We start from the raw sequence: 56,015 nt of genomic DNA, 5'->3' as shown, positions 1-56,015 counted from the left end.
AAGGTTTCGTTTCCACAGGATCCACCGCCCGAATATTGCGCGCGCGATCTCGTCGTCGCGTTTCCCGCGCTCGTCGACGAGGCGTACGTGCAGTGCGCGATCACGGCCGAGGCGCTCGAGGATCATTTCGGCGCGCAATCGCTGAAGGAGGACGATCTGCTCGCGGCGTTCAACCTGCACCGCAAGAAGATCGAGCACGCCGCGCAGCGGATGCTCACGGAGATCGGCGGCAAGCCGGTCCTGCTGCACAGCGGGTTCTTTCGATTTCTTTACGAGTAGCGCCCGCGCGCCGCGCGGCTTCGCGACGCGACGCGGCGGCCGGTTCGGCAGGAGAACGACATGACGTTGTCAGGCAACATTCAGGATGGCGACTGGACGGTCGAGGTGACGACGTCGCCGGTGCCGGGCGGTTACGTGTGCGACATCAAGGTGATGCACGGCGCGCCGGGCGGGGCGTTCAAACACGCGTTCCGGCACGGCCGGACATTTCCGACCGAGCGCGACGCGATGGTCGAGGGGCTGCGCGCCGGCATGACCTGGATCGAGCTGAAGATGTCGAAAGCATTCAACATGTAGGCCCGCGCACGGCAAGACACGGCGCGCGTCCGCGTGCCGCGGCTCCGTCGCGCGTGGGAGCGCCGCATCGACGCCGCGCGCCGGCCCGGGCGGCGGCCGTCAATCCTCGTCCGGGTCGTCGATCAGCTTGTGCCGCAGCGCGTAGCGCACGAGCGCCGCTTCGTGCGGCATCTGCATCTTCTCGAGAATCCGCGTCTTGTACGTGCTGACCGTCTTCGCGCTCACGCACAGCTCGTCGGCGATCTGCGTGAGCGTCTGCCCCGACGCGATCCGGCGGAACACATCGAATTCGCGGTCCGAGAGGCGGTGGTGCGGCAGCGTTTCCGCCGGCTCGTTCAGGCTTTGCGCGAAGCGCTCGGCCATCGCGAGGCTCACGTAGACGCCGCCAGATGCGACCTTCGTCACCGCGCCGACGAGCTCCGAGCTCGCGCTTTCCTTCGTGAGATAGCCGGACGCTCCCGCGCGGAACGCGCGCACCGCGTACTGCTGCTCCGCATGCATCGTCAGCACGAGGATGCGCAGCGCGGGCTTTTCTTCCTTGATCTGCTTGATGAGCTCCACGCCGTTGCGTCCCGGCATCGACAGATCGAGCACGAGCACCTGCGCGGGCGTCGAGCGGACGAGCGCGATCGTCGTCGCGCTGTCGAACGCTTCGCCCGCGACCTCGAAGCCGGATGCGTTCTGCAGGATGTGGCGCAAGCCGTCGCGCACGAGCGCGTGGTCGTCGGCAATCAGAACCTTGATCATGGGTGGAAATCTTCCTGTCGAATCGATTGCATCGGGGAAGGCGGCCGGCGGACGGCGGTTTCGATGGCGCGAGGCGCCGTGCGCACGCGCGGCCGCGCGCCGCGCGTGCGGGCCGGCGCAGCCGGCGCGCGCGTGGCCCAGCCGGCGCCAGGCGTGCCGGCGTCGGCAGCCGCGAATGCGGCGGCGCGTGCCCGCGCGGGCGAACCGGCGCCGGGCGCGGCGTGCGCGCGTTCGTTTCGAACCGTCGTATGAGCGGTCGTCAAGATCCTCCCCGGTCGAGGCGGGCAGCGACGCGGCGTCCCGAACGCTCGGACGCAGTCGCAAGAGTGCCGCAGCCTCATTTCATCAATATTGAGACGAAATTGTGCTCGATTTGATTGCTTTTGGCTAATGGGATTGACGCAATGCGTGCCGCGCATGCGGCAGCGCCGCATGCGCGGCGCGCAATGTGCCGGCGCATGCGCGTGCCCGAGCGCGCGCTTGATCCTCGTCAACGGTGGCCTGCTCGCGGCGCGCGAGACTCTCGGCAGGGCGTGCTCGCACGCGATTCGAGTGAGGTTTTCCGGAGGTGTCGACCATGTACAAAAAAATCTTCGCGGCGCTCGACGGCAGCCGCAGCGCGAGCGTCGCGCTCGACGAAGCGATCAAGATCGCCAAGACGTTCGGCGCGACGGTGACGGCGGTTTGCGTCGTCGAGCACAAGCCGCAGCTCGTCGACGTCAACGCCGCGTACGTCGAGCCGCAGGGGGACGACAACTCGGCGGCCGACATCGCGACCCGCGTGCTCGCCGACGCGAAGGGGCGGCTCGCGGAGCAGCATGTCGAGGGCTCGGTGCGAGCGATCGATTCGTATGGCGAGGATGTCGCGGCGGTGCTGATGCGCACGGCCGCCGAATCCGATGCCGACCTGATCGTGATGGGCACGAGCGGGCGCCACGGGATACGCAGGCTGCTGCTCGGCAGCGTGGCGGAATCGCTGCTCCGGATGGCGGACCGGCCGGTGCTGCTGCGTCGCCACGACGAACTCGCGTCGTGACGCGGATCGCCGCGACGCGATCGGCCGCATTGGGATGGTGCGCCGCGGAAACGGCATGCGCGGCGAGCGAAGGCGCGCGGTCGCGAAGCCGCTGATTCGCCGAGCGCGGCGGCCGTGCGAATCGTCGGCTTCGGCATATGACGAAAGTCGCGCGGGCGATGCGATGTGCAACCTATGCAACGCCCGCCGCGCACGAACGGCAACGAACGAACGGCAACGAACGACAACGGACGGCAACCGGAAACGGGGCCGGAAATCGAGCCTTTTCGCGCATATCGGCCGGCGCCGGATCGGCGAACTCAGGCGCCGGGCTCCCGGCCCGGCCTGACGCAGGGGCGCCGGCGACCATGCCGCTCGCCGGCGCCGTGACGGCGCGGCGTCAGTGCGACAGCAGCACCGGCACCGTCATCGATTCGAGCATCGTCCGGGTCACGCCGCCCAGCACGCGCTCGTGTGTGCGCGTGTGGCCGTATGCGCCCGTCACGAGCAGGTCCGCATGCAGGTCGGCGGCGCGGTTGAGCAGTGCCGCGCCCGTTTCGACGCCCGGCACGTGCGCCGACGCCGAGAACGACGCCTGGATGCCGTGCCGTCCGAGGTACGCCGCGACGTCGATGCCGGCGGGCGCGAGATCCGCGCCCGTCTTGCGGCGCCGCAGCACGCTCTCCACCGTCACGAAGCGCGCGCGTTTGAGGAGCGGCAGCGCATCGGTGACCGCGCGCGCGGCTTCGCGGCTGCCGTCCCATCCGACCAGCACGTTCTCGCCGAACGTGCGCATCGCGCCCGTGAACGGCAGCACGATCGCGGGCACCCCGCAGCTCATCACGACGTCGTCGACGAAATGCGGCTCGATGTGTGCCGCGTCGTCGCCGGGATCGGGCTGGCCGAGCACCACGAGGTCCGCGTGGCGCGCATGCAGCGTCGCGACGTCGGTGGGCGGGCCGGCCGGCGCGCGCCATTCGAAGCCGACGCCCGCGCGCGCGCCCGCGGCGGTGAAGCGCGCCTGCGCGGCGTCGCGCCGCGCGGCGTGCTGCGCCTCGTTCGCCGCGAGCCGCAGGCTTTCGTCGCTGCGAAAGAGCGGCCGCATCAGATCCTGGCTCACGACGTACAGGCCGATCACGTGGGCGTCCCAGCGCCGCGCGAGGTCGAGCGCGAACTCGGCGCGCGCGTCGCTCTGGCGGCTGTCGTCGACATGGACGAGCAAAGTCTTGAATTTCATCTCACGGCCTCCGTCGGATGAATGGCGTTCGCGTCGTCGGCCGGCGCGCTGCGGGCCGGAATCATCAGCACGGGGCAGCGGGCGTGCCGCAGCAATCGCTCGGCGACGCTGCCGAGCATCAGCCGCCGGACGCCGCGCCGGCCGTGCGTGCCCATCACGATCAGGCTCGCGCCGATCTCGCGCGCCGCGCGCTCGAGGCGCTCGGCGACGTCCTCGCCCGGCGGCTCGACCTCGACGAGCCGCGGCGCGCCGGCGACGCCGCGCCGCGTCATCCGGCCCTGCGCGTCGTCGAGCACGCGCCGGCCTTCCTCGCGGAACGCGTCGATGAGGATCGACGGGTCGTAGCCCGGCGTGTCGAACGCGAACACCGGCATGTCGACGACGTAGACGGGCACGAGCCGCGCGTTCGTGTCGACCGCGAGCTGCAGCGCCGCGTCGAGCGCGTGCGATGCCGTCTCGCTGCCGTCGAGCGCGACAAGAATGATCGAATACATGTCTGTCTCCCAACACCCGTTTCGTTTTCGGCCGTTTCCGGTCGCACATCGCGCGCCGGAACGGCCATTACCCAGCGCGAACTGCGGGCCGCGCGATGCGCGCCCGCGCGGCCTTGCGTCCGCGCGCCTCTTCGGGCGGCTGCGAACGCGCGCCTTGCGCCGCTCAGTGCGACATCAGGACCGGCACCGTCATCGACGCCAGGATCGTGCGCGTCACGCCGCCGAGAATCAGCTCCTTCCAGCGCGCGTGGCCGTATGCGCCCATCACGAGCAGATCCGAGCCCGATTCGTACGCGTGCGACAGCAGCACGTCGCCGATCGACGAGTCGCGCGAGCGTTCGAGATCGCGCACGTCGATGTTCGCGTGATGCCGTGCGAGCGTGAGCGCGATGTCGGCGCCCGGAATCCGCGCACCGGGCGGCTCCTGCGCGGCGCCGTTGACGGTGACGATCGTCGTCTTCGTCGCGAGCGCGAGGAACGGCGCGGCGTCGTGGACGGCGCGCGTCGCCTCGCGGCTGCCGTCCCACGCGGCGAGCACGCGCGTGCCGATCGCGGACGGCATGCCCGCGTACGGCAGCAGCAGCACCGGGCGGCCCGCCGACAGCACGAGGGTATCGGGGAAGCTGTCGTCGACGTAGGTTTCCGGATCGTCCGGATCGGTCTGGCCGGCGATCACGAGATCCGCGTAGCGTGCGTAGTGCGGCACTGCGTCGTTCGCGCGCGCGTCGGCGACGATCCACTGGCCCTGCACGTTCGCGCGCGTGAGTTCCGCATGGAACAGGCGCTCGAGCGCCGCGCGCTTCTCGCCGCGCCGCTTCTCCTGGTCGGCGAAGTAGTCGGCCGTGCCCGCCATCACGTAGAACGACGTGGGCTCGGGCGTGTAGATCGCGAAGATCGCCGTCAGGTGGGCGCCGAACTGACGCGCGAGCGTCAGCGCGGTTTCGAGCCGCGTGCGCGCGCGGTCGCTCGTGTCGAGATGGACCAGGATGCTCTTGTAGCTCATCGCTCGTTCTCCTTGGTACCGGCGCGCCTGGCGCCGTCTGTGCGTATGCCCCCAGTCTATGAAGCGCGCGGGCGGGGCGCTTGACTCAGATCAAAGCCCGTCCGGCCGCCCGCCCGCGCCAGGGCGCTGTGCGCGGGCGCCGCACGCGGGCGGGCCGCGCCGCTTGATGCGCGTCAACCGGCGTGCGCGGCAAGCGCCTAGAGTGAGGCGCGAGGGGCATCCCACGCCCCGCGAGCGGAGAAGACGACATGAAAGCGCTGGTGTACCACGGGCCCGGCGGCAAGTCGCTGGACGAGCGCCCGATGCCGGAGTTGGCGGCGCCGACGGACGTCATCGTGCGCGTCACGCGCACGACGATCTGCGGCACCGATTTGCACATCCTGAAAGGCGACGTGCCGAGCTGCGAGCCGGGGCGCATTCTCGGCCACGAGGGCGTCGGCGTCGTGCATCGCGTGGGCGCTGCGGTCAACACGCTGAAGGAGGGCGACCGCGTGCTGATCTCGTGCATCTCGTCGTGCGGGCAGTGCGAATACTGCCGGCGCGGGATGTATTCGCACTGCACGACGGGCGGCTGGATTCTCGGCAACCGGATCGACGGCACGCAGGCCGAATACGTGCGGATTCCGCACGCGCAGACGAGCCTGTACCGGATTGCGCCGGGCGCCGACGAGGAAGCGCTCGTGATGCTGTCCGACATCCTGCCGACCGGCTTCGAATGCGGCGTGCTGAACGGCCGCGTGCAGCCGGGCGGCACGGTCGCGATCGTCGGCGCGGGGCCGATCGGGCTCGCGGCGCTCTTGACCGCGCAGTTCTACTCGCCCGCGCAGATCGTGATGATCGATCCCGACCCGAACCGGCTCGCGGTCGCGAAGCGCTTCGGCGCGACCGCGTGCATCGACAACGGCCAGGTCGACGCGATCGCCGAGGTGAAGGCGTTGACGGGCGACGGCGTCGATTGCGCGATCGAGGCGGTCGGCATTCCCGCGTCGTTCGAGCTGTGTCAGCAGATCATCGCGCCGGGCGGCGTGATCGCGAACGTCGGCGTGCACGGCGTGAAGGCGGACCTGCATCTCGAGACGCTCTGGGACCGCAACATCACGATCACGACCCGGCTCGTCGACACCTCGAGCACGCCGATGCTGCTGAAGACCGTCGGCGCGGGGCGGCTCGATCCGAAGCAACTGATCACGCACCGTTTTCCGCTCGCCGACATCGAACAGGCGTACGAGACGTTCGGCCACGCGGCGAACACGCGCGCGCTGAAGGTCATCATCGACGTGTCCGAATAGGCTGGCGGCTGGGCGGCGCGCGGGCCTTGCGCGCCGCGGACGCCGCCGCCTTCGACGGCCGTCGCGATCCGCCCGGTTTTCCGAAGCCGGGCGGGGGCGCGCTCGTCCGCGCGAACGGGTCACGAAACGCGTTTAGAATGCGGGATGCCGATTCACGCCGCGCTCGCTTCGCGGCCGGCGCCGCGGCGGTCCGCGCGCGCCGACGCCACCCGGCTCGGCATTCGTCGCGTTCGAGGTGCGCCCGTGTGGCATTTTCCCCAGGCTATTCCCGCGTCGCTCGGTCCGTGGGCCGTGTTCGCCAGCGTGCTCGTCACGCAACTCGGCATGCCCGTTCCTGCCGTGCCGATGCTGATCATCGGCGGCACGATGGCGGCGATGGGGCAGGCGTCCTATGCGAGCATGCTCTGCGCGGCGGTCGCCGCGACGGTGCTCGCCGATTCGATGTGGTTCTTCGCCGGGCGCGCGCGCGGCCGGCGGCTCCTCAACGCGCTCGTGCGTTTCTCCCTGTCGCTCGACGCGACGCTGCGCGTCGCGCGCAAGGTGTTCGAAAAGCACGGCGCGCCGCTGCTCGTGCTCGCGAAATTCCTGCCGGGCCTCGGGCTCGTGTCCGCGCCGCTGCTCGGCACGACGGCCGTCGCCGTGTGGGTGTTCCTGCTCTGGGACGTCGCGGGCGCGTCGCTGTGGGCGAGCGTGTGGCTCTTCGGCGGCGCGGCGCTGCACGACGAGATCGTGCGGCTGATGCAGTGGGTGAGCGCGAGCGGCGGCACGCTGTTCGACGCGTTCGCGGCGATCTTCGTCACGTTCCTGCTGTACCGCTGGGCGATGCGCGTGCGCTTTCGCCGCTGGCTCGCGAAGATCCGCATCAGCCCGCAGCAGCTCGACGCGATGCTGAAATCGGCCGCGCCGCCCGTCGTGTTCGACGCGCGGCCGCGCGCGGTGCGCGAGAAGGAGGCGTACCGGATCGCGGGTGCGTATCCGCTCGATCTCGATTCGCCCGATTCGTTGCATCCGGACCTGACGACGCGTGCGATCGTCGTCTACTGCGTGTGCCCGAACGAGGCAACCGCCAAGCGCATCGTGAGCCAACTGCAGCGCAAGCAGATCCGCCACGCGCTCGCGCTGAAGGGCGGCCTCGACGCATGGGAGAAGCTCGGCTATCCGGTCGAGCCGCTGCCCGCGGATTTCGACGCGGCGCGCTACGTCGCGCCGCCTGTCGTGCCGGGCGACGGCGGCTTTCCGATGCGCGCAGGCGTGACGGACTAGCCGCGCGGCGAGCGCGGCGGCCCGGCGCGCCGCCGCCGTGCCGTTTCATCGTCCGGCCGGATCGCTTCGACGCTTCGCGCGCATTCCATTTCGACGACCGATCACGAACCCGCCCATGCCCGCGCGTCCCGCTTCCTCCGCTCGTCCGCCGATTCCGCGCACCGTCTGGGCGCTCGGCTTCGTCAGCTTGTGCATGGACGTGTCGTCCGAGCTGATTCATGCGCTGCTGCCGATCTATCTGGTGACGACGATGGGGATGAGCGTCGCGGCGCTCGGCGTGCTCGAAGGCGCGGCCGAGGCGAGCGCGATGATCGTCAAGATCTTCTCGGGCGCGCTGAGCGACTGGCTCGGCCGGCGCAAGGCGCTGCTTCTGCTCGGCTACGGGCTCGCCGCGCTGACGAAGCCGCTGTTCCCGCTTGCGGGCGGCCCGGCGACGGTGGCCGCCGCGCGGCTCCTCGATCGCGTGGGCAAGGGCATCCGCGGCGCGCCGCGCGACGCGCTCGTCGCCGACATCGCGCCGCCCGAGATCCGCGGCGCGTGCTTCGGGCTGCGCCAGTCGATGGATACCGTCGGCGCGTTCGCCGGGCCGCTGCTCGCGATCGCGCTGATGCTCGCGTTCGCCGGTCACATTCGCGTCGTGCTGTGGTTCGCGGTCGTGCCGGCGTTTCTCGCGGTCGCGCTGATCGTGTTCGGCGTCGACGAGCCGGCGCCCGCGCCCGCCGCCGCGCGGGCGTTCCGCTCGCCGCTGCATTGGCGCGCGCTGCGCGCGTTTTCGGGGCGCTACTGGTTCGTCGTGCTGATCGGCACCGCGTTCACGCTCGCGCGCTTCAGCGAAGCGTTTCTCGTGCTGCGCGCGCAGCAGGCGGGCCTCGACGTTGCGTGGATTCCGGCCGTGATGGTGGTGATGAGCGTCGCGTACGCGGCGTCCGCGTACCCCGTCGGCATCGTGTCGGACCGGTTCGGCGCGCGCGCGCCGCTCGCGGCCGGCATGCTGCTCTTGGTCGCGGCCGATCTGGTGCTCGGCGCGAGCGCGTCGCTGACGGCGCTGTTCGCAGGCGTCGCCGTGTGGGGATTGCACATGGGCTTTACGCAGGGGATGCTGGCGGCGCTCGTCGCGGAAACCGCGCCGCCGGACCTGCGCGGCACCGCGTTCGGCGTGTTCAATCTCGCGGGCGGGATCGCGATGCTGGCGGCGAGCGCGCTCGCCGGCTGGCTGTGGGAGCGCCACGGCGCACCGACGACGTTCTTCACGGGCGCGGCGCTCGCGGCCGTCGCGCTCGCGATGTGCGGCTTCGTTCGGCGGCGGGCGCAATACGCGGAGTGACGGCGGCCGTTCGATGTTCGGTGACGCGCCGGATCGATCGGCGTTGACGGAGATCGAGGCGGCGAAGACGAGGGCGAAGTCGAAATCGAACGCAGCGGTAGCGTCGGCGGCGACGACGATGGCGACGACAAGGGCGACGACGAGAGCGACAAGGATGACGATGGCGACGATGTGACGAGCGATGGGCTCGAGCATGGGGGCGTGCGGAGCGTGAGCGTGACGCATGTCGATTGCGCCGATCGCGCACACGTTGCCGCACGAAGCGCCTGCCTGATCGCGCGGCGTCAACGCTGCGTCGCGCATCGCCATCGCGCATCACGAACGCGTTCGTCGCCGGATGCGACCGACCATCCGCGCACGGCGATCGGAAACGCTGCGCGCCGGCGCGCAGCGATCGACGAACATGCCGAGCGCCGCGCTCGCTCTTCCCGCCGATCGTGCGCCGCCGTCCGATCGCCTTCCCGGTCGCCGATCATTCGCAAAGCCCCTGCAAAACCCCTGCAAAACTGCTGCGAAACCCCGGTAAAACACCCGCAAAACTGCGCGGCCGACAGGGTTTTAAAAACGCTCTATGCTCAACGCTCCATCAACGAGCGCGTTCGCAACCGTCCAGATAAACATATCTCGTTTTCTTCGTTTCGCACGCGCGACAGACGATATAGGGTTCGCCGATATGACGATCGATACGGTGTCATCCACTTCCATTCCGCTCGCGTGGATCGCGGGCGTCGGCGCGAGCGCCGGGCTCGGCGCGGCCGTCGGCCGGCGCTTCGCGCGCGAGGGCTTCGCGGTCGTGCTGACGGGGCGCACGCACGAGCGCGTCGCGGCCGTCGCCGACGAGATCCGCGCGCAAGGCGGCGTCGCGCACGTCGCGAGCGGCGACATCGCGAGCGAGTCCGACGTCGAGCGGCTCGCCGTCGAAGTGCGCACGCTCGGCACGCTGCGGGCGGGGGTGTTCAACGCGGGCAACGCCGTGCGCGCGCCGACGCTCGAACTGAGCGTCGCGCAGTTCGAGAACGCGTGGCGCACGAACGTGATCGGCGGTTTCCTGTTCGCGAAGGTCGCGCTTGCACAGTTGCTCGACGCAAACAACGACACGCCCCGCAGCCTGCTGTTCACGGGCGCGACGGCGTCGTTGCGCGGCCGCCCGCCGTTCGCCGCGTTCGCGTCGGCGAAGGCCGGCCTGCGCTCGCTCGCGCAGACGCTCGCGCGCGAGTTCGGGCCGCGCGGCATTCACGTCGCGCATGCGGTGATCGACGGCGGCATCGATGGCGAGCGCTTGCGCAGCGCCGCGCCCGAGCGCGCCGCGCAAGCGGGCGCCGACGGGCTGCTGTCGCCCGACGCGATCGCCGAGAGTTACTGGCAACTGCACGTGCAGCATCGCAGTGCGTGGACGCAGGAGCTCGATCTGCGTCCGTACAACGAAGCGTTCTGACGAGGAGTAGTCGCGATGAGCACAGTCATCGAACAGCGGCCGCTTGTGCAGGAAGGCGGCGAGATCGAAGCGGAAGTCAACTATCTGGCGAAGGGCGTCGCGCGCCCGGTGGCGTACACGTTCGAGCCGCCGCCCGGCACGCCGTGGGCGACGGGCGAGCTCGCGCCGCGGCGCGTGAAGATTCGCGACGCGCGGCCGCTCGCGGCGGCGGGCGCGCTCGGGCTCGATGCGAGCGGCTTCGAGCTCGTCGCGCATCGCAGCGCGCTCGCGGATTTTGCCGACGACGCGGCGATCCGCTCGCGCTACTACGCTGAAGTCGACGCGCTCCTGCGCGCGGCGACGGGCGCCGAGAAGGTCGTCATCTTCGATCACACGCTGCGCGACAGCGCGCAAGGCTCGCGCGCGACGGCCGCGCTGCGCGAGCCGGTGCGGCGCGTGCACAACGATCAGACGTTCGTATCGGCGCCGCGCCGCGTGCGCGATCATCTGCCCGCGGACGAAGCCGAGGCGCGCTTGCGGCACCGCTTCGCGATCGTCAACGTGTGGCGTCCGCTCGACGTCGTCGAACGGCTGCCGCTCGCGCTATGCGACGCGCGCACGATCGCGCCGGACGATCTCGTGCCGAGCGATCTCGTCTATCGCGACAAGGTCGGCGAGACGTATTCGGTTCTCGCGAATCCCGCGCATCGCTGGCTCTACTTTCCGCGGCTGCGCGCCGACGAGGTGCTGCTGCTGAAGATCTACGATTCGCTCGACGACGGGCGCGCGCGCCTCACCGCGCACACCGCGTTCGACGATCCGACGACGCCCGCGACCGCCGCGCCGCGCCGGAGCATCGAGGTGCGCGCGCTCGTGTTCTGGCCGGCGGCCGCGTGAGCCGAGCGGCAAGCGGCCTGCGGCGGCGACGCGGCGAATAGCGCGGGGCCTCGGTCGGGCTGCCGGCGCACATTGCGCTTGCGACGCGCGTCGGCGGCGCGCGCGGGGCGCGGCGCGGCGCATGGCGCACATGGCGGGGCGGGCCCGCCAAGCGCCGGCCGCCAAGCGCCGGCCGCCGTGCGCCGCCGCACCGCAAGCCGCCGCCGCACCGCAAGTCTGCCGCGGCATCGGCCGCATCCTCGGCCATGCGCGCAGCGCAGCGTGCGCATGGCCGCCTTGCCGCTCGCACGCGGCACAAACGGCTGGCGGCGAGCGCCGTATTCTTCATATAATTACCGCTGCATTTCGACCGGGCGTGCAATGTCGATCCGGGCGTCGGCGCGTCTTGCGTCGCTTGTCCGATCGTCGTCGATTGCCCGCTTCAAGCAAAGCGAACGCGCGCGTGCGACACGCGCGTTCGTCGATGCGCGTGTGGCGCGGCGGCGGCGCATTGCTTCGACGCGACCCGAAGCGGCTTCCGGCGCGTGTAGCGATACGTGATACGCGAGCGATTCGCACCGCCGAGCCGCATTGTTGCGATCGTCGGCGCGATTCGGCTTCGACGCCGATGCGATCACGGATCACGGATCGCGTGCGCGTTCATCGGAGCCGGCGCGTCGCGCCGTCTTCGCGCAGCGGCCTGCGGTGGCGCACGCAACGGTCTTTCCTCGACACGAACATGACAGCGGCACACTCGCGCGCCGCCAGGAGACATCGGTGACTTCACAAGACGAACGGCTGCACCGCGGCCTGGAGGAGCGGCACATCAACCTGATGGCGCTCGGCGCGACGATCGGCGTCGGGCTCTTTCTCGGCTCCGCCTCCGCGATCCGCGCGGCCGGCCCGGCGATCCTGCTGACCTACGTCCTCGGCGGCATCGCGATCTTTCTCATCATGCGCGCGCTCGGCGAGATGGCGATCGACAATCCGGTCGCGGGCGCGTTCAGCCGCTACGCGCAGGACTACATCGGGCCGCTCGCCGGCTATCTGACGGGCTGGACCTACTGGTTCATGTGGATCGTCACGTGCATGGCCGAAATCACGGCGGTCGGCGTCTACATGCACATGTGGTTTCCCGGCGTGCCGAACTGGATCTGGACCTTCGCCGCGCTGATCGTGATGGGCGCGGTGAACTTCATCGCGGTGAAGCTGTACGGCGAATTCGAGTTCTGGTTCGCGCTGATCAAGATCGTGACGATCGTGCTGATGATCGCGGGCGGCGGCCTGATGATCGTCGCGGGCGTGGGCAACGGCGGCGTCCCGACCGGCATTTCGAACCTGTGGGTGCACGGCGGCTTCATGCCGAACGGCTGGTCGGGCGTCGTCGACGCGCTGCCGATCGTGATGTTCGCGTATCTCGGCGTCGAGATGCTCGGGCTGACGGCGGGCGAGGCGCGCAATCCGGAGAAGTCGCTCGCGAAAGCCGTGAATTCGGTGTTCTGGCGCGTCGTGATCTTCTACGTCGGCGCGCTGTTCGTGATCATGTCGATCTATCCGTGGAACCAGATCGGCACGCAGGGCAGCCCGTTCGTCATGACGTTCTCGCGGCTCGGCATCCCGGCCGCGGCCGGCATCATCAACTTCGTCGTGTTGACGGCCGCGCTGTCGTCGTGCAACAGCGGAATCTTCAGCACCGCGCGGATGCTGTTCAATCTCGCCGAGCAGGGGCAGGCGCCCGAGCGGCTCGCGTCGGTGAACCGGCGCGGCGTGCCGGTGCAGGGCGTGCTGATTTCGGTGGCGCTGCTGTTCGTCGGCGTCGCGCTCAATTACTATGCGCCGCAGAAGGTGTTCGTGTGGCTCACGTCGGTGTCGACGTTCGGCGCGATCTGGACGTGGTGCGTGATCCTGATCGCGCAACTGCGCTTTCGCCGCCGCGTGCCGGCGGAGCGCCTTGCGCGGCTGCCGCTGCGCGTGCCGCTCTATCCGGCGTCGTCGTTCGTCGCGCTTGCGTTTCTCGCATTCGTCGTCGTGCTGATGGCGTTCTCGCCCGACACGCGCGTCGCGCTCGTGATCGGGCCGCTGTGGATCGTCGCGCTGACCGTGTACTACTACGTGAGCCAGGCGGGACGGCGCGCTCAGATGACGTCGCCGACGGACGGTTGAGCGCTGCAAGGCGCTGGCCGACGGCGGACGACGAGAGGCTGCGTGCGCCTGCCGTCGATCGCGGCGGGGCGTTCGTCGTCGATTCGGCGGGCCGGTGCGCACGTGAGCGCGTGTGGCGGCGCGTCACGTCGGCACGTGCCGGTTCCATTGGAATTTCATTTTCCGCTTCGGATGGGGGCGCGTTTCGCGTATTGCGGGCGCTTTCGATTTCGCCGCGTGAGGTGCGATGCGGCATGCACTGGCGTGCGAGCGATTTGGTGCGCGATTCCGCGCGCGGCGGCGCATGCCATGCCGGCCGGCCGCAATGGGAACGCGACGAAAACGACGCAAGAACATCCGCGTGCGACTCACTTCGCGCGCCATGCATGCTGCGAACCCGCGCGACTCATGGGTGCGATACGCGATGCGACGGAAGATGGAAGATATGCGAACGAGCGCACCGACAAACGAAGCGACGAACGCCGCGCGGGATTCAAATCGCTTCAAATGGCGCGCTGAAGCCGCCCCCTTCATTCAGACGCCGGCGTCGATTAATTCGGATACCGCGAGGTTCGGCTCGACGCCGCAATGACGACACCAATCGAGATAAAGGAGAATATCGACATAGCGTTCCCCGCGTTCGATCTTGGAGAGATAGGACTGGTCGATGCTCAGGCGCTCGGCCAATTGCGTCTGGGTGAGGCCCGCCGCTCTTCTCAACGCGCGCAGATGCGTGCGCAGAACGACATAACGAGGGTGATGAATGGAAGGGAGCATGGGCGAATGCTCCCTGCTGAAACCAAATAGTCCACCTTGGCCTAATTGGGCTATGATAGCTGAAAACTGACTTCGGCACTATTCAACATAACAACATGGTATTCGATTGTCGGTCGAAAAGAGGCAGTGGAATCATACGGGGAAATGGTAATGGCAACATACAAGGAATTGCTTGCCCAATTGGATGATTTGAAGCATCAGGCGAAGACCGCGCGCGCGGTAGAACTGCCCGATGTGCTCGTCGAGTTGCGTAGAAAGATCGACGAGTACGGCCTCACGCAAAAGGACCTGTTCCCGCCTCGTCTCGGCCGGCCAAAGAAAGAGGACTTGCTGCCGAAGCCGCGCTATCGCGATCCGGAGACGGGCGCGACGTGGACGGGACGCGGCCGAGCCCCGGCGTGGATCGCGGGGCAGGACCGCGATCCGTTCCTGATCGATTAGCGTGCTTGCTGCGATCGCACGCGGCGAGGGTCGCGGGCGATCCGGTTGCGCGGCATTCGCTGCGGCTGGTTCGTCGTGGCTCGTCTGCGTTCGTGCGTTCGCGAGTCGTACGTTCTTGTGATCGTCGGCTCACGCGATCGCCGAATCGCGCGCAATGTGCGTTTGAATGCGCCGCCCGTGCGGCGTCGCGGCAGGTTTCGATCGCCGGACGCGCTGCGCGGCCGGGTATCTTCATCAACACGGCGCGCGTTCGATCGTCGTCGTTCGTCTTGTTTGAAACGATCGAAGCGCGCCGAACCGATATCCATTGTCATGTCGGCCGCCGCGCTCGCGCCATGCGACGCGGCGCGACGGCGCGGGCGTCAACGCGCGGCGTCCGTCCGTGCGACCCCGAAGCGCTCGTTGTGTCCGACGCCGTTCAGATAGTAATTGCCGATCACCGCTTCGCGGGCGGCCGCGGGATTATGTGAGGCGAGCACGCGCGCGTTGCGCCAGTGGCGGTCGAAGCGGCGTGTCTCGCTCGTCGCCGATGCGCCGCCCACTTCGAACAGCAGCGTCGCGGCCTCGAGCGTCTGCGCGAGCACGATTTGCTGCGCCTGGAACGCCTGGATGTCGACGCGCACGTACGCGTCGTCGGTCGCATTGCCGTTCGCGCGCGCGGCGCTGACGTCGTCGAGCGTGCGCGCGATCGCCGCGACGATGCTCTGAGTCGAATAGGCGAGGCTCGCGAGCCGCCCGATCACGCGCTGCACGAGCGGATCGTGACGCGGGCTCGATTCGCCCGGCACGCCGAACGTGCGCGTGCGCTCGCGCGTGAACGCTACCGCGTCGCGCAGCACCGCGCGCGAGATGCCCGCGAGATTCGCTAGGTGCAGCGTCTGGAAATACGCGGTCAGCAGGCTGTTGGTGCGCGGCGCCGATGCGTCGAAGCGGCGATAGATGTTGTCGGGCTCGACTTCGACGCGCGTGAAGCGCGTCGTGCCGCTGCCCGTCAGCCGCTGGCCGAAGCCGTCCCAATCGTCGATGCGCTCGACGCCGGGCGTGTCGGCCGGCACGAGCACGCGCAGGTCCGTGTCGCCATCGTTCGCGGTCACGTCGATCCAGTCCGCATACAGCGTGCCCGTCGTGTAGTACTTCTCGCCGTCGAGCACGAGCCTGCCGTTTTCGCGCGACAGCCGCACCGTGTTGCTCGTCACGGCGCTCCGCTCGGCCGTCGCGCCGCCGACGATCGTTCCGCGTGCGATGCGTGCGAACCAGCGCTCGCGCAGCGTGGCTTCGGGGCTCTCGTGCAGCATCTCGACGAAGCCGCCGTGCACGCGCAGGATCTGCGGCAGATTCGAATCGGCTTCGCCGAGCCGCGCGATCAACGCGAAGAACGGCGCGAGGCCGATGCCGTCGCCGCCCGCGGCGCTCGGCACGCGCAGCTTCGTGAAGCCCGCGTCGCGCAGCCATTCGACGGGCTCGTACGGCAGGTCGCGATGCTGATCGCGCGCGACCGCGCCCTGCGCGATCCGATCGAACACCGGCGCGAAGCGGCGGATCAGCGGATCGTCGTCGAACAGGAGGGCGGCGTCGGCGGTCGCGCGTTCGTGCGTGTCGGCGTGCTGCCGGGCGGCGGGCGTCGCGGCGCGCCGCAGCGTGAAATCGGGCGTGGAGATGGCCATCGAAGGTCCTGGCGGGATGTGGGCGCAAAAAAAGACGTTAAACGGAGCGAGCCCGCCCGGACAACAAACGATTCATGCGATGCTTATGCGGCCGAGCGGGTTCGCGCGACGGCGTGCGCCGTTCGACGTCGCCGCGCGACGAGCGTCGCGCGGCGATCGACGCGGTGCCGGTTGACGCGATGCGCATCGGCGCGCCGTCGCGTCTCGCGACGGCGCGCACGGCATGATGCGCACGGCATGATGCGCACGGCATGATGCGCACGGCATGATGCGCACGGCATGATGCGATGCGATGGAAGCGCACACGGCGGAGTTCCCGTAATCGTTCGTACGCGTGCACGAGCCGCAAATCACAAGCCGGCAACGACAAACGACAAACGACAAACCGCAAACCGCAAACCGCAAACCGCAAACCGCAAACCGCAAACCGCAAACCGCTAACGACCGACCTTCGCAATCTGCCGCTTCGCCGCCTTGCTCCGCGCGGGAATCCACGTGGCGGCGAAGAGGGCGAGCGCGAACCAGCCGAGCGCGACGTCGCCGACGAGATGGATGAGCTCGCCCGGCATCATCAGGCCTTGCACGAACATCAGGCCGAAGTGGGCGGCATTCGCGACGACCGTGAAGTCGAGAAACAGCCGGTGCTCGAACGGATCGTTCGCGGCTTCCCACAGGAAAATGCCCCACACGACATAGACGGTGGAGATCATCAGTTCGTAGTGCTCGCCGCCGCCGTGCACGCCGCCCCAGCGCACGAGGCGCATCACCAGAAGGCCGATCGGATCGCCCGCGATCTGATGGTCGATGCCGAGCAGGATCGTAACGATCGCCGCGCCGAAGAACAGAACGAAGGCCGCGCCGAGCAGGCGCGTGATCAGCGAGAGCCATGGGGAGGCTTGCGGCCGGTCGTGCTGCCGGGTCGAAGTCGAAGGCATGAAATGCACCGTCCGTGTGAGATTGATCGACGCGAGCGCGCCAACGCACGGTCGAAGCGCTCGCGCTTGCAAAAGGCGCGGGCCGATCGCCGATGCGCGACGCATCGGCGATGCGCGCGGCGTTCAGCTTGCTTGTGCCGTCATCGGATGCAGCGGAATGCGTCGCGGCGCGGCATTCGCCGCGTATCGCGCGTTGCTTGCGTCGATGTTCTCGAGCAGCCGGTCGAGTTGCGCGAAGTGCCTGCGATTGTCGTGTTGCCACGGGTGGAAGCCGGGCTTGAAGTACGCGAGCGTACTCGGCGTCAGACGGATGAGGCCTTTCACGAAGAACCGTGCGAACGCCCACTTACCGGTGACCTTGCCGTGCATTCGCCGGTGCGCGTTCATGAACGCGATGTGGAAATAGAAATTCGTTCCCCAGAACACGGCGCTCGTCATCAGCATCGAGCCGACGCGCATCAGATAGCGCGTCGGGCCCGGCTTCATCACCGCGTTCCACACGTCGAACGCGACCGCCTTGTGCTCGGTCTCTTCCATCGAATGCCAGAGCCACATGTTCGCGTACGCGTCGGCCGAGTCGTGGAAGTGCTCGAAGTTGCTGAGCAGCATGTCGGTCATGATCGCCGTGTAGTGCTCGAACGCGATCGTCTGCGCGAGCCGCAGCGGAGGCGGCAACATCTTCCACATCAACTGCGTGAACTTCCAGAAGCCGCGGTCGAGCCGATGCGCGGGATAGCCGGCCGCCTCGGCGACGTCGTTGAACTCGACGTGCTCGCGGCTGTGCATCGCCTCCTGTCCGATGAAACCCCGGACTTGCTCCAGCAGTTCGGGGTCCTGAATGCGATCCCGGTAATGACGAACCGAATCGATGAAAAAGCGCTCTCCCGCGGGAAACATCAGCGACAGCGCGTTGAAGTAGTGCGTGTTGGCCACGCCGTTCACGTGCCAATCGCCGATGCGATCGGGCGGGAGGGCGAAGCGAACGTCACGGCGGATTATGGCTGACATCGGGTCTCTCCATGTTTTGCGAATCAGCGGCGCGTCCGCATCGATTGAGCGATCACGGGCGGACGCGAGCGGTCGAGCCGTCCGCGTTCCGTTCGACGCAATGCGGCGGCTCTTTAAATAACGATCGTTATGGAATGAACGCTACGCCGCGATTTGATCGTTGTCAACTGAGTCATTGTTCAATGTATTGATTGAGGCGTGCCGGGCGACGCGATAAGACAAGCCGGGCGCGGGCGGGCGGTTGGGGGTGAGGGGAAACGCGAAGCCGGCGGAGCGCGGAGATCCGCGTGCGCCGGATGCGTTGTGCATCGCCGCATCGCCGCGCGGCGCGACGCATCCCGGCACGCCGCGCCGCGTTGAGTCACATTGCGATGCAGCAAGGCGCGCCGCCGCGCGTCGTGCGGCCTCTTGTTGCGCCGCACGAGGTGCCGGCGCACCGGCGACATCGCCGCCGCCCGCTTAGCGCCGCCGCGCATAACGATTTGCGGATAAATTCGTGGCGACGCGCATCCGATCGGCACAGAATCGCCGGCATTCCCAACGACATGCCTCGCGAGCGAGGCCGACCGCCGATGAGCCGAGATCTGTTGCTCCTGCTGGAACCCGGATTCGCCGATCCCCAACACCCGGGCGAGCGTTTCGTCTGTCCCGGCAGCGTGCCGATCGAAGGGCTGCTCGCGAGCGATCCGTCGAGGCAGGCGGGCCTCGACATTCGCCGGCTGCCGTTCGCGCGGCCGCGCGAGGCGGCGATCGCCGCGCTCGACGCCGAGCATCAGGGCCTGCCCGTGCTCGTGCTGGGCGACGACGCGCCGCCGCCCGACGACGCGCTCGCGCTCGGCGACAAGCGCTTCGTCACCGATTCGCGCCGCATCCTGGAGCTGCTCGCCGAGCGGCACGGTTTTCCGAAACTGCACTGAGCGGCCCGGCGGCCGGATGCCGACGCGGCCTCGGTCGCCTTGCCCGCGGCCCGGCGCGGCATCGGCCCGGGCATGCCGCCGCCGCATCGCCGATTCGCCGCCGCCCGACTTCATCGATGACGCCGATCCTCAAACAGCCGTCGCGCCGCCAGCTGCATCTGAACGTCAACATCCTGCATTCGGGCTTCGTGCCGTCCGCATGGCGGGTGGACGACGCCGATCCGCGCGCGTTCGTCGACGTCGCGCACTACGTGCGCGTCGCGCGGATTGCCGAAGCCGCTAAGTTCGACGCGGTGTTTCTCGCGGACAACGCGTCGATCGTCGATCAGATCGACTTCCGTCCGATCACCGCGCTCGAGCCGACGATCCTGCTCGCGACGATCGCCGGCGCGACGACGCGCATCGGCCTCATCGGCACGGCGTCGACGAGCTACAACGAGCCGTTCAATCTCGCGCGCCGCTTCGCGTCGCTCGATCACGCGAGCGCCGGGCGCGCCGGCTGGAACATCGTGACGACGGCCGATCCCGGCTCCGCGCGCAACTTCGGCCTCGACGCGGTGCCCGATCATGCGCAGCGCTATGCGCGCGCGGCCGAGTTCGTCGAAATCGTGAAGGCGCTGTGGGACAGCTGGGACGACGACGCGCTCGTCGCCGACAAGGCGCGCGGCGTTTTCGTTGATACGGCCAAGGTGCGGCCGATCGCGCATCGCGGCGCGCATTTCCGCGTGCGGGGGCCGCTGAATCTGCCGCGTCCGCCGCAAGGGCATCCGGTGCTCGTGCAGGCGGGCGGCTCGGCCGACGGGCGCGCGTTCGCCGCGCGGCACGCGGAGGCGGTGTTCTGCGCATCGCAATCGTTCGACGAGGCGCTCGGCTACGCGCGCGAGCTGAAGGCGGCCGCCGCCGGGCTCGGTCGCGGCGACGTGAAGGTGCTGCCGGGCTTGACGACGATCATCGGCGCGACCGAGGCCGACGCGCTGCGCCGCCGCGACGCGCTCGTCGACCTGATCCCGCTGCGCTACGGGCTGAACCGGCTCGCGGGCACGCTCGGCGTGCCGGTCGAGCGGCTCGCGCCCGATGCGCCGCTGCCGGACGATCTCGCGCTGCCCGACGGCGGCAACGGCAACCACACGTTCTTTCACGCGACGCTCGCGAGCGCGCGGCGGCATCGCTACAAGGTGCGCGAGCTGTTGCGCGAGATGGCGGGCGGCGGGGGGCACCGGGTGATCGTCGGCACGCCCGAGCAGATCGCCGACGACATCGCGCACTGGTTCGAAGCCGGCGCGGCCGACGGCTTTAACCTGATGCCGGACGTGCTGCCGGGCGGCCTGCAGGATTTCGTCGACGGCGTGGTGCCGATCCTGCAGCGGCGCGGCCTCTTTCGCACCGAATACGAAGGAACGACGTTGCGCGACCATCTCGGCCTGCCGCGGCCGGAGCGAGAGTGTGCGTCTGAGCGTGCGTGAGGTGTGTGAGGCGCGCCGGTTCGATCGGCGCGCGCGACGCCCGCGCATGCGATCGCATGAAGCGGCGCGATTCGCTCGGCGGACGAATGCGCGACCGAACCTGAACGGGATTCGACACCGCTCGATACGGCTCGATACCGCTCGATACCGCTCGATACGGCTCGACACGGCTCGACACGGCTCGACACGGCTCGACACGGCTCGATACGGCTCGATACGGCTCGATACGGCTCGATACGGCGAGTCGAGTCGAGGCGATTCGGGCGATTCGCTTTCCCGCCGCATCCGGCCGGACCCGCAGGCAAAAGACGTGCCTCGGAGCGCTTCCGAACGCCTCGCCGATTCCACGCTCCGGATCACGCACGACGTCGCTCGCATCGCCGATGCGCCGAGCGATCGCGGGCGGCGCGCGGCGCAGCGCAAAGCCGGCGCGCCGCAAAAAGCCCCAAGGAAACGCTGATTAAAGACCAGATTCACGCTACTGAGCACGACCCGACAAGGGTTTGCGGGGCTGCGAGCGATCAAATCAGTGTTGCCCCAACACAATGATTTGCGGGGTTGTTAATTCGTTGTATTCGCGCGTCCAAGACGACAGCACGGGTATCATTCGACGCTTCCCACCATCGCGCGGCGGCTTCCTGTCGCGCCCACGACGAGATACCCATGAGCCTGCACAAGATCATCTACGATACGGACCCGGGCGTCGACGATTCGATGGCGCTCGTGTTCCAGGTGCTTCATCCGGACATCGAACTGCTCGGCGTGACGAGCGTGTTCGGCAATGCGACGATCGACACGACGACCCGCAACGCGCTCTATCTCGCGGGCCGCTTCGCGCCCGGCGTGCCCGTCGCGCGCGGCGCGGCCGCGCCGCTGCGGCGGCCCGCGCCCGAGCCGCTCGGCGGCATCCACGGCGACGACGGCCTCGGCAACACGGGCCTCAGTCAGCCCGTGGACGTCGCGCGCGCGCCGAACCTCGACGCGCGGCCCGCGCATCGCTTCATCATCGACACGGTGCGCGCGCATCCGCACGAAGTCACGCTACTCGCGGTCGGCCCGCTGACGAATCTCGCGCACGTGCTTGCCGAGGCCCCCGAGGTCGCGACGCTCGTCAAGCAGGTCGTCATCATGGGCGGCGCATTCGGCACCGCGGGCGTGCTCGGCAACGTGTCGCCCGCCGCCGAGGCGAACATCGCGGGCGATCCGGACGCGGCGGACATCGTGATGTCGGCGTCGTGGCCGCTCGCGGTCGTCGGGCTCGACGTCACGCAGGCCACGATCATGACGACCGACTATCTCGCCGCGCTGCGCGACGACGCGGGCGACGCGGGCCGCTTCGTCTGGGACGTGTCGCGCCATTACGAGGCGTTTCATCGCGCGAGCGCGGGGCTCGCGGGCATCTACGTGCACGATTCGTCGGCGGTTGCGTACGTGGTCGCGCCGCAGCTGTACAAGACGCGCACGGGCCCCGTGCGCGTGCTGACGAGCGGCATCGCGGCCGGCGAGACGATCCAGAAGCCGTCGACGATGACCGTGCCCGCGCCGGACTGGGACGGCCGGCCGCCGCGCGACGTGTGCGTCGGCGTCGACGCGGACGCGATGCTCGCGCTCTATCGGAAGACGCTCGTCGGCTGACGGGCCGCGCGCCACCCGCGCCGCCCGCGGTCCGTCAGGCGTCGAAGCCGATCGTCTGCAGGAAGCGCTCGAACGTCGCCGCGTCCGCGTAGGACTTCTGCGTGCCGAGGCCCGTCACCGAATGCGCGGCGTACGCGGACGCGAGCCGCATCGCGGAGGGCGCGTCGCCCGTCGCGACGTAGTGGCGCGCGAAGCAGCCGATGTATGCGTCGCCCGCGCCCGTCGTGTCGCGCGCGTCGGCGGCAACGGGCGGCACGCGCACGACGCCCGTGCGCGACACGAGGAGCGAGCCTTTGTCGCCGAGCGTGACGATCACGTTCTTCAGCCCGCGCTCGACGAGCGATTCCGCCGCGCGCTCGATCGCGTCGGGAGAGTCGGTCGGCATGCCCGACACGAGCGCGAGCTCGGTTTCGTTCGGCACGAGGAACTCGAGCTTCGCGAGCCGCGCGAAGTCGAGGCCGGGCGCGCCCGGCGCGGGATTGAGCAGCACCGGGATGCCGCGCGCGGCGGCGAAGTCGATCGCGTAGTAAACCGTATCGATGTCGATCTCGAGTTGCAGCACGACGAGGCGGCTCGCCTCGATCTTCGCGGCGGCCGCGTCGATGTCGGCCGGCTTCAGATGCCGGTTCGCGCCCTTGACGATCAGGATGCGGTTGCGTGAATCGGGGCTCACGAAGATCGGCGCGACGCCGCTCGACACGCCGGGCACGCGGCGCACGTGCTCGGTGTCGATGCCGACGCGCTCGAAGTTGCGCAGCGTGTTGTCGGCGAACAGGTCGTCGCCGACCTTCGACACCATCACGACGCGCGCGCCCAGCTTCGACGCGGCGACCGCCTGGTTCGCGCCCTTGCCGCCGCAGCCGAGCTCGAAGTTCGGCGCTTCGAGCGTTTCTCCGTCGGCCGGCATCCGCGTGACGTAGGTCACGAGGTCGACCATGTTGCTGCCGATTACGGCGATCGTCTCCATCTGTTGTGTCCTCGGAAGTGAAGTGTTGTCGTGTTCGACGGGTGAGCGCGTGCGGTCGCCCGCATCCGAATGGAATCACATCGGGCGCGCGCGCTCAATCGTCCCGGCGACCCGGCGACCCGGCGAGATCGGCGAGATTGACGAGATTGACGAGATCCGCGCGATCCGCGCGATCCGCGAGATCGACGCCGCATCCGCGCGGCAGCCCGTTTGCTCGCGCGAGACCCGAAAGACGTTTCGGTTTCCGACATCTTTACGTTCGCGCAGCGCGCGCAGGGGCATTCGTGGTGCTCGGCGCATCGGCTGATATAGTGGCGCCCTTTGTTGCCGATGTCGTTGTCAGCGTATGAATAGGTTGTCGCTCCCGCTCAAATGGCCGTTTGCATCACTGATCGTCGTTCAGGCGGCGACGAGCTGGGCGAACGGACCGCATCCGCTCGATGCGGCCGCCGTGTCGTCGCACACGTTCACCGCGAAGGAGATTGGCCGCTCGACGGCCGATGCACGTAGCTACGGATCGCCCGTGACTTCGGTGTTCGGCGAGGCGAAGGGCGCGTCGCGTTCGTTCGAAGCGACGCGGGAAAACGGTGCGGGCGCAGCCGGCTTCGCCGACGAGCTCGGTGCGGCCGAGCGCCGCCAGCGGCTCGCGGAGGAAGACCGGGCCGCGCAGCGATTGCGCGATTCGCGATACGACGGGCGCGGCCGATGGCCGAGCCAGGCTGTGCCGTCCGGGATGCCGAGCCGTCCGGACATCGCGATCGAGAAACCCGTGCCGGGCGTCGTGTGCGCGAGCGGCACGGACAACTCGATCGGGTGCAGCAGGGGGTTCTGAACGCAGGCGCGGCATCGGGCGCGCCCGCGGCGCGCGTCGCGTAGCCGCGTGTCGTTGCTCGTTGCGCCGAGCTGCGCCGCGTCGCTGGCGGGCTTCGTCGAGCCAGGAGGGCGAGCGCATCGCGTGTGCGTGAGCGCGACGCACTGCGCGCACGCGCGGCGGGCCGGCCGTGCGCTATCATCTGCGAATCCCTTGTTCGGTCATGGCCTTCCGTCCCCGTAATCGGGCGAGCGCCACCGGCCGTCCGTCATCGCCGAAGCCCGTGCCGCCCGATTCGTCGTCTCCTCCCGCGTTCTATTACCTGTCGAACTTCGAGCGCGCGCTCGCGTGGCTCGTCGAGCGCTACGACGACGTGCTCGACGCCGACGAGCGCGCGTTCGTCGCCGCGTTCGGCGCGCTGCCGCGGGCGTCGCGCGCGCTGCTCGTGCGCATGCTGATGCGCAAGGGGCCGGTCTTTCGCGCGAGCAAGCTCGTTTATGACGAGATCGGCTGTCCGTGCGCGGCCGCGGCGCCGCTCGCGGAGCTCGGCTGGATCGATCCGGAGCCGCTGCTCGCGCTCGACGAACTGTTCGCGCTCGCGACGAAGCCCGAGCTGCGCGGCGCATTCCCCGGCGCATCGGCGGGCGGCGCGATCCGCAAGGCCGACTGGCTCGACGCGCTGCGCGCGAGCCACGAAGGCGCGCGCCCGTGGGCGCAATGGCTGCCGTCGATCGACGATCGCGTGCTGCGCGTGACGGTCGGCGCGCTCTGCGACCGGCTGCGGCTCATGTTCTTCGGCAACCTGCATCAGGACTGGTCGGAGTTCGTGCTTGCCGATCTCGGGCTGCTTCAGTACGAGACGGTCGCGTTCGAGCCGTCGTCGCGCGCGTTTCAGCGGCGCGACGATGTCGACGCGTATCTGCAACTGCACGCGTGCCGCGAGCAGCTCGATCTGTGGCCCGGCGACGCGCCGCTCGCACCCCTCGTCGCGGTTGCGGCCGGGATCGACTGCGGGAACGCATGGCTCGCGATGCGGCGCGCGAAGCTGACGTTCGCGATCGGCCAGGCTTGCGAGCGCCGCGCGGATTGGGACGGCGCGCTCGCCGCCTATGCCTCGAGCGCATGGCCCGGCAGCCGGCAGCGTCGCGTGCGCGTGCTCGAACGCTGCGGGCGTTTCGACGCGGCGCTCGCGCTCGCCGACGACGCAATGCGCACGCCCGAAAACGACGCGCAGGCGCAGCAGATCGCGCGGATGCTGCCGCGGCTGCGGCGGCGCGTCGGCCTGCCGGCCGCGCGCGCGACGATCGCGCCGGCGATTCCGCGCGACTGCATCGAACTCGCGCCTCCGGGCGCGCCGTATCCGGTCGAATATGTCGCGCGCGATCATCTGAGCCGCGCGGACGCACCCGTCTTCTACGTCGAGAACGCGCTGATCAACTCGCTGTTCGGGCTCCTGTGCTGGGAGCCCGTGTTCGCCGCGGTGCCGGGCGCGTTCTTCCATCCGTTTCAGCGCGGGCCGGCCGATCTGCATGCGCCCGACTTCCGCGCGCGCCGCGCCGCGCAGTTCGACGCATGCCTCGCGCAACTCGACGGCGCGCAATACCGCGACACGATCCGCCGGCACTACGCGCAGAAGATGGGCGTGCAGTCGCCGTTCGTGTTCTGGGGCGCGCTCGACGACGCGCTGCTCGAGCACGCGCTCGCATGCCTGCCCGCCGAGCACCTGCGGCTGTGGTTCGAGCGGCTGCTCGACGACGTGCGCGGCAATCGCTCGGGGCTGCCCGATCTCGTGCGCTTCTGGCCCGGCGAGCGGCGCTACGAGCTGATCGAAGTGAAAGGGCCGGGCGACCGGCTGCAGGACAACCAGATTCGCTGGCTCGACTACTGCGTGCGGCACCGGATGCCGGTGCGCGTGCTCGACGTGCGCTGGGCGGACGCCGCGCCGGCGCGGAAAGGCGAGGAGGCGCTCACGTGAGGTACGTCGTCGCGGTGCGCGCGATGTGCGAGTTCACCGCGCGCGAAGGTGATCTCGATCTTCGCTTCACGCCCGCGCCGAGCGCGCTCGAAGGAATCGCCGGGCACGTGACGGTCGCATCGCGGCGCGGCGCCGGCTACGAGAAAGAGATCGCGCTCGCGGGCGAGCATCGCGGCCTCACGGTGCGCGGCCGCGCGGACGGCTACGATCCGGCGCTGAACCGCGTCGAGGAGATCAAGACGCACCGCGGCGATCTCGACAGGATGCCCGCGAACCAGCGCGCGCTGCATTGGGCGCAGGCGCGCGTGTACGGGCATTTGCTGTGCGAATCGCGCGGGCTCGCGCAGCTGACGGTCGCGCTCGTCTACTTCGACGTCGGCACGCTGCGCGAGACGGTGCTGACCGAAGCGCACACGGCCGCGACGCTGAAGGCGTGCTTCGTCGAGCAGTGCGAGCGCTTCGTCGAGTGGGCGGCGCGCGAGGACGCGCATCTCACGGCGCGCAATGCGGCGCTGCGCGCGCTCGCGTTTCCGCACGCGCGGTTTCGCAGCGGGCAGCGCGAGCTCGCGGTCGCCGCGTATCGCGCCGCGCGCGACGGCCGCGCGCTGCTCGCGCAGGCGCCGACCGGCATCGGCAAGACGCTCGGCACGCTGTTTCCGCTGCTCAAGGCATGCGGGGAGGCGCACCTGGACCGGCTCTTCTTCCTGACCGCGAAGACGCCCGGCCGCGCGCTCGCGCTCGACGCGGCCGACACGCTGCGCGCGACGGCGGGCGGCGCGCTGCCGCTGCGCGTGCTCGAGCTCGTCGCGCGCGACAAGGCGTGCGAGCATCCGGACGCCGCGTGCCACGGCGAATCGTGTCCGCTCGCGCGCGGCTTCTACGATCGGCTCGCGGCCGCGCGCGCCGCCGCGCTCGAACACGGCCGGCTCGATCGGGCGGCCGTGCGCGCGGCCGCGCTCGCGCACGACGTCTGCCCGTACTATCTCGCGCAGGAGCTCGCGCGGTGGAGCGACGTCGTCGTCGGCGACTACAACTACTACTACGACGGCAGCGCGCTGCTGCACGCGCTCGCGCAGCAGAACCAGTGGCGCGTCGGCGTGCTCGTCGACGAGGCGCACAACCTGCTCGACCGCGCGCGCGGCATGTACAGCGCGGCGCTCGACCAGCGCGAGATCGCCGCAGTCCGCAAGCTCGCGCCCGCGCCGATCGCGAAGGCGCTCGAGCGCCTGAACCGCGAATGGAACGCGCTCAATCGCGAACAGGCGGCCGCGTATGCGGTGCACGCAGGCGTGCCGCCGCGCGTGCTGTCGGCCGCGCAGAATCTTGTCGGCCGGTTTTCCGAGCTCGCCGCGCAATCTCCGCTCGTGTTCGACGACGCGGTGCTGCGCTTTTGCTTCGACGCGATTCACTTCGTCGCGCTCGCCGAGCAGTTCGACACGCATTCGATCTTCGACGCGACGCGCGTGCGCGCGAGCGCGCCGCGTCGCGGCGCAAAGGCATCGATCCTGTGCGTGCGCAACGTGATCCCGGCCGATTTCCTCGCGCCGCGCCACGACGCCGCGTGCGCGACCGTGATGTTCTCGGGCACGCTGAGCCCGTTCGATTTTTATCGCGACACGCTCGGGCTGCCGGGCGACACGGGCTTGCTCGATGTCGAGGGGCCGTTTCGCGCCGAGCAGTTGACGGTGAAGGTCGCGTCGCACGTGTCGACGCGCTGGCGCGACCGCGAGCGCTCGCTCGAGCCGATCGTCGAGCTGATCGCCGCGCAGTACGCGGCGCGCCCGGGCAACTATCTCGGGTTCCTGAGCAGCTTCGAGTATCTGCAGCAGGTCGTCGCGCGGCTGCGCGAGCGCCATCCGGCGCTGCCCGTCTGGGAGCAGGCGCCCGGCATGGACGAGGCCGCACGCGACGCGTTCCTCGCGCGCTTCGAGCCGAACGGGCGGGGCATCGGCTTCGCGGTGCTGGGCGGCGCGTTTTCGGAGGGAATCGATCTCGCGGGCGACCGGCTGATCGGCGCGTTCGTCGCGACACTCGGCCTGCCGCAGGTCAACGACGTCAATGAGGAGATGCGTCGCGCGATGGACGCGCGCTTCGGCTGCGGCTACGACTACATCTATCTGTTTCCGGGGCTACGCAAGGTCGTGCAGGCGGCGGGGCGGGTGATCCGCACCGAGCGCGACGAGGGCGTCGTGCATCTGATCGACGACCGGTTCCAGCGCGGCGAGGTGCGCCGGCTGCTGCCGCGGTGGTGGCGGTTGAGCTGACCGGCCGGATGGCGGAGCCGCGCGCGCGGCGCGGCATCACCGTGTCCGTTTGGGGCCGGCCGGCGACGTCGTGCGTCGGCCGGCCCGACGGCGGCGATCAACGCACCCAGTGGCACACGCGATGGTGGTGGTGATCGAAGCGGCACGCGCGATGCGGATGCGCTTCGGCCGACGGCACGAGCGCGGCGAGGGCAACGGCGGCGACGAGCGCCGACATCAGCAGGTTCTTCATGTTTCGGTCCTTTTCCCGAGCGAATGAGCGTGTGGCGGAGCGGTCGCGCCGCACGCCGTCGCGCGACCGCTGACGGCCATCATACGAACGCGCGCCGTTTCACATGTAATGAGTTGCTACGGCCGATGACGGATCGAGCAAGCGGTAATCGACAGAAAGAAAACCGCCGCGCGGCTCGGCTGTCTTGCGAATTGGAAGGCTCGGCCCGCTCGCCCGGCGGCCGGGCCGGCCGGCGAGCCGGCCCGCTGGCCCGGTTGCATCCGTCGTTTTCGGCGACGCCGGTGTTGGCCGTGACGCGGTCGCCGATCGCGCCGATCGCGCCGATCGCGCCGTTTGAGCCACGTGAGTCATTCAAGTCATTCGCGCGTCGCGGCTCGCGTCGTCTTTCCCGCTCACGTCGCCCCGCGCGCGCCCATCGACCGCCGCAGCCAGTCGGCGAGCCGCTGCGCGCCGTCAGGCAGGTCCGCGTCCGCGCGGGTGCACAGGTAGTAGTCGCGTCCGTCGTCGAGCGTGTGGTCGAACAGCTTGACGAGTTCGCCGTTCAGCAGTTCCCGCTCGATCAGCGGCGTGCGCAGGAGCGCCGCGCCGAGCCCCGCGCGCGTCGCGGCGAGCGTCAGTTGGCCGTCCTCGAAAAGCGGGCCGACCGCGTGCGTGACGTGTTTCACGCCCGCGCCCTGAAACCAGTTGACCCACGCATTGCGATCCTCGTCGTGCACGAGCGGCGCGAAGGCGAGATCGGCCGGCCGCCGGAACGGCCCGTGGCGGCGCGCGAACGCGGGGCTGCACACGGGCGCGACCGCGCCCGACAGCAGCCGCTCGCAGCGGTAGCCGCGCCAGTCGCCGACGCCGAAGCGGATCGACAGATCCGACGCGTCGCTCAGGTAGTTGCGGTGGTGCGCGTACAGCACGGTGACGTCGAGGTCCTGATTGTCCGCGAGGAACGCGTGCAGGCGCGGGATGAACCAGCCGATCCCGAACAGCGGAATCAGGCTGATCGTGATCTGCCGCAGCGACGAACGGTCGCGAACGAACCCGGTCGCGCTGCGCAGCACCGAGAACGCCGCGCTGATCGACCGATAGTAGTCGCGTCCCTCGTCGGTGAGCGCGAGCGTGCGGCCTTCGCGGACCGTGAGCGGCGTCTGCACGAAGGACTCCAGCAACTGAAGCTGATGGCTGACCGCGGACGGCGTGATGTCGAGTTCGGCCGCGGCGGCCGTGACCGAGCCGACGCGCGCGAACGCTTCGAACGCGCGCACGGCGCGCAGCGGCGGATCGTTGATCAATCGTTCGATATTTTTCATGAATCGAATTTTATCGAATCATATTTCGTTGCGGAAATGAAAAAAGTTGACTTGAATACAATGCGTTATCAAGTACGCGCGGTATCGGCATAAGTATCGAACAATTGAATATTTGCGGCCATTGAAGACGAATATTTAATATTTTTCATGTTTGGCGCGCGTTTTTATTCCCCTTCGATCTTCAGGTCCCGCTCTTCGATGAAATTCCCTGTCATGTTGTCGCTCGGCGCCGCGCTGTCGGCCGCCGCCATGCTCTCCGCGTCCGCCGCGCAAGCGGCGGCGCCTGCCCAGGCCAACCCACCCGCGCAGCCCGCCCAATCCGTGCCGCAAACCGTGCTGATCGGGCTCGCCGCGCCGCTGACGGGCCCCTCCGCGCGAATCGGCAAGGATCTGCAGAACGGCGCGCAGCTCGCGCTCGACGACGCGAACAGCCGCCATCCGACGGTGGGCGGCAGGCCGGTCGTCTACAAGCTCGTCGCGGTCGACGACCAGTCCGACCCGCGCACCGCCGTGACGGTCGGGCAGCAGCTCGTCGAGCGGCGCGTGATCGGCGTCGTCGGGCACTGGAACACGGGCTGCAGCGTGCCGGCGTCGCGAATCTATCGAGACGCCGGCATCGCGCAGATCGCGCCCGCGTCGACCGGCCGCCAGTACACGCGGCAGGGCTATCCGACCGCGTTCCGGATCGTGGGCCACGACGACGCGAGCGGCGCATACGCGGGCGCGTACGTCGTGAAGACGTTGCGCGCGAAGCGGATCGCGGTGATCGACGATCGCACCGCGTTCGGCGCGGGGCTCGCGGATCAGTTCGCGAAGGGCGTCGAGGCGAGCGGCGGCGCGATTGTCGATCGCCAGTACGTGAACGACAAGACGACCGATTTCAGCGCGGTGCTGACGGCCGTCAAGGCCAAGCGCGCGGACGTCGTGTTCTTCGGCGGCCTGGACGCGCAGGCTGCGCCGCTCGCGCGGCGGATGCGCCAGTTGAAGCTGAGCGCGACGCTCGTCGGCGCGGGCGGCTTCGTCACGCAGACGTTCCTGTCGCTCGCGGGGCCGGACGGCGACGGCGTGACCGCGCTCGAGCCGGGACTGCCGCTTGCGCGGATGCCGGGCGGCGCGGCGTTCGACGCCCGCTATCGCGCGCGCTATCACGCGCCGATCGAGCTGCACGCGCCGTTCGCGTACGACGCGGCCGCGACGCTGATCGCCGCTGCGGAGCGCGCGAACTCGACGGACGCGGCGCGTCTGCCGGCGGTGCTGCACGTGCTGCGGCGGCAAGGCGTGACGGGCGCGATCGCATTCGACGCCGAAGGCAATCTGCGGGACCCGGCGTTCACGATCTACCGCGCGGGCGGCGGCAAATGGACCGCGGTCGACGTGCTCGGCGGCGCCGGCGCCGCGGCCGGCTCGGCCGGCATGGCGTCGAAGACGGCGAGCCTGCCGAATGCGTCGGTTGTATCGGCGACATCGACTGCATCTGCCGTATCTGCCTCATCGACAGCATCGACCGTATCGACCGTATCGACCGCATCGACAGCATCGACAGCATCGAAATAACATCGAACCAGGAGACATGCTGATGACGATCATCCCCATTCATCCGGTCGCAGGCGGCGCGGCGGACGACGAGCCGCTCGGCATCCTCGCGCGGCGGCGCATCGAAGCGCAGATCATCAAGCCGATCTACGAGATCATGAAGCGCGAATTCGGCATCGAGCGCGCGCAGGCGGTGATCGCGGAGGCGGTGCGAGGCGCGGCGCTCGACGCGGGGCGCTCGTTCGCCGCGAAGGAGCAGGGCGGCACGAGCATCGCGTCGTTCGTCGCGCTGCAGGTGCTGTGGGAGAAGGACGACGCGCTCGATGTCGACGTGCGCCGCGCGGACGACGCGCATTACGACTACGACGTGCGCCGCTGCGCCTATGCGCAGATGTATCGCGAGATGGGGCTGGGCGAGATCGGACATCTGCTGAGCTGCGCGCGCGACAGCGTGTTCATCGAGGGCTACGATCCGCGCATCGAGCTGACGCGCACGCGCACGCTGATGCAGGGCGGCACGCATTGCGATTTTCGGTATCGGATGACGGAGCCGGCGCGCGGCGAGACGGGAAAGGCCGGCGAGGCGCGAGAGGCGGGCGAGGCGCGAGAGGCGGGCGAGGCGCGAGAGGCGGGCGAGGCGCGAGAGGCGGGCGAGGCGCGAGAGGCGGGAGAGACAGGCGAAATCGAGGCGGCGCGTGAAGCGAGTGGCGTGGCGCGAAACGCAACGGCGGCGCCGGGCGACGTTTCCGGCGACGGGCGCGAAGCGCGGACGCCTGTGCACGAGTCGGCGGTGCGGCCGGACCCTTCGCCAGCCCCTTTGGCGGAATCCCGGACGGAATCCCGGCCGCCCGGCGACGCGCCACCGGGGCCTTCGTCGCTGTCCGCGTCCGATCGGGACGCCGCCGCGTCGCCGCTCGCCGGCGCGCAAGCGAAGCCGGAGGCGAGCGATGCGACGCGGTGAGGCACGTGATGAAGCACGCGACAAGGCGCGCGAAAAGGCATGCGACAAGGGATGCGACAAGGGATGCGATGCGGCGCTGCGCGTCGACGGCGCGCGCCTGTGGGCGTCGCTCGAACGGATGGCGGAAATCGGCGCGACGCCGAAAGGCGGCGTGTGCCGGCTCGCGCTGACGGACGAAGATCGTCGCGCGCGCGACCTGTTCGTCGAATGGGCGCGCGACGCGGGCTGCACGGTTCGGGTCGACCGGATCGGCAACCTCTTCGCGCGCCGCGCGGGCCGCGATCCGCTTGCTGCGCCCGTGCTGACGGGCTCGCACGCCGACACGCAGCCGACGGGCGGCCGCTACGACGGCATTTACGGCGTGCTGGGCGGCCTCGAGGTCGTGCGCGCGCTGAACGACGCGGGCGTCGAGACCCGGCGGCCGATTGACGTCGTCGTGTGGACCAACGAGGAAGGCTCGCGCTTCGCGCCGCCGATGATCGCCTCCGGCGTGTTCGCCGGCGTCTATTCGCTCGATTTCGGGCTGTCGCGCGCGGACGCGGCCGGCGTGACGCTCGGCGACGCGCTCGCGCGGATCGGCTACGCGGGCGACGCGCCCGTCGGCGGCGCGCCGGTGCACGCGGCGTACGAACTGCACATCGAGCAGGGCGCGATTCTCGAGCGCGGCGGCCACACGATCGGCGTGGTGACGGCGGGGCAGGGGCAACGCTGGTACGAGGCGACGCTCACGGGCGTCGACGCGCACGCGGGCACGACGCCGATGGCACTGCGCCGCGACGCGCTCGTCGGCGCCGCGCGGATGATCGGTTTCGTCGATTCGCTCGGCCGCCGTCACGCGCCGCACGGCCGCGCGACGGTCGGGATGATCGAAGCGCGCCCGAATTCGCGCAACACGGTGCCGGGCGCGTGCTTCTTCACGATCGAATGCCGGCACCCGGACGCCGCGACGCTCGCCGACATGGACGCCGCGCTGCGCGAGGAACTCGAGCGTATCGCCGAATCGTCGGGCCTCGCCGCGCGGATCGAGCAGATCGCCGATTACGCGCCGGTGCCGTTCGCGCCCGCGTGCGTGGCGGCGGTGCGCGACGCGGCGGCCGCGCTCGGCCTGCCGCACGCGGACATCGTGTCGGGTGCGGGGCACGACGCATGCCATCTCGCGCGCGTCGCGCCGACCGGAATGATTTTCGTGCCGTGCGTCGACGGCCTGAGCCACAACGAGGCGGAGGCGATCACACCGGAATGGGCGGAGGCGGGCGCGAACGTGCTGCTGCACGCGGTGCTCGCGAGCGCGCGGGACGTCTAGCGGCCGGGCCGCGTTTCGGCGCGCGGCCCGGCCGGGGCGTGCGCCCCGGATGCGCCGCGCCCGCCGCCGCTGTCGCCGTGCGCCTTCGGCCGCCGCGCGCACTGCACACACCGTCCACACCGTCCACACCGCACGCGCGCGGCAGCGAATCAGCGAATCAGCGAATCAGCGAATCAGCGAATCAGCGAATTCGCGCGCCGCAGCCCCCGGCCTTCGTTCCGGTCGGATCAACGCTTACAACAATCTTCACAAACAGGTTCCAATAATTGCGATATGCTTTCATATTACGAATGATCATGAAATAAACCAATCACATAAACGGGGGAAATTCGATGGCGATCACCCAAACGGGGACCGGCTCTCTTCTCGCGGCGACGCAAAGCGATCCGTGGTCGCAGTTGCAGGACGCCGCGCAGTCGCTGATCAACGGCACCACGGGCAAGTCCGCGCTGGACGTGAACGGGCTCGTTTCGGTGCTCGTCAACGCGAAGACGGCGGGCCAGGCGGCGGAGATCAAGAACCAGGTGACGTGGAACAACACGCAGATCTCCGCGCTCGGCGCGCTGAAGCTCGCGCTCAGCAACCTGCAGACGGGCGTCGAGCCGCTGTCCGACGGCACGCTCGCGCAGAAATTCGCGTCGAAGGCGAGCGGCAAGGGGCTCACCGCGACGACGGACAAGGGCGCCGTCGCCGGCACGTATCAGGTCGAGGTCAAGCAGGTCGCGCGCTCGCAGACGCTCGTGTCGGGCGGCTTCGATCCGAAGCAGCAGCTCGGCTCCGGCACGCTCACGCTCAAGATCGGCGACCGCTCGACGTCGGTCGGCATCGACGCCACGAACAACACCCCGGCCGGCATCGCGGCCGCGATCAATTCGGCGAAGAACAACCCCGGCGTGACCGCGACGGTCGTGACGGGCACCGACGGAGCGCATCTCGTGCTGCGCTCGACGGCGCCGGGCAGCGCGAACGTGATAGACGTGAGCGTCTCGAACGTGAAGGACGACGCCGGCCTGTCGGGCCTCGAGGTCAAGTCGACGGCCGACGACAAGGGCGGCAAGTCGGAGATCGCGTCGCCGAGCGGCGCGTGGAAGCAGAGCGACTTCGCGCAGGACGCGATCGTCACGGTGGGCGGCGTGATCACCGCGCGCAGCGCGGACAACGCGGTCAAGGGCGTGATGGCCGGCGTGACGATCAACGTGACCGAGGAGGCGATCGGCGCGCCGCAGACGCTGTCGATCACCCGCGACATCGAGGGGCAGGCGCGCACGGTGACGAACTTCGTCGACCTGTACAACTCGATGGTCGGCACGATGTCGCAGCTCACGTCGTTCGACAAGACCGCGAAACCCGGGCAGCAGGGCGGCCCGCTGATCGGCGATTCGATGCTGAACGGCATTCGCAATTCGCTCGCGCACATCGTCGGCGGCGGCGTGCCGCACGGCGACAACAAGCGCGCGTCGCTCGCGGCGCTCGGCATCACGTTCGCGCGGCCCGGCGACAAGCAGCCGGAAGGCTCGCTGATCGTCGACAAGAACAAGCTGAACGCGGCGCTGGAGAAAGATCCGCAAGCGGTCGAGGCGTTGTTCAACAAGACGAACGGCATCGGCGCGCAGATCACGAAGGCGCTCGACACGCACTTGCGCAAGGACGGCTCGTTCGACATCCGCTCGAACGCGATCGACCTCGACATGAAGAGCATTGCGCAGCGGCAGGCGCGGCTCGAGACCTTTTCCGCGCAGCTCACAGCGCAGTTCAAGGCGCAGTTCACCGCGCTCGACGCGCTGATGGCGCGGATGCAGCAGAACAACAACTATCTGACGCAGTTGTTCGGCGGCGCAAACAGCTCGGGCGCGCTCGCGAACAACAAATAACGCGAACGGGGGCGCGGCGCATCCGCCGCCCGCGGCGGCCCGCGCGGGCGGACGCGCCTCCCGCTTCTCACGACGGCGACGGCGACGGCGCGCGCGGCGGCAATGCGCGTGCCGTCGCCGTTATTCTTGGCGATTCGCCGCCGATTCGCCGCCGATTCGTTGCCGCTTCGCTGTCGTCGAGCTGTCGTCGAGCTGTTGTTTCGCCGCCGTCTCGCTTGGCTTTGCTACGGTTCGGTTCAGTTTGCCCCCGCTTTGCCCCGATTCGTCCCGCTTTACCCCGGTTCGCTTTGCCCCGGTTCGCATACTTGGCGTCCGTCCGGGCGCTTGCGTGCGCTGCAATTCCAATCACGCTGGGTTCTTTGTTTCGTCGCCGAACGCGGCTCGGCGCGCCTACGCGTCCCAGGCGGGCGTGTCGCCGAATCGCTCGGCGAGAAAGTCGATCATCGTGCGCATCGCGAGCGGCATCTGCTTGCGCGACGCATAGACCGCGTAAATGCCGAGATCGGGCGCCGCGTAGTCGGGCAACACGCGCGCGAGCGCGCCCGCGCGGATCGGCTCCGCCGCCGCGAACGTCGGCAGCAGCGCGATGCCGCCGCCCGCGATCGCCGCGCGCAGCAGCACGAGCGCGTCGTTCGCGCTCAGATTGCCTTGCACCGGCACGGTCGCGGCTTCGCCGTCGCGCGCCAGGTGCCACAGGCTCTGCCCGAAATACGCATACGTGAGGCAGTTGTGCCGCGCGAGGTCGTGCGGCCGCTTCGGCGCGCCGTGCGCGGCCAGATAGCCGGGCGACGCGCACAGCGCCGAGCGGCACGTGCCGAGCCGGCGAGCGATCAAGTTCGGATCGACTTCGTTCGTGATGCGGATCGCGAGATCGATGCGTTCGTCGACGAGATCGGCGGTGCGGTCCGTGACGAGCAGATCGACCGATACGGCCGGGTAGCGGGCCAGATAGTCGAGGACGGCGTCGGTCACGTGCGTCTGCGCGAAGATCGCGCTCGCGGTGATCCGCAATGCGCCGCGCGGCGCGTCGCCGGGCTCGGCGACGACCGTCGCGACGTGATCGGCGAGTCCGAGCATGTCGCGGCAGAGCGGCAGCATCTGCGCGCCGGCCGCCGTGAGCGTCAGGCGGCGGGTGGTCCGGTGCAGCAGGCGCGCGCCCGTCCATTGCTCCATGAACGCGACGTAGCGCGACGCCATCGCGCGCGACATGTCCAGATGCTGCGCGGCCGCCGACACGCTGCCGCGCTCGGCCGTCTCGACGAACACTCGCATCGCGGTGATTCGATCCATATTCGCTCAATTGATGCAACAAATTGTCGATCGCTGCATTGTATTTGATCGATCGGATATCGAATAGACTCGCTCCACTTTCTTCACGAACGAGTTTGCACACGATGAACAGCTTCCGACTCCAATATTTTTTCGATCCGCTCTGCGGCTGGTGCTATGCGAGCGCGCCGGCGCTCGCCGGGCTCGACGACGCCTATCCGGGCGTGCTCGAGCTGATGCCGTCGGGGCTCTTCGCCGACGAGGGCGCGCGCGATCTGACGCCCGAATGGGGCGAGTACGCGTGGCGTAACGATCAGCGCATCGAGCAGATGACGGGGCAGCGTTTCACGCACGCGTATCGCGAGCAGGTGCTGCTGCGCGGCGGCGTGCGCTTCGATTCGGGGCCGGCGAACCGCGCGCTGACCGCGCTGCGCGGCGTCGGCGCGCGGCTCGAGCGGCCGCTTCTCGAGGCGATTCAGCTCGCGCGTTACGTCGACGGCCTCGATACCGCGCGTGCGGACGTACTGGCGCGCGTCGCGGCGGACGTCGCGGCGAAGGCGGGCGCGACGGTCGACGCCGACGCGCTCGCACGCCGCATCGACAGCGACGCGGCGCTTGCGGGCTCGACGGCCGAGCGCATCGCCGACACGCAGCGGACGATGCGGCAGCTCGGCGCGTCGGGCGTGCCGCAACTGCTGCTGACGGTCGGCGAGCGCGGCTACGTGCTGCACGGCGCGAGCCTGTACGGCGGCGCGCACGCGGCGGTCGCGGCGGTCGAGCGCGTGTTGCAGGACGCGTAACGCCAGCGGCGGGCGGCGGGCGGGACGTTCCGCCGCTCGCACGGTGCGCACGGTGTCGACATGGCTCACGGCCGGCGAACTGCGCGCAGGCCGGCTCGAGACCGTGCTGACCGGCCGCGCGGTCGACGACATGGCGATCAACGTGCTGTGGCCGCATTCGCGCGCGCTTGCGCAGAAGGTGCGCGTGACGATCGATGCGCTCGTCGAGCGCTTTATTCGAGCGCTTTATGCCGGTTCCGCCGCGGGCCGGCGAAGCCGGTTGGGGCGGCCGATCGCAGCGGCCGGCCTTCGTCGGCTGGGCGCGGCGCTTTCCGCCGCGCACGGCGCTCATCGGCAAGCGATGTGTGCCGGACCGCGATTGCGGCGGGCTGCTGCGCATGTCGCCAATCCCTTGTCTGCGCACGGTCTTTGGAAATCAGGTTTAATCGGTTTGAACCGCGCCGGCCGCACGTTAGCATCGACCGTCGAATCCAGGCCCGTCGCACCGCACCGTGCATGCCGGCCGGACGCTCATCATCGAATGGAGAGAAAACATGGCACTACGCTCACTCGGCACCTCGACGATTCAAGTTTCGCCGCTCGTGTTCGGCGGCAACGTGTTCGGCTGGACCGCCGACGAGAACACGTCGTTCTCGCTGCTCGACGCGCTCGCCGACGCCGGCATCAACTTCATCGACACGGCCGACGTCTACTCGGCCTGGGCGCCCGGCAACCGAGGCGGCGAATCGGAGACGATCATCGGCAAGTGGCTCAAGCGCTCGGGCAAGCGCGACCAGGTCGTCATCGCGACGAAGGTCGGGTTGCTCGAAGCGCGGGCGGGCCTGTCGCGCGAGAACATCCTGAAGGCCGCCGACGATTCGCTGCGGCGCTTGCAAACCGACTACATCGATCTCTATTTCTCGCACCGCGATCTTGCCGACACCGCGCCGCTCGAAGAAACGCTCGGCGCATACCAGACGCTGATCGAGCAGGGCAAGGTGCGGATCATCGGCGCGTCGAACTACAGCGGCGCGCGGCTGCGCGAGGCGGCCGAGTTGAGCCGCCGCGCCGGCCTGCCCGCGTATCAGGTGATCCAGCCCGAATACAACCTGTACGACCGCGCAGAATACGAGCGCGATCTCGAACCGGTCGCGACCGAGCTGAAGCTCGGCGTCGTCACTTACTACGCGCTCGCGAGCGGCTTCCTGTCGGGCAAGTACCGCACCGAGGCGGACCTGAAGAAAAGCGCGCGCGGCGGGCGCGTCGAGCAATACCTGAACCCGCGCGGCTTGCGGATTCTCGAGGCGCTCGATGAGGTCGCGGCGAAGCACGACTCGACGCCGACGTCAGTTGCGCTCGCGTGGCAGATCGCGCGGCCGAGCGTCACCGCGCCGATCGCGAGCGCGACGTCGGTCGAGCAATTGGGTGCGCTCGGCGCGGCGATCCGGCTGCGGCTCGACGCGGACGACGTCAAGCGGCTCGACGACGCGAGCGCGCCGTAAGCGGGCGATCCCGTCGGCGCGGCGGAGCGCGCCGGGTCGGATCGTGACGCGCGGTTGCGACGGCCCGAGGGAGAATGCGTGCGGGCGCGGCGCTGAAACGCGAATCAGCGCGCGCGCATCGCCGTCGGGAGGCGGGCGGCCCGCTGTGCGTGAGCCTGCCGGCGCCGTTCCGACGGCGCCGGGGCTGTCGATGCTGCGCGACGTCGTGGAACGGGCGTCGATTGCCGTTTGCCGCATGGTTGGATCGCGTCGTGCGTGCGGCGCGCTTGCGAAACGCATCCGCTTGGCAACCGCCGCCGCTGCCGCCGTTCAGCCATTCGGTCGATACCGCGCCGTCAGGCGCGCGGGCACCATAGCCTCCTGTTTCGCGATCGCGCCCGCCGGCGCGTCGCTCAATCGGAGGAAAGCATGGGAGCAGATCCGGTCTTCATTCAAGTCGGCGCGCTGGCCGAAGGCTTCGCGCCCGACAGCCACATACTCGAACCCGTCGACGATCTCGCGGGGCGCACGCTCACGCTCACGGCGACGGACGGCGCGACGCGCGAATACACGTTCGCCGACCGATCGACGCTGCACTGGCGCGAGCAGCGGGCGGCACGCGACGCAAGCGATGCCGCCGGGGCAGGCGGCGAGGCCGCGTACCGCGCGACGCAGCTGCGCGACGGCATCTACTTCGTCGACTATGTCGACCCGACCCGCCGCGCGACGTCGGTCAGCATCGTGCTCGATTTGCCGCGGGCCGTCTGGACGTCGGTCGAAGGCGTGCTGCCGACCGAGGGCGACGTGCGCATCGATGCATTCTCGCGTGTCGCGCGCGGGCTGCCGCTGACGGGCGTCGAGGCGGCGTTCCGCCACGGCGCGATCGTGGGTGCCGCGGCGCCCGGCCCGCTGCACGCGCCGACGCGCGAACTGATCGGCAAGCGGACGATGTACCGTTACAGCCCGACGGAGTGCTACGAGCACATCTACCTGAACGACGACTTCTACGCGTGGCATTGCCTGGAAGGCGTCGAGCGCGGGCTCGCGGACGTCGACCGCTGCCATTACTTCAAGCTCGCCGACGCGCTGTACCTGTTCGTCTGGCGCGAGAAGATCGTGCCGACGCTCGGCGTCGTGCTGATCGATCTGGACCGGTGCAAGACGGACGGCAAGATCTTCGGCTACCGTGAGGGCGACTTCGGCGCACTGTCGAATTTCCCGATCGGCGCTCGCGCACAGGTGCTGAACGAAACCGTGCACCCGCTCGCGCGATGAACGGCGCCGACTCGAAGCACGCGACGCTTCCGCGCGGACGGCTCGTTGCCGATTTCGGCGGCCGCACCGTACTCGTGACGGGCGGCGCGCAGGGAATCGGCGCGGCGATCGCCGAAGCGTTCGCCGCCGCCGGCGCGACCGTCGCGATCGCCGATTTGCAGCACGACGCGGCTGCCGCGCTTGCCGCGCGGCTCGCCGCGCGCGGGCGCGAGGGCGGCCGCGCGGCTCGGGGCGAGCAGGCGGTGCGCGCGTACCGTGTCGACGCCGCGCGGCGCGACGAGCTGTTCGCGCTCGTCGCGCAGGTCGAGGCGGACAGCGGGCGGCTCGACGTCGTCGTGCACAACGCCGCGTATTTTCCGCTGACGCCGTTCGACGCGATCTCACACGACGTGCTCGAGCGCACGCTCGCCGTCAATCTGTCCGCTCTGTTCTGGCTCGCGCAGGCGGCGCTGCCTGCCTTCGAGCGCGTCGGGCGGGGGCGCATGCTCGCGACGTCGTCGGTGACGGGCCCGCGCGTCGCATATCCGGGGCTCGCGCATTACGCGTCGTCGAAGGCCGGCGTGAACGGCTTCATCCGCGCGGCGGCGCTCGAGCTCGCGAGCCGGAACGTGACCGTCAACGGCGTCGAGCCGGGCATGATCCGCACGCCGGCCGCCGGCAATCTCGGCGATGCGGCGCACAGCGAGCGGATCGCGCGCGGCGTGCCGCTCGGCCGTCTTGGCGAGCCGGAGGACATTGCGGCCGCGATGCTGTTCCTCGCGTCGGACGCGGCCGGCTACATCACCGGACAGACGATCGTCGTCGACGGCGGCGCGACGCTGCCGGAGACCGGCGCGACGCTCGCATAGCGTCGAATGGCACGGCGGGGGACGAGCGCCGGCGTGCGCCGGCGCGACGAGCGGGCAGCGTCGGCGAGCGGCCTGGTGTCGGAAGTCGCCGGGATGTCTCGCGCGCGAGCGCCGGCTCGTGTCCGCGGCGGTTTGCACGGCGTGCGAGCCGGGCGGCACCTGCGGACGGCCGATTCGCGCGACTCGGCCGCCCTGAGTCGCGAAACGTGCGGCGCAAGCGGCGTCGATGCAGGTTTCGGCGCCCGTCTCGACGACGGCGCGCGGTGAAGCGGTTTTCATGCTCGGTCCTCCTCGAATCGGTGATCGATGGCCGTGACTGCAGATCGAGTGTAGGGATCGCACGCGCGGCGCGATATTTGTCGCTCGGCTGACTTGACGCCCGTACGATTTGCCGATCCGTGCTCACGGTTGCGACGGCGGCGCGCCCATGCTGCCGGAGTCGCCCGCTCGCGATCGAGATGCCCGCCGCCATGACGCACGACCCAGTGACGCACGACCCAGCCGAACCCGATGCCGACGCGCACTGCGCGTCGTACGCGCATGCGTTGCGAACCTGCGTGGCTTCGCTGCAGGCGCTCGCGCGGCCGACGGCGACGGTGTTCTACCGGATCGACGCGAGCGGCGAGCCCGTCGATTTCGAGTTGTTCGGGATGACGGCCGGGATGCACCGCGCATACGTGAGCCGCTACCGGCCGCTCGATCCGCTGCATCCGTCGCGTTGCGCGGCGCAGCCGGGCGCGGTGGTCACGCTCGCGTCGCAGTTGCCGGACGAACGGCGCGACGCGTCGTCTTACTGGACGGGCTTCCTGCGGCGGCACGGCGTCGCCGACGTCGTCGAGGTGCTGCTGCGCGACGGCGGCGCGGTGATTGCCGCGTTCTCGCTGCTGCGTCTGGAGGGTGCCCCTATGTCTTTCGTCAAGCGTTAGGGGCTGACTTGGGTTGGTAAATGGTGCCATCACGCAGCATGGCGAACAGGACGTCGCAGCGTCGTCGTGCCAGTGCGATGAGGGCCTGGTTGTGGCGCTTGCCTTGCTGGATCTTGCGCGAGTAATAGGCCCGCGAGACTGGGTCTCGTAAGGCCGCGAAGGCAGAGAGGAACAAGGCTCGCTTGAGCACCTTGTTGCCCCGTCTGGATGGATGCTCGCCACGGATCGACGAGCCTGAGCGCCGGGTGACCGGCGCGAGGCCAGCGTAGGCCGCCAGATGCGCGGCGGAGGCGAAGGCTTTATGGGCGACTTCGGTCAGGAGTCTGGCGGCGGTCCTGACGCCGACTCCCGGCATGCTGGTCAGGACCGGCCAAAGAGGGTGAGCAAGCACCAGCCGCTCAACTTCGGCGGCGATTTCGTCACGCTGCTTGCGCAAGGCGGCGAGTTGCTGGGCCAAACGAGGCATGACGATGGTGGCAGCCTGCGTGCCGGGCACGATCACGGCTTGCTCGTTCAGCGCGTGAACGATTTCGGCCGCCAAGTTCTTGCCCATGCGCGGTGCGAGCTTGATGAGGCGGTTGGCGAGGGTCTTCTCGCTGGCAGCGGCAAGTGCGCTTGGGGACGGGTAGCGCTCAAGCAGATCGAGCACCGCCGGATGGTCGAGGCGCGGTCCGAGAACGCGCTCGAGCGCCGGATGGATTTGAGTAAGCAAGCCGCGAATGCGGTTGCTGGTCTGCGTGACCTGAGCGGCGAGGTCGTCATCGAAGCCGCACAGCATGGTGAGCTCGGCGAGCTGCTCGTCGGCGAGTCGAAGCGAGCGCAGCGTATGCGGCATCGAGCGAGCGGCTTCGGCGATGATCGCGGCATCGCGGGCATCGGTCTTGGCTTCGCCGGCGTGCAGATCGGCAATACGGCGCATGGCCAGTCCGGGAAGATAGGCGACGAGTATGCCTTCAGCACGGGCGACGGCTACAGGAAGCGCACCTATGGTGGAAGGCTGGTCGACGACGAACAGAAGTCGGCCGTGAGTCTTGAGCTCGGCGATGAGGGCTCGCAGCTTGACCTCGTCGTTGGGTAGCGCCTGGTTGTACAGACGCTTGCCATTTCGATCGAGTGCAACGGCGTGATGCTGGCCTTTACCGACGTCGACGCCGATGAAGATATCGATGGCGTCATGTTGTTGGGTTTCTTGCATCGCAGTTTATGCAGAGTGAACGGATTGGCCTGCAACAACGGTGGCAAGTCTCGGCATCCACGTTACGGACGGCGTCGGGATATCCCGGCCAAACCCCTATCAGCGATCACCAGCCACCCACCAGGCCCGGTGACAACACCCCCCGGATCATGACTGCGACTGGGGGCGGGAATCATACCGGGCCTGGCTGGCCAAAACCCCGATTATCGGGGCGTGAAGATAGTAACGGGGCGGTCGCTATTCGGCAGCCGAGATTGCGGCGCTGCGCGTGATCCAGCCGGTCATCGAGGTGGCGCTGCTGCCGCCGTTGCGTGCGGTGCGCGGGATTCGGCGGATCGCATGCGACGCGCGGCTCACGCATCGCGAGGAGCAGATCGCACGCCTCGTGCGTGACGGGCGCTCGAACAAGCAGATCGCGCGCGACCTATCGCTCGGCCAGCCGACCGTCAAGACGCACTTGCTGCGGATGTTTCGCAAGCTTGGCGTATCGAACCGGACCGAGCTCGTCGGCGCACTGTTCCTTTGACTGGCGCTCGGGTGGCGCGGAGGCGGAAGATGCGGCCGCCGCGCGGCGCTGTTCGCGTGGCCGCGAAGGCGGTCGAGGCGAAGAATGCGGAGCGTGGCCGCTTGATTCGCGGAAGCGACGTGTCTTGAATTCCCGGCCGACTGCCGACTGCCGACTGCCGACTGCCGACTGTCGACTGCCGACTGCCGACTGTCGAAAGTCGAAAGTCGAAAGTCGAAAGCCGAAAGCCGAAAGCCGAAACGGCAAAGGTTGGATGAGTAAAGACCTGAGCCGAGCGTCCAAAGCCCAAAGCCCAAACACAGCCTCCTCCCCGGCGTCGCGCCGTCCCCCGCCAACCTGCCAATTTGCGCTAACCCGCCGCGAAACGCGGTCGCTACAGTGGTGCGCAATCGCCCGCGCGGCCGTCTTTTCGCGCGGGCGTCGAACGGTCAAACCACCATTGCGAGACGCTTATGACAAAGACGGACATCGTCACCGTGACCGATGCGGTGCGCGCGTTCACCGAGCGCGAATTCGGGATCTTCGTCGACGGCGCGATGCGTGCCGCGCATTCGCCGCGCCGGCTCGACGTGTTCGACCCGGCGACGGGCGAGCGTCTTTCGCGCGTGCCGGACGCCGACGCGCACGATGTCGACGCCGCCGTCGCGAGCGCGAAGCGCGCATTCGACGCGCGCGCGTGGAGCGGGCTGCGGCCCGCCGATCGCGAGCGCATCCTGCTGAAGCTCGCCGACGTGCTCGACGCGCATGCCGAGGAACTCGCGCAGCTCGAAACGCTGAACCAGGGCAAGTCGATTCTGGTATCGCGCGGCGTCGAGGTTGGCGCGACGATCGAGTACGTTCGCTACATGGCCGGCTGGGCGACGAAGATCACCGGCGAGACGCTCGACGTATCGATCCCGTTCCCGCCCGGCGCGCGCTACACCGCGTACACGCGCAAGGAGCCGGTTGGCGTCGTCGCCGCGATCGTGCCGTGGAATTTCCCGCTGATGATCGCCGTCTGGAAGCTCGTGCCGGCGCTTGCGGCAGGCTGCACGGTCGTCCTGAAGCCATCGCCCGAGACTCCGCTCACGGCGCTGAGGCTTGCCGAGCTCGCGCTCGAAGCGGGCGTGCCGGCGGGCGTGTTCAACGTGGTGACGGGCGGGCGCGAATGCGGCGCCGCGCTCGCGAGCCATCCGTCGATCCGCAAGATCTCGTTCACCGGCTCGACCGCGACGGGCAAGCTCGTCGGCGCGGCCGCCGTGCAGAACATGACGCGCTTCTCGCTCGAGCTGGGCGGCAAGAATCCGATCGTGATGCTCGAGGACGTCGACGTCGAGCAAGCGCTCGGCGGCGTGGCGGCCGGCGCGTTCTTCAACCAGGGGCAGGTGTGCGCGGCCGCGTCGCGCATCTACGTGCACCGCAGCAAGTTTCGCCGGCTCGCGGACGGGCTCGCCGGCATTGCGGCGTCGATGCGGCTCGGTCCGGGCCTCGATCCCGCCGCGCAGATCAACCCGCTCGTGTCCGCGCACCATCGCGACAAGGTCGTCGGGCACATCGAGGCGGCGCGCCGCGACGGCCTCACGTTCCTCGCGGGCGGCTCGCCCGCCGACGATCTGCCCGGCTACTTCGTGCGCCCGGCCGTGATCGCCGACGCGGCGCACGACAGCGCGATCGTGCGCGACGAAGTGTTCGGCCCGGTCGTCGTCGTGCTGCCGTTCGACGATCCGGCCGACGCGGTGCGGCTCGCGAACGCGTCGCCGTACGGGCTCGCCGCGAGCCTCTGGAGCAACGACCTGAAGGCGGTGATGGATCTCGTGCCGCGGATCGAGGCGGGCACGGTCTGGGTCAATTGCCACATCCCGCTCGATCCGTCGATGCCGTTCGGCGGCTACAAGCAGTCGGGCATCGGCCGAGAGTTCGGCCATCATGCGATCGAAGGCTTCACCGAAACCAAATCCGTCTGCATCGCGCACTGAACGCGCGGGCGGCTCGATTCTTCCCCGGAGCAATGCAATGAGCTACAACGATTCCCGTTTCTGGCACCCGATGCTGCACCCGAACGACATGAAGCGCCGCGAGCCGATCCGCATCGTGCGCGGCGAGGGCTGCTACGTGTACGACGAGCGCGGGCATCAGCTCGTCGACGGCGTCGCGGGCCTATGGAACGTCAACGTCGGCCATAACCGCGCCGAGGTCAAGCAGGCGATCGTGCGCCAGCTCGACGAGCTCGAATACTTCCAGCTGTTCGACGGCATCACGCATCCGCGCGCCGAGGAGCTGTCGAAGCGGCTGATCGACATGATGGAGCCCGAAGGGATGCGCCGCGTGCTGTACAGCTCGGGAGGCTCGGATTCGGTCGAGACGGCGCTCAAGATCGCGCGCCAGTACTGGAAAGTGCGCGGGCAAGCGGATCGCACGAAGTTCATCTCGCTGAAGCAGGGCTACCACGGCACGCATTTCGGCAGCGCGTCGGTGAACGGCAACACGGTGTTCCGGCGCAACTACGAGCCGAACCTGCCCGGCTGCTTTCACGTCGAGACGCCTTGGATCTACCGCAATCCGTTCACGCAGGACCCCGAAGAACTCGGCCGCATCTGCGCGGAGCTGCTCGAGCGCGAGATCCTGTTCCAGAGTCCGGACACCGTCGCCGCGTTCATCGCCGAGCCGATCCAGGGCGCGGGCGGCGTGATCGTGCCGCCCGCGAACTACTGGCCGCTCGTGCGTGAAGTCTGCGATCGCTACGGCGTGCTTCTGATCGCCGACGAAGTCGTGACGGGCTTCGGGCGCAGCGGCAGCCTGTTCGGCAGCCGCGGCTGGGGCGTGAAGCCCGACATCATGTGTCTCGCGAAAGGCATCTCGTCCGGCTACGTGCCGCTCGGCGCGACCGCGGTGAACGCGCGGATCGAGGAGGCGTTCGCGTCGAACGCGGATTTCAGCGGCGCGATCATGCACGGCTACACGTACTCGGGGCATCCGGTCGCGTGCGCGGCGGCGCTCGCGAGCCTCGACATCGTGCTGCGCGAGGATCTGCCCGCGAACGCGGCGAAGCAGGGCGCGCACCTGCTCGAATCGCTGCAGCCGTTCGTCGAGCGCTTCGGTTCGGTCGGCGAAGTGCGCGGCAAGGGGCTGATGGTCGCGCTCGATCTCGTCGCCGACAAGGCGACGCGCACGCCGATCGATCCGATGTCCGGCTACGCGAACGCGGTTGCCGAGGTCGCGCGCGAGCACGGCGTGCTCGTGCGGCCGGTCGGCACGAAGATCATCCTGTCGCCGCCGCTCGTGATCGAGCGCGAGCAGATCGAGCGGATCGTCGCGGGCCTCGAGGCCGGCTTCGAGGCGACGCCGTTCGCGGGCGGCTGATCGCGACGATCGCAGGCGGCGGATGGCCGACGGCCGGGGCGGCGTGCGCGCAGCCCCGGCCGTTTTGCCAATTTGCGCTACATGCAGGAATTTTGGCCTCCGTATTTTCTCGACATTGACGCATCGCAAAGGAGACGAGGATGTCGGATTTGTCAGACTATTCGAATGCGGGGGCGGGATCGGCGGCGGGCGGCGCGAGCGGCCGGCCCGCGCTGGCGGCGGGCGCGGTGGGTTTTCCGACGGCGCTCGCGAGCGCCGTCGGCCTCATCATGGCGAGCCCGGTGATCCTGACCGCGACGTCCGGCTTCGGGATGGGCGGCTGGGCGTTCGCGGTCGCGATGATCATCGCGTTCGTGATGATGCAGGCGCAGGCGACGACGTTCTCCGAGGCGGCCGCGATGTTGCCGACGGCCGGCTCCGTCTACGATTACCTGTCGTGCGGGCTCGGCCGTTTCTGGGCGATCACGGGCACGATTTCCGCGTACTTTCTCGTCCACGTGTTCGCGGGCACGGCCGAGACGATCCTGAGCGGCATCATGGCGCTCGTCAACTTCGAATCGCTGAACGCCGCGTTCGAGCGGCACAACAGCGCGTGGCTCGTCGGCGTCGGCCTCGTCGCGACGTTCGCGGTCACGAACATCATCGGCATCAAGGTGTTCAGCAAGCTCGAGGTCGTGCTGACGATCGGCATGTGGCTGTCGCTGATGATCTTCGGCGTGCTCGGGCTCGCGGCGGCGCCCGCCGTGCAGCTCGACGGCTGGTTCGGGCGCTCGGAAATCGGCGCGTCGGTGCCGGCCGTGCTGTCGCTCGTCGGGATGGCGATGTTCATGTTCGTCGGCTGCGAGTTCGTCACGCCGCTCGCGCCGGAAATGAAGACGCCCGGCAAGACGATTCCGCGCGCGATGGCGCTCGGGCTCGCGGGCGTCGCGGTCTGCATGTTTCTCTACGGCGCGGCGATCAAGCGCCAGGTGCCGAACGTCGCGGTGACGGCCGACGGCCTCACGCATCTGCTCGACACGCCGGGCGCGATTCCCGCATTCGCGTTGCAGGTGCTCGGCCCGTTCGGGCGCGTGTGGTTCGGCGTCGCGTTCCTGTTCGCGGGCGCGGCCACGATCAACACGCTGATGGCCGGGCTGCCGCGCATCCTGTACGGAATGGCCGTCGACGGCGCGCTGCCGAAATGCTTCGCCTACCTGCATCCGCGCTTCAGAACGCCCGTCGTCGGCATCGTCGCGGCGGCCGTCGTGCCGATCGCGCACGCGTGGATCATCCACGGCGACCTCGACAGCATCATGCACCTCGTGCTCGCCGCGACCTGCGCGTGGGGCACCGCGTACCTGCTCGTCACGCTGTCGGTCGTGATGCTGCGAATTCGCCGCCCGGACCTGCCGCGGCCGTACCGGTCGCCGTGGTTTCCGCTGCCGCAGATCGTGTCGAGCGTCGGCATCGTGCTCGCGATCTGGTACATCGCGCCGCCGGGGATGAACAGCCGCGACGTCTACGTGCCGTTCGGCACGATGCTCGGATGCACCGCGCTCTATGCGCTGTTCTGGACGGTCGTCGTGCAGCGCAAGCATCCGTTCAGGCCGGTGCCCGTCGAGGAAGTGCTGCACAACGAGCACGTGCGATGAGCGGGCGCGCGACGGCGGCCGGCCGCGCCGCATCCGCGGCCGGGTGGCGGCGCTGGTTCGCGCCGGCGCCCGTGCCCGGTTATCGGTGCGGCGCGACGCTCGCGCGCGTCGCCGCGGATCTGCGCGCAATGCTCGCCGTCGACGGTGAGCCCGCCGCCGCGCGGATCTTGCTCGGCGACGGCATCGAACTGCACGCGGCCGAGCGCGTCGACCGGCAATTTCTGCTGCATACGGTCAGCGTGCGGTTGGAGCGGACGCTCGCCGGCCCCGTGGCGAACGGATCGGCGTCGATCGCCGCGCGCGGCTGGCTGCGCCGCGGGCCGGTCGAGGCAGCGATCGCGCGCGACGCCGACGCGCAATTCGCCGCGCATGTCGCGACGCTGCTCGCCACGCCCGCGCTCGGCGTGCCGCTCGCGGCGCTCGATCTGACATACTGTGAAATCGCCGCGCGCGGCCCGCGCTGGGTGTTGAGCATCGTGCCGTTCGGCGGCAGCGAAGTGGTCGGCAGGATGCCGTCGTTCCGGCGCTACGTGCGTCTCGCCGATACGCAGTGCGAAGCGCTGCGTGCGGCGTTCGCCGGTTTCGAAGCCGCGCTTGCGCGTGCGTCGGGCGATTGACGACGGGCGGTCGGCCGAGCGCGTGCGCACCGCCGCGCGGGTGGCTGTCGCCGCCGCCGTCACGTCGCATCGGAATTCTCTGGAGGCATCGATGTTGTTCCAGTCGCGTTCGCTCGAAGACGTCCACGACCACGGGCTCGCCATCGCCGGCTGGCGTCAGGTCTACCGGCAGATGACGCCCGGCCGTTTCAAGGGCACGGTCACGCAGGTTTTGTACGACGATTTCCATTTCTTCCGCGAAACGACGAACCGCCGCGTCGCGCAGACGGGCATGTCGCCGGAGGGGCGCATGTCGCTCGCGGTGCCCGTGCTCGCGCCGCTGTCGGGGACGTTCCAGCGGCAGCACGTCGACGGCTACGCGCTTCTCGCGCTGCGCCCCAGCGAGGATTTCGAGTTCTACACGCCGGAGGGGATGCGGCTCGTCGGCATCAGCGCCGCACCGGACATGATCGACGAGCTGTGCGAGGCAGAATTCGGAACGCGCGACAGCCGCGCGCCGCGACACGTGATCCGGCTCGCGGACGAGCGGGGCGCGGCGCTCGGCGCGCGCCTGTCGACGTACATCGACGAGGCGCAGCGCAACCCGGCGTGGCTCGAATACGACGCGACGCGCAAGATGTTTCGCGATGCGATGCTCGGCGTGTTCCTCGATGCGCTCGCGAGCGCGGTGGGCGAAGAGCGGCGAGACATCACGCATGCGACGTACAGCGACATCGTCCGGCGCTGCGAGCGTTATCTGGGGGCGCGGCCCGAAGAGCCCGTGACGGTGCTCGAGCTGTGCCGCGCGCTGCGCTGCAGCCGGCGCACGCTGCAGACGAGCTTCCAGCGCGTCGCCGACGTGACGCCCGTCACCTACTTGCGAACGATCCGCCTGAACGCGGTGCGCCGCCTGCTGCGCACGACGTCCGCCGATGCGCTATGCGTCGGCGAGGCCGCCGCGCGTTGGGGCTTCACGCATCTCGGCTATTTCGCACGCGAGTATCGCGGCCTGTTCGGCGAGCTGCCGTCGCAGACGCGGCGCTCGTCCTGAACGTCGTCGGCATGGCGCGTTGCGTGCGCGCCGCGTCCGCCGCGTGCGCGAAGCGCCCGTGCGCACGTCTGTCCGTTCGCAATCCCGACCTCGCCCGTCATCGCGGCGACGCATTTGCCGATTTGGGATACAGGGCCAAAATTTTCGCTGGATAGAGTTCCACCACCGCCGCCGATCGAGCCGCGTCGATCAGTCGATTGGCAATCCAAATCAACGACGGGAGTGGGGGACATGCGGATCAAAGCCTGGATCGCGGCCGGCGTCGCCGGCGCAGCCGTCGCGCCCGCTTGCGCGCAAAGCAGCGTCACGCTGTACGGCACGGTGGACACCGGCGTCATCTATTCGACCAATCAGCAGGTCACGCACGCGGACGGCGGCGTGAGCGGCGGCCACGCATGGCAAATGGGCGGCGGAAACCTGGTGCCGTCGCGATGGGGTTTGCAAGGCGCGGAGGCGCTCGGCGGCGGCTTGAAGGCCGTGTTCGCGCTCGAGCAGCAGTTCCTGTCGGCGAACGGCCAGGCATTGCAGGGCGGCGCGGCGTTCAGCCGCCAGGCGTGGGTCGGCCTGCGTCACGACGCGTACGGCACGCTCGGCGTCGGACGCCAATACGATTCGTACACCGATACGCTCGGCGCATATGTTTCGAGCAACAACTGGGCGACCCCGTACGGCTCGCATCTCGGCGACGTCGACAATCTGAACGCGGCGTTCAACTTCAACAACGCGATCAAGTTCACGAGCGCCGATTTTCACGGACTGACGTTCGGCGGCACGTTCAGCTTCGGCGGCCGGGCGGGGGATTTTTCGGCGCATCGCGGCTATGCGGTCGCGGCCGCATACAACCGCGCGCCGGTATCGTTCGGCATCGGCTATTTGAACTTGCGGCAGCCGCTCGACGCGGCGCTCGGCGGCGCGAGCGGATACATCGGCGATTTCGCGTGCGGCAACGCGGGCGCGATGTACTGCTTGCTTCAGGATGCGGTGTCGATGCTGGCGTTCGGCGTCGGCGGATCGATCGCGTTCGGCGAAGCGACCATCGCGCTCACGTACACGCATACTCGTTTGGGCGATAGCGCGTATTTTGCGGCTGCCGCGCATCCGTCGCGCGCGTCGATCGCGTTCGACATCGCCGAGCTGAACGCGGCGTATGCGTTCACGCCGATGCTGCGCGGCGGCGTCGCGTACATTTTCAACAATGCGAAGGCCGACCCGCGCGGGACGACGCGCTTTCATCAACTGAATGTCGGCGCGAACTACAGCTTGTCGAAACGGACTGTGCTCTACGCGGTCGCGATCGGCCAGATCGCATCGGGGCGCGGGCTCGGCAGCGACGCGAACGGCGCCCCCGCGAATTACGCGCAGATTCCCGTGCTCGCGAACAGCAACTCGAATCGACAACTCGCGGTGATGGCGGGGGTGAAGGTGGATTTCTGACGCACGGCGAATGCGGGAACGTGCGCGCGAGCGCCGAGGAGGCGCTTCATTTCTGCGCGAACCGCGCGGGAAGGAGCGAATGCGGCTGTGCTCGCCACGTTGTCGCAACGCGCGATTGAGCGATTGCGTGTTTTCGGCAGAGGCTGCAATGAACGCAGCGATTTCCGCGCCGAGGCGGGCGGCCCCTCGGGACGTGTCCGCGATTCGCGCGTTGACGCGAGCGGCGCATGCGAAACGGGTGCCGCTCGTCGGCCGTGAGCCTAAGCGGATGACGGCGGATCACGCCGAGGCGGTGGCGAATCCTCTCGTCCATTTGATGGAGGCCGGCGAAATTCCGGTCGCGCTGATCGAACTGGTGCTCAACGACGATCACGTGGCGATCGAGAACGTCGCGGTTCTGCCGGCGTATCAAGGGTGGGGCCTCGCTCGCCGATTGCCGGACTTCGCGCAACGGGGGGGGCGGCGTCGCGCGGCCGCGTGGAGATCCGCCGCTACACGAATACGTTGTTTGTCCGGAATGTCGAGATGTGCGGTCGGCCAGGTTGTGGGATCGATCGCGAAGAGGCGTTCAAAGGCGGACACCTCGTGCATTTCTCCAAGCGTTGCTGACGCGCGGCGCGCGGTCTGGCGGCGCTGCCTGCGCGAAATGGCGCACAGGCGCATCGTTTTGCCGCGCGGCTAGCGCGTCGCGATCGCGGCGGCGGCGCCCGCCATCGCGGCCGCGCTCGCTCGATTGGCGGCCTTCACTGCGCGACGGCTCGTCAGCAGCGCTCGGGCGCGCGCGGCGAGCAACGCCCATGTGCAGTCGATCGCGATCAATACGACCAGCAGCGTCAGCGTCAACTCGAACCATGCGACGGCGCCGACGTGCGACAGATCGACCATCGTCGGCAGTAATGCGACGTAGAAGATCATGATTTTCGGGTTCCCTAGCGTAACCGCGAGACCGGCCAGGAACATGCGCAACGGCGATTGTCCGCTCGGAAGCGTGCCGGATTGTACGTCGGAGGGCGCGAACCACATCTTCCACGCGAGAAACAGCAGGTAGGCGATGCCGACGAACTTCAGCACGAGAAAGCCGACCGCGAACGTGCGCGCGACCACGGCGAGCCCCGCGACCGCGCACGTGAGCCAGATCACTTCGCCAAGCCACATCGCCGCGAGAAACGGCAGGACATCACGCATGCCGTTCGTCAGTACGCGGGCGACCAATGCGGCGATGCTCGGGCCCGGCGAGCCGGCGGCGATCAGGAGTGCGGCGGCGAAGACGGCCAGGCTGGAAAGCGGCATGTCGAATCTCCCGGTGCGATGCACGATGGCAAACGACGCGAAGAATTCATTATAGTGGCGGCGACTCGCATCCAACCGACCGATTGGCCATTCGACTGTGACCGAATCCGACTCCACCGCGCAACGAACCCCGATCCGCATCCGTGCCGCGCGCATCGATGAAGCGCCGCTGATGGCCGACATCGAAGCCGCCGCCGCGCGCCGTTTCGGCGATGTCGGCATGCCGCACATCGCGTCAAGCCCGCCGACCGACCTGGCCGATCTGCGCGCGCGGATCGACGGCGATCGCGCGCTCGTCGCCGTCGATGACGCCTGCGGACGCATCGTCGGCTTTGCGATGTACAGAATGCTCGACGCGTCGCGTCTCTATCTCGAGGAACTGGACGTTGCGCCCGAGCATGCGGGGCGGCGAATCGGCTCCGCGCTGATCGAGGCCGTCGCGGCGCGCGCGCCCGGCGCGGGCGTGCGGCAGATCGTGCTGTCGACGTTCCGGCACGTGCCGTGGAACGCGCCGTATTACCGCCGCCTCGGCTTCGTCGATCTCGACGACGACATGCTCGATCCCGTGCTGGCGGCGATACGCGCGGCGCACGTCGCGCACGGGCTCGACGAATCGCAGCGCGTGTTCATGAGCCGCCCCGTCGGCGAGTAGCGCCGGCGTCGGCGCTGGAATTCGACGAACGGTACACCGACCATGCTCGACCGCCGACCGCCGACCGCCGACCGCCGACCGCCGACCGCCGACCGCCGACCGCCGAACACCGAACACCGAACACCGAACACCGAACACCGAACACCGAACACCGAACACCGAACACCGAACACCGAACACCGACCACCGAACACCGAACACCGACCACCGAACACCGACCACCGACCACCGACCACCGGCCGCCGGCCGCCACGCCGAATTCCGAAAACCGGAAGAGCCGACGCTCAACCACCCGCGATCGGCCCGCCCCGGTCCACAAACGTCCTCACGCCGCGCTTTCGAGCGTCGGGTAATCCGTATACCCCGTTTCGCCTTCCGAATAGAACGTCGCGGAATTCGGCTGATTGAGCGGCGCATTCAGCTCGAATCGACGCGGCAGGTCCGGATTCGCGATGAAGAGCTGGCCCCACGCGACCGCGTCCGCCTGCCCGGCTTCGAGCGCCGCTTGCGCGCTTTCGAGCGTGAATTTCTCGTTCGAGATGAACGGGCCGCCGAACGCTTCCTTCAATTGCGGGCCGATGGCGTCGCCGCCGAGCGATTCGCGCGCGAACAGGAATGCGATGTTGCGTCGGCCGAGTTCGCGCGCGACGTAGCCGAACGTCGCGGCCGGGTTCGAATCGCCCATCGTGTGCGAATCGCCGCGCGGCGCGAGGTGCACGCCGACGCGCGCCGCGCCCCAGACGTCGATCGCCGCGTCGACCACCTCGAGCAAGAGGCGCGCGCGATTCTCGATCGAGCCGCCGTACGCGTCGGTGCGGCGGTTCGAGCCGTCCTGCAGGAACTGATCGAGCAGATAGCCGTTCGCGCCGTGCACCTCGACGCCGTCGAAGCCGGCCGCGCGCGCGTTCTCCGCGCCGCGGCGGAATGCGGCGACGACGCCCGGGATCTCGTCGAGCTCGATCGCGCGAGGCGTCACATAGGGCCGCTGCGGGCGCACGAGGCTCACGTGGCCGCCGGGCGCGATCGCGCTCGGCGCGACGGGCAGCGCGCCGTCGAGAAAGACCGGGTCGGATACGCGGCCGACGTGCCAGAGCTGCAGGAAGATACGGCCGCCGGCCGCATGAACGGCGTCCGTCACTTGCCGCCAGCCCTCGACCTGCTCGGGTGACCAGATGCCGGGCGTGTTCGCGTAGCCGACGCCCTGCGGCGTGACCGATGTCGCCTCGCTGATGATGAGCCCCGCGGACGCGCGCTCGGCGTAGTACCGCGCCATCAGCGCGTTGGGAACGCGCGAATCGCCGGCGCGGGCGCGAGTCAGCGGCGCCATGATGATGCGGTTCGGCAGCGTCAGGTCGCCGATGGTCAGCGGATCGAACAGAGAAGGCATGAGGGACCTCATCGAGTGTGGCTAAGCCCTTGCGGCGAACGGGCGGGTGTCAAAGGCCGCGATGCAGCGAATCGAGAAACGCTTGAATCACCGCGTCGTTGCGCTTGAAGAACGCCCATTGGCCGACGCGGGTCGACGTGACGAGCCCGGCGCGCTCGAGCGCGGCGAGATGCGCGGACACGGTCGATTGCGACAGTCCGCACAGCGCATCGATCTGGCCTGCGCAGACCCCGTGCGGAAACGGTCCTGCGTGCGAGGCCGGGAAGTGCTTGTCCGGCTCCTTGAGCCACGCGAGGATCGCGCGGCGCACGGGGCTCGCGAGCGCTTTGTGAATGGCGTCGGCGTCGAGATTCATCGGCAGGGCGGTGCAATCGTGCGGATCGTCGGTCCCCGAAGCTTAGATCGGTCAATGACGATATAAACAGCAACACTCTATTGACTAGGGGCGATTGATGTCCGCAATCGGCGCGATAGCGTCCGTGGTGCCCGCCTCGGCGGGAGGCGGGCGGACGATTGCCTGCGTTGCGCTTCCTGCAATCGCGCCCGCACCATCGCACGGCGATCCGCATCGCCGTATCGGTCGACGAACCGCTCCGACGAACCGCTCCGACGAACTGCTCCGACGAACCGCTCCGACGAACCGCTGCGCCGGCCGCGAGTTCGCTTGCCGTTCATCGAACGCGCCGAATAGCCGCGCTCCTCGAGCGATCCGCGTCGCGGCCGGCATTCGCGCGCCCGCGAGACGCGCTCAATTCCATCGCCCTTCGATGTAGATCCAGGCGCCCGAGCGTTGCTGCCAATGGCCGGGCACCCAGCGGTGGCCGGGGCGCGCCGCGATCCAGCGGCCCGGAATCCATACATACCGGCCGCCGCGCCAGCCCCAATAGCCGGTCGTCCA

51 protein-coding genes and 2 pseudogenes (2 of these 53 only partly in view) are annotated in these 56,015 nt (G+C 69.1%); 35 read left to right on the top strand and 18 right to left on the bottom strand.

Annotation, left to right across the window (positions count from 1 at the left end):
* On the top strand, positions 1-279 hold the 3' portion of the coding sequence (locus tag WS78_RS25620; RefSeq protein ID WP_038743967.1) for a DUF1488 family protein. Its footprint begins 12 nt before the window's first position; only the last 279 of its 291 coding nucleotides appear in the window; the start codon falls outside the window, past its left edge; the stop codon is at positions 277-279.
* A gap of 60 nt (positions 280-339) precedes the next feature.
* On the top strand, positions 340-576 hold the full coding sequence (locus tag WS78_RS25615) for a hypothetical protein (RefSeq protein ID WP_038743969.1): 237 nt from the start codon (positions 340-342) through the stop codon (positions 574-576).
* Positions 577-675: 99 nt separating this feature from the next.
* On the opposite strand, the gene WS78_RS25610 is transcribed toward WS78_RS25615, so the two are convergent.
* On the bottom strand, positions 676-1,323 hold the full coding sequence (locus tag WS78_RS25610) for a response regulator (protein ID WP_038743971.1): 648 nt from the start codon (positions 1,321-1,323) through the stop codon (positions 676-678).
* A gap of 577 nt (positions 1,324-1,900) precedes the next feature.
* Here WS78_RS25610 and WS78_RS25595 point away from each other — a divergent pair.
* A complete protein-coding gene (locus WS78_RS25595; protein WP_059581755.1) occupies positions 1,901-2,359 on the top strand; it encodes a universal stress protein in 459 nt (152 codons plus the stop codon).
* 379 nt (positions 2,360-2,738) lie between these two features.
* Here the strand turns inward: WS78_RS25595 and WS78_RS25585 are convergent, their stop codons facing one another.
* The 3 genes from WS78_RS25585 to WS78_RS25575 all read right to left on the bottom strand — a co-directional run bounded on the left by WS78_RS25585 (position 2,739) and on the right by WS78_RS25575 (position 5,072).
* Positions 2,739-3,575, bottom strand: coding sequence for a universal stress protein (locus WS78_RS25585; RefSeq protein WP_038743977.1), 837 nt, complete (start codon positions 3,573-3,575; stop codon positions 2,739-2,741).
* Entirely contained in the window at positions 3,572-4,069 is a 498-nt protein-coding gene (locus tag WS78_RS25580; protein WP_038743980.1) for a universal stress protein, read from the bottom strand. The genes WS78_RS25585 and WS78_RS25580 overlap by 4 nt, the downstream gene beginning before the upstream one ends.
* A gap of 163 nt (positions 4,070-4,232) precedes the next feature.
* Positions 4,233-5,072: a universal stress protein gene (locus WS78_RS25575; protein WP_059581746.1), complete on the bottom strand. Its 840-nt coding sequence runs from the start codon at positions 5,070-5,072 to the stop codon at positions 4,233-4,235.
* Between the two features lie 248 nt (positions 5,073-5,320).
* Here WS78_RS25575 and WS78_RS25570 point away from each other — a divergent pair, with 248 nt between their 5' ends.
* The 6 genes from WS78_RS25570 to WS78_RS25535 all read left to right on the top strand — a co-directional run bounded on the left by WS78_RS25570 (position 5,321) and on the right by WS78_RS25535 (position 13,401).
* On the top strand, positions 5,321-6,361 hold the full coding sequence (locus WS78_RS25570; protein ID WP_038743984.1) for a zinc-dependent alcohol dehydrogenase family protein: 1,041 nt from the start codon (positions 5,321-5,323) through the stop codon (positions 6,359-6,361).
* Between the two features lie 243 nt (positions 6,362-6,604).
* Positions 6,605-7,624, top strand: coding sequence for a VTT domain-containing protein (locus WS78_RS25565; RefSeq protein ID WP_038744170.1), 1,020 nt, complete (start codon positions 6,605-6,607; stop codon positions 7,622-7,624).
* A 115-nt stretch (positions 7,625-7,739) separates the two neighbouring features.
* Positions 7,740-8,948, top strand: coding sequence for an MFS transporter (locus WS78_RS25560; RefSeq protein WP_038743986.1), 1,209 nt, complete (start codon positions 7,740-7,742; stop codon positions 8,946-8,948).
* 673 nt (positions 8,949-9,621) lie between these two features.
* Positions 9,622-10,383, top strand: a complete 762-nt coding sequence (locus WS78_RS25545; protein ID WP_059581743.1) for an SDR family NAD(P)-dependent oxidoreductase — start codon at positions 9,622-9,624, stop codon at positions 10,381-10,383.
* 15 nt (positions 10,384-10,398) lie between these two features.
* Positions 10,399-11,259, top strand: coding sequence for a CmcJ/NvfI family oxidoreductase (locus WS78_RS25540; protein ID WP_059581738.1), 861 nt, complete (start codon positions 10,399-10,401; stop codon positions 11,257-11,259).
* A gap of 756 nt (positions 11,260-12,015) precedes the next feature.
* Entirely contained in the window at positions 12,016-13,401 is a 1,386-nt protein-coding gene (locus WS78_RS25535; protein WP_059581852.1) for an amino acid permease, read from the top strand.
* 513 nt (positions 13,402-13,914) lie between these two features.
* Here the strand turns inward: WS78_RS25535 and WS78_RS25525 are convergent.
* Positions 13,915-14,157: a helix-turn-helix domain-containing protein gene (locus tag WS78_RS25525; RefSeq protein ID WP_038743998.1), complete on the bottom strand. Its 243-nt coding sequence runs from the start codon at positions 14,155-14,157 to the stop codon at positions 13,915-13,917.
* 150 nt (positions 14,158-14,307) lie between these two features.
* Here WS78_RS25525 and WS78_RS25520 point away from each other — a divergent pair, with 150 nt between their 5' ends.
* Positions 14,308-14,598 carry an H-NS histone family protein gene (locus WS78_RS25520; protein WP_060819919.1) on the top strand — a complete coding sequence of 97 codons (291 nt, stop codon included), beginning with the start codon at positions 14,308-14,310 and terminating at the stop codon, positions 14,596-14,598.
* Here WS78_RS25520 and WS78_RS36310 read toward each other — a convergent pair.
* From WS78_RS36310 to WS78_RS25500, 4 genes are all read right to left on the bottom strand, one after another.
* Positions 14,595-14,912: a hypothetical protein gene (locus tag WS78_RS36310; protein ID WP_156432376.1), complete on the bottom strand. Its 318-nt coding sequence runs from the start codon at positions 14,910-14,912 to the stop codon at positions 14,595-14,597. The genes WS78_RS25520 and WS78_RS36310 overlap by 4 nt on opposite strands.
* A 48-nt stretch (positions 14,913-14,960) precedes the next feature.
* The gene (locus WS78_RS25515) at positions 14,961-16,262 is read right to left on the bottom strand and encodes an acyl-CoA dehydrogenase family protein (protein ID WP_059581730.1); all 1,302 of its coding nucleotides are present in this window, start codon (positions 16,260-16,262) and stop codon (positions 14,961-14,963) included.
* Positions 16,263-16,699: 437 nt separating this feature from the next.
* Positions 16,700-17,197: a DUF6632 domain-containing protein gene (locus WS78_RS25510; RefSeq protein ID WP_059581845.1), complete on the bottom strand. Its 498-nt coding sequence runs from the start codon at positions 17,195-17,197 to the stop codon at positions 16,700-16,702.
* Positions 17,198-17,320: 123 nt separating this feature from the next.
* A complete protein-coding gene (locus WS78_RS25500) occupies positions 17,321-18,205 on the bottom strand; it encodes a metal-dependent hydrolase (RefSeq protein ID WP_059581725.1) in 885 nt (294 codons plus the stop codon).
* Between the two features lie 572 nt (positions 18,206-18,777).
* Here WS78_RS25500 and WS78_RS25495 point away from each other — a divergent pair.
* The 3 genes from WS78_RS25495 (at position 18,778) to WS78_RS25485 (ending at position 22,220) form a co-directional block, all read left to right on the top strand.
* Complete coding sequence (locus WS78_RS25495; protein WP_059581720.1) at positions 18,778-19,122, top strand: DUF3088 domain-containing protein; 345 nt, start codon at positions 18,778-18,780, stop codon at positions 19,120-19,122.
* 116 nt (positions 19,123-19,238) lie between these two features.
* Positions 19,239-20,585 (top strand): LLM class flavin-dependent oxidoreductase, encoded by a 1,347-nt coding sequence (locus tag WS78_RS25490; protein ID WP_059581716.1) that lies wholly within the window; start codon positions 19,239-19,241, stop codon positions 20,583-20,585.
* A gap of 663 nt (positions 20,586-21,248) precedes the next feature.
* Positions 21,249-22,220: a nucleoside hydrolase gene (locus tag WS78_RS25485; protein ID WP_059581712.1), complete on the top strand. Its 972-nt coding sequence runs from the start codon at positions 21,249-21,251 to the stop codon at positions 22,218-22,220.
* Positions 22,221-22,254: 34 nt separating this feature from the next.
* Here WS78_RS25485 and rbsK read toward each other — a convergent pair whose 3' ends face one another.
* Positions 22,255-23,187 carry a ribokinase gene (gene rbsK / locus WS78_RS25480; protein ID WP_059581709.1) on the bottom strand — a complete coding sequence of 311 codons (933 nt, stop codon included), beginning with the start codon at positions 23,185-23,187 and terminating at the stop codon, positions 22,255-22,257.
* Here rbsK and WS78_RS36305 point away from each other — a divergent pair.
* The 4 genes from WS78_RS36305 (at position 23,156) to WS78_RS25460 (ending at position 28,237) form a co-directional block, all read left to right on the top strand.
* Entirely contained in the window at positions 23,156-23,494 is a 339-nt protein-coding gene (locus WS78_RS36305) for a hypothetical protein (protein ID WP_156437546.1), read from the top strand. The two genes, rbsK and WS78_RS36305, sit on opposite strands and share 32 nt — an antisense overlap.
* A gap of 39 nt (positions 23,495-23,533) precedes the next feature.
* The gene (locus WS78_RS25470) at positions 23,534-24,019 is read left to right on the top strand and encodes a hypothetical protein (RefSeq protein WP_059581701.1); all 486 of its coding nucleotides are present in this window, start codon (positions 23,534-23,536) and stop codon (positions 24,017-24,019) included.
* Positions 24,020-24,281: 262 nt separating this feature from the next.
* Positions 24,282-25,973 carry a VRR-NUC domain-containing protein gene (locus WS78_RS25465; protein ID WP_059581698.1) on the top strand — a complete coding sequence of 564 codons (1,692 nt, stop codon included), beginning with the start codon at positions 24,282-24,284 and terminating at the stop codon, positions 25,971-25,973.
* Positions 25,970-28,237, top strand: a complete 2,268-nt coding sequence (locus WS78_RS25460; protein WP_059581695.1) for an ATP-dependent DNA helicase — start codon at positions 25,970-25,972, stop codon at positions 28,235-28,237. The genes WS78_RS25465 and WS78_RS25460 overlap by 4 nt, the downstream gene beginning before the upstream one ends.
* A 97-nt stretch (positions 28,238-28,334) precedes the next feature.
* Here WS78_RS25460 and WS78_RS37810 read toward each other — a convergent pair whose 3' ends face one another.
* Complete coding sequence (locus tag WS78_RS37810) at positions 28,335-28,469, bottom strand: HHHH-motif protein (RefSeq protein WP_226377308.1); 135 nt, start codon at positions 28,467-28,469, stop codon at positions 28,335-28,337.
* Between the two features lie 392 nt (positions 28,470-28,861).
* Complete coding sequence (locus WS78_RS25455) at positions 28,862-29,770, bottom strand: LysR substrate-binding domain-containing protein (RefSeq protein ID WP_038744020.1); 909 nt, start codon at positions 29,768-29,770, stop codon at positions 28,862-28,864.
* 198 nt (positions 29,771-29,968) lie between these two features.
* Here WS78_RS25455 and WS78_RS25450 point away from each other — a divergent pair, with 198 nt between their 5' ends.
* The 4 genes from WS78_RS25450 to fliD all read left to right on the top strand — a co-directional run bounded on the left by WS78_RS25450 (position 29,969) and on the right by fliD (position 35,438).
* On the top strand, positions 29,969-31,324 hold the full coding sequence (locus WS78_RS25450) for a branched-chain amino acid ABC transporter substrate-binding protein (RefSeq protein WP_082717657.1): 1,356 nt from the start codon (positions 29,969-29,971) through the stop codon (positions 31,322-31,324).
* 22 nt (positions 31,325-31,346) lie between these two features.
* Positions 31,347-32,264 carry an L-2-amino-thiazoline-4-carboxylic acid hydrolase gene (locus tag WS78_RS25445; protein ID WP_082717659.1) on the top strand — a complete coding sequence of 306 codons (918 nt, stop codon included), beginning with the start codon at positions 31,347-31,349 and terminating at the stop codon, positions 32,262-32,264.
* Between the two features lie 118 nt (positions 32,265-32,382).
* Positions 32,383-33,567: a Zn-dependent hydrolase gene (locus WS78_RS25440; RefSeq protein ID WP_231752034.1), complete on the top strand. Its 1,185-nt coding sequence runs from the start codon at positions 32,383-32,385 to the stop codon at positions 33,565-33,567.
* Between the two features lie 332 nt (positions 33,568-33,899).
* The gene (fliD, locus tag WS78_RS25435) at positions 33,900-35,438 is read left to right on the top strand and encodes a flagellar filament capping protein FliD (RefSeq protein WP_059581691.1); all 1,539 of its coding nucleotides are present in this window, start codon (positions 33,900-33,902) and stop codon (positions 35,436-35,438) included.
* 390 nt (positions 35,439-35,828) lie between these two features.
* Here the strand turns inward: fliD and WS78_RS25430 are convergent, their stop codons facing one another.
* Positions 35,829-36,728: a LysR family transcriptional regulator gene (locus WS78_RS25430; protein WP_038744026.1), complete on the bottom strand. Its 900-nt coding sequence runs from the start codon at positions 36,726-36,728 to the stop codon at positions 35,829-35,831.
* Positions 36,729-36,823: 95 nt separating this feature from the next.
* Between WS78_RS25430 and WS78_RS25425 the strand changes: the two genes are divergently transcribed.
* The 5 genes and pseudogenes from WS78_RS25425 to WS78_RS25395 form a co-directional block, all read left to right on the top strand.
* Positions 36,824-37,507 (top strand): DsbA family protein, encoded by a 684-nt coding sequence (locus tag WS78_RS25425; RefSeq protein WP_156437545.1) that lies wholly within the window; start codon positions 36,824-36,826, stop codon positions 37,505-37,507.
* Between the two features lie 533 nt (positions 37,508-38,040).
* Positions 38,041-38,988, top strand: a complete 948-nt coding sequence (locus tag WS78_RS25410) for an aldo/keto reductase (RefSeq protein WP_059581682.1) — start codon at positions 38,041-38,043, stop codon at positions 38,986-38,988.
* Between the two features lie 408 nt (positions 38,989-39,396).
* Entirely contained in the window at positions 39,397-40,242 is an 846-nt protein-coding gene (locus WS78_RS25405) for a molybdenum cofactor biosynthesis F family protein (RefSeq protein ID WP_038744033.1), read from the top strand.
* A complete protein-coding gene (locus tag WS78_RS25400; protein WP_038744035.1) occupies positions 40,239-41,090 on the top strand; it encodes an SDR family oxidoreductase in 852 nt (283 codons plus the stop codon). Before WS78_RS25405 ends, WS78_RS25400 begins: the two co-directional genes overlap by 4 nt.
* A 485-nt stretch (positions 41,091-41,575) precedes the next feature.
* A pseudogene (locus tag WS78_RS25395) lies at positions 41,576-41,989 on the top strand (helix-turn-helix transcriptional regulator); the annotation flags it as partial.
* 16 nt (positions 41,990-42,005) lie between these two features.
* Here the strand turns inward: WS78_RS25395 and WS78_RS25390 are convergent.
* Positions 42,006-43,211 carry an IS110 family RNA-guided transposase gene (locus WS78_RS25390; RefSeq protein ID WP_059581319.1) on the bottom strand — a complete coding sequence of 402 codons (1,206 nt, stop codon included), beginning with the start codon at positions 43,209-43,211 and terminating at the stop codon, positions 42,006-42,008.
* A gap of 232 nt (positions 43,212-43,443) precedes the next feature.
* On the opposite strand from WS78_RS25390, the pseudogene WS78_RS25385 reads away from it, so the two are divergent.
* The 8 genes and pseudogenes from WS78_RS25385 to WS78_RS25345 form a co-directional block, all read left to right on the top strand.
* A pseudogene (locus tag WS78_RS25385) lies at positions 43,444-43,737 on the top strand (response regulator transcription factor); the annotation flags it as partial.
* A gap of 452 nt (positions 43,738-44,189) precedes the next feature.
* Positions 44,190-45,692: an aldehyde dehydrogenase family protein gene (locus tag WS78_RS25375; protein WP_038744041.1), complete on the top strand. Its 1,503-nt coding sequence runs from the start codon at positions 44,190-44,192 to the stop codon at positions 45,690-45,692.
* A 37-nt stretch (positions 45,693-45,729) separates the two neighbouring features.
* Positions 45,730-47,076: an aspartate aminotransferase family protein gene (locus tag WS78_RS25370; RefSeq protein WP_038744043.1), complete on the top strand. Its 1,347-nt coding sequence runs from the start codon at positions 45,730-45,732 to the stop codon at positions 47,074-47,076.
* 140 nt (positions 47,077-47,216) lie between these two features.
* Positions 47,217-48,707, top strand: coding sequence for an APC family permease (locus tag WS78_RS25365; protein WP_059582554.1), 1,491 nt, complete (start codon positions 47,217-47,219; stop codon positions 48,705-48,707).
* Positions 48,704-49,324, top strand: coding sequence for a DUF3156 family protein (locus WS78_RS25360; RefSeq protein WP_059582550.1), 621 nt, complete (start codon positions 48,704-48,706; stop codon positions 49,322-49,324). The genes WS78_RS25365 and WS78_RS25360 overlap by 4 nt, the downstream gene beginning before the upstream one ends.
* Positions 49,325-49,415: 91 nt before the next feature.
* A complete protein-coding gene (locus WS78_RS25355) occupies positions 49,416-50,354 on the top strand; it encodes a helix-turn-helix domain-containing protein (RefSeq protein WP_059582582.1) in 939 nt (312 codons plus the stop codon).
* 231 nt (positions 50,355-50,585) lie between these two features.
* Entirely contained in the window at positions 50,586-51,788 is a 1,203-nt protein-coding gene (locus WS78_RS25350) for a porin (protein ID WP_059582546.1), read from the top strand.
* A gap of 148 nt (positions 51,789-51,936) precedes the next feature.
* Positions 51,937-52,470, top strand: coding sequence for a GNAT family N-acetyltransferase (locus WS78_RS25345; RefSeq protein WP_059608721.1), 534 nt, complete (start codon positions 51,937-51,939; stop codon positions 52,468-52,470).
* Here WS78_RS25345 and WS78_RS25340 read toward each other — a convergent pair.
* Complete coding sequence (locus WS78_RS25340) at positions 52,467-53,078, bottom strand: LysE family translocator (RefSeq protein ID WP_038744186.1); 612 nt, start codon at positions 53,076-53,078, stop codon at positions 52,467-52,469. The two genes, WS78_RS25345 and WS78_RS25340, sit on opposite strands and share 4 nt — an antisense overlap.
* 172 nt (positions 53,079-53,250) lie before the next feature.
* Here WS78_RS25340 and WS78_RS25335 point away from each other — a divergent pair, with 172 nt between their 5' ends.
* Complete coding sequence (locus WS78_RS25335) at positions 53,251-53,730, top strand: GNAT family N-acetyltransferase (RefSeq protein ID WP_038744190.1); 480 nt, start codon at positions 53,251-53,253, stop codon at positions 53,728-53,730.
* Between the two features lie 325 nt (positions 53,731-54,055).
* Here the strand turns inward: WS78_RS25335 and WS78_RS25325 are convergent, their stop codons facing one another.
* From WS78_RS25325 to WS78_RS25315, 3 genes are all read right to left on the bottom strand, one after another.
* The gene (locus tag WS78_RS25325; protein ID WP_038744052.1) at positions 54,056-55,117 is read right to left on the bottom strand and encodes an alkene reductase; all 1,062 of its coding nucleotides are present in this window, start codon (positions 55,115-55,117) and stop codon (positions 54,056-54,058) included.
* A gap of 49 nt (positions 55,118-55,166) precedes the next feature.
* Positions 55,167-55,472 (bottom strand): ArsR/SmtB family transcription factor, encoded by a 306-nt coding sequence (locus WS78_RS25320; protein WP_038744054.1) that lies wholly within the window; start codon positions 55,470-55,472, stop codon positions 55,167-55,169.
* Between the two features lie 393 nt (positions 55,473-55,865).
* Positions 55,866-56,015: the final stretch of a YXWGXW repeat-containing protein gene (locus tag WS78_RS25315; RefSeq protein WP_059582533.1), read on the bottom strand. 267 nt of this gene lie beyond the right edge of the window; the window shows 150 of its 417 coding nt (coding positions 268-417); its start codon lies off the right edge, out of view; its stop codon occupies positions 55,866-55,868.

Source organism: Burkholderia savannae, assembly GCF_001524445.2.
GTDB lineage: Bacteria > Pseudomonadota > Gammaproteobacteria > Burkholderiales > Burkholderiaceae > Burkholderia > Burkholderia savannae.
This window is presented reverse-complemented; position numbering and strand designations above follow the sequence as displayed.

Bases quoted from the DNA above. Each gene is read 5' to 3' on its own strand.
- WS78_RS25340 (WP_038744186.1), bottom strand. From the start codon at position 53,078: ATGCCGCTTTCCAGCCTGGCCGTCTTCGCCGCCGCACTCCTGATCGCC.
- WS78_RS25490 (WP_059581716.1), top strand. From the start codon at position 19,239: ATGACGCCGATCCTCAAACAGCCGTCGCGCCGCCAGCTGCATCTGAAC.
- fliD (WP_059581691.1), top strand. From the start codon at position 33,900: ATGGCGATCACCCAAACGGGGACCGGCTCTCTTCTCGCGGCGACGCAA.
- WS78_RS25390 (WP_059581319.1), bottom strand. From the start codon at position 43,211: ATGCAAGAAACCCAACAACATGACGCCATCGATATCTTCATCGGCGTC.
- WS78_RS37810 (WP_226377308.1), bottom strand. From the start codon at position 28,469: ATGAAGAACCTGCTGATGTCGGCGCTCGTCGCCGCCGTTGCCCTCGCC.
- WS78_RS25360 (WP_059582550.1), top strand. From the start codon at position 48,704: ATGAGCGGGCGCGCGACGGCGGCCGGCCGCGCCGCATCCGCGGCCGGG.
- WS78_RS36310 (WP_156432376.1), bottom strand. From the start codon at position 14,912: ATGACAATGGATATCGGTTCGGCGCGCTTCGATCGTTTCAAACAAGAC.
- WS78_RS25485 (WP_059581712.1), top strand. From the start codon at position 21,249: ATGAGCCTGCACAAGATCATCTACGATACGGACCCGGGCGTCGACGAT.
- WS78_RS25580 (WP_038743980.1), bottom strand. From the start codon at position 4,069: ATGTATTCGATCATTCTTGTCGCGCTCGACGGCAGCGAGACGGCATCG.
- WS78_RS25540 (WP_059581738.1), top strand. From the start codon at position 10,399: ATGAGCACAGTCATCGAACAGCGGCCGCTTGTGCAGGAAGGCGGCGAG.
- WS78_RS36305 (WP_156437546.1), top strand. From the start codon at position 23,156: ATGTTGCTGCCGATTACGGCGATCGTCTCCATCTGTTGTGTCCTCGGA.
- WS78_RS25610 (WP_038743971.1), bottom strand. From the start codon at position 1,323: ATGATCAAGGTTCTGATTGCCGACGACCACGCGCTCGTGCGCGACGGC.
- WS78_RS25400 (WP_038744035.1), top strand. From the start codon at position 40,239: ATGAACGGCGCCGACTCGAAGCACGCGACGCTTCCGCGCGGACGGCTC.
- WS78_RS25370 (WP_038744043.1), top strand. From the start codon at position 45,730: ATGAGCTACAACGATTCCCGTTTCTGGCACCCGATGCTGCACCCGAAC.
- WS78_RS25510 (WP_059581845.1), bottom strand. From the start codon at position 17,197: ATGCCTTCGACTTCGACCCGGCAGCACGACCGGCCGCAAGCCTCCCCA.
- WS78_RS25500 (WP_059581725.1), bottom strand. From the start codon at position 18,205: ATGTCAGCCATAATCCGCCGTGACGTTCGCTTCGCCCTCCCGCCCGAT.
- WS78_RS25570 (WP_038743984.1), top strand. From the start codon at position 5,321: ATGAAAGCGCTGGTGTACCACGGGCCCGGCGGCAAGTCGCTGGACGAG.
- WS78_RS25365 (WP_059582554.1), top strand. From the start codon at position 47,217: ATGTCGGATTTGTCAGACTATTCGAATGCGGGGGCGGGATCGGCGGCG.
- WS78_RS25515 (WP_059581730.1), bottom strand. From the start codon at position 16,262: ATGGCCATCTCCACGCCCGATTTCACGCTGCGGCGCGCCGCGACGCCC.
- WS78_RS25355 (WP_059582582.1), top strand. From the start codon at position 49,416: ATGTTGTTCCAGTCGCGTTCGCTCGAAGACGTCCACGACCACGGGCTC.
- WS78_RS25405 (WP_038744033.1), top strand. From the start codon at position 39,397: ATGGGAGCAGATCCGGTCTTCATTCAAGTCGGCGCGCTGGCCGAAGGC.
- WS78_RS25560 (WP_038743986.1), top strand. From the start codon at position 7,740: ATGCCCGCGCGTCCCGCTTCCTCCGCTCGTCCGCCGATTCCGCGCACC.
- rbsK (WP_059581709.1), bottom strand. From the start codon at position 23,187: ATGGAGACGATCGCCGTAATCGGCAGCAACATGGTCGACCTCGTGACC.
- WS78_RS25595 (WP_059581755.1), top strand. From the start codon at position 1,901: ATGTACAAAAAAATCTTCGCGGCGCTCGACGGCAGCCGCAGCGCGAGC.
- WS78_RS25525 (WP_038743998.1), bottom strand. From the start codon at position 14,157: ATGCTCCCTTCCATTCATCACCCTCGTTATGTCGTTCTGCGCACGCAT.
- WS78_RS25455 (WP_038744020.1), bottom strand. From the start codon at position 29,770: ATGAAAAATATCGAACGATTGATCAACGATCCGCCGCTGCGCGCCGTG.
- WS78_RS25325 (WP_038744052.1), bottom strand. From the start codon at position 55,117: ATGCCTTCTCTGTTCGATCCGCTGACCATCGGCGACCTGACGCTGCCG.
- WS78_RS25450 (WP_082717657.1), top strand. From the start codon at position 29,969: ATGAAATTCCCTGTCATGTTGTCGCTCGGCGCCGCGCTGTCGGCCGCC.
- WS78_RS25350 (WP_059582546.1), top strand. From the start codon at position 50,586: ATGCGGATCAAAGCCTGGATCGCGGCCGGCGTCGCCGGCGCAGCCGTC.
- WS78_RS25440 (WP_231752034.1), top strand. From the start codon at position 32,383: ATGGCGGAAATCGGCGCGACGCCGAAAGGCGGCGTGTGCCGGCTCGCG.
- WS78_RS25430 (WP_038744026.1), bottom strand. From the start codon at position 36,728: ATGGATCGAATCACCGCGATGCGAGTGTTCGTCGAGACGGCCGAGCGC.
- WS78_RS25495 (WP_059581720.1), top strand. From the start codon at position 18,778: ATGAGCCGAGATCTGTTGCTCCTGCTGGAACCCGGATTCGCCGATCCC.
- WS78_RS25545 (WP_059581743.1), top strand. From the start codon at position 9,622: ATGACGATCGATACGGTGTCATCCACTTCCATTCCGCTCGCGTGGATC.
- WS78_RS25585 (WP_038743977.1), bottom strand. From the start codon at position 3,575: ATGAAATTCAAGACTTTGCTCGTCCATGTCGACGACAGCCGCCAGAGC.
- WS78_RS25520 (WP_060819919.1), top strand. From the start codon at position 14,308: ATGGCAACATACAAGGAATTGCTTGCCCAATTGGATGATTTGAAGCAT.
- WS78_RS25410 (WP_059581682.1), top strand. From the start codon at position 38,041: ATGGCACTACGCTCACTCGGCACCTCGACGATTCAAGTTTCGCCGCTC.
- WS78_RS25375 (WP_038744041.1), top strand. From the start codon at position 44,190: ATGACAAAGACGGACATCGTCACCGTGACCGATGCGGTGCGCGCGTTC.
- WS78_RS25320 (WP_038744054.1), bottom strand. From the start codon at position 55,472: ATGAATCTCGACGCCGACGCCATTCACAAAGCGCTCGCGAGCCCCGTG.
- WS78_RS25345 (WP_059608721.1), top strand. From the start codon at position 51,937: ATGAACGCAGCGATTTCCGCGCCGAGGCGGGCGGCCCCTCGGGACGTG.
- WS78_RS25335 (WP_038744190.1), top strand. From the start codon at position 53,251: ATGGCCGACATCGAAGCCGCCGCCGCGCGCCGTTTCGGCGATGTCGGC.
- WS78_RS25445 (WP_082717659.1), top strand. From the start codon at position 31,347: ATGACGATCATCCCCATTCATCCGGTCGCAGGCGGCGCGGCGGACGAC.
- WS78_RS25615 (WP_038743969.1), top strand. From the start codon at position 340: ATGACGTTGTCAGGCAACATTCAGGATGGCGACTGGACGGTCGAGGTG.
- WS78_RS25470 (WP_059581701.1), top strand. From the start codon at position 23,534: ATGAATAGGTTGTCGCTCCCGCTCAAATGGCCGTTTGCATCACTGATC.
- WS78_RS25575 (WP_059581746.1), bottom strand. From the start codon at position 5,072: ATGAGCTACAAGAGCATCCTGGTCCATCTCGACACGAGCGACCGCGCG.